This window comes from Aporhodopirellula rubra (assembly GCF_014192335.1).
GTDB lineage: Bacteria > Planctomycetota > Planctomycetia > Pirellulales > Pirellulaceae > Rhodopirellula > Rhodopirellula rubra.
In genome coordinates, this window is sequence record NZ_JACHXU010000029.1 from 57,672 (window position 1) to 99,719 (window position 42,048).

Consider the following 42,048-nt stretch of genomic DNA (forward strand, 5'->3'; position numbering starts at 1 on the left):
TTCGATGAATTTTAAGTGCCGCTCGGCAACCTGGTATTTGTCGTGTGCCGCTTGATCTGAAAACACGACATGCAGGGCCACGTCATAGTCCGCGTTGACGGGGCGGTCGTACCGCGGTTCGCGTTGGCCGACGGCGAAGTCCACAGTACCTTCGTGATTCGTCAAGTATTCTTCGCAGGCGTCGAGCAGTTTGGTGACCGACGCTTCATCGCGGTTTTTGAGTTTGAAGAAAACTTGATGGGCGAGTCGTGGCATGGTGTTGATTGGTTTAGGGGATTGGAGGTTGGGTGGTGAGGACGAATTCGGACACGTGAGGGACGCTAGTCAGCTCGGAAATGCCACTCGCAAACTTTAGCGATTCGGTCGCCCTGCCCCAACCGGGGACGGCGGTCGACGGGGTGTGTAAGTGCAGCAGTCCTGGGGGCAGACGTCGTGCCATGGGCCAAGATCGCCGATCGCAGGTTTTTCGTCTGTCAGCCCGAGACGTTCCGACACGAGGCCGCGGATCATGGACACAAACTCGGGGTGAGTTCCGGCGCTGGCCGCACGAGCCATCTTGATATTGCGTTCCTGGCATAAGGCGGCCGCTTCTTCGTCGAGGTCGAAGAGCACTTCCATGTGATCGCTGACGAAACCGATGGGGAGCACGATCAGTGACGACAGCTTTTGTTCGTCGTCGAGCCGAGCGATCGCGTCGAGGACGTCGGGTTCGAGCCATGGTTGGCTCGGCGGACCGCTGCGGCTTTGATAAACAAGATCCCAATCCGTCGCCCCGCAGGCTTCTGCGACGAGTCGGCTGGACTCGCGGAGTTGTTTCTCGTAATCGCAGTTGTCGGCCATGCCCATCGGGATGCTGTGCGCGGTGAACAGCACTTTCGTTTCACCCGGTGAAACGTCAATCGACTTGGCAGCGGTTTGAATGTTGTCCGCCATGGCCGCGACGAATCCGGGATGGTTGAAGCCCATGCGGACCTTCTCGACGATCGGCGCGCCGTCCCCGACTTCCTCGCGCGCGGCAATGATGTCTTCGCGATATTGCCGGCAACCGCTGTAGCAACTGAACATGCTGGTGAAGAACGCGAGCGTCCGTTTGCACCCGTCGGCTTTCATCTGACGCAGTGTCTCTGAAAAGTACGGTGTCCAATTCCGATTGCCCCAGTAAACGGGCAAGTCGATTCCGTTGGCTTCGAATTCGGATTTGATCGCGGCGAGCAGTTCGCGGTTGTGTTGGTTGATCGGGCTGATGCCGTCAAAGTGAGCGTAGTGCTCAGCGACTTCGAGCATTCGCTCGCGGGGAACGTTTTTGCCCCGCAGCACATTTTCGAGAAACGGCATGACGTCGTCCTGGCCTTCGGGGCCACCGAACGAGACCAGTAAAAAGGAGTCGTAGGGAGGAAGATCGGACATCTCAGACTCCGTCTCCCGTGGCGTCGTCGCCGTCGAGGTCCGCTTCCGTGATGATTCGGAAGCCCTTTTCGTGCAGCGTTTTCATCGCCATGTCGATACCTTCGACCATGATCGCGACGGCCGGTTTGCCATGTGGGCGAACGATCAGAGGGTAGGCCTGGATGATGTTCAGTTCCGCCTGAAGGAGCGCAGTGCAAACTCGCAAAAGTGGTTGCGGTCCTTCGGGAAGCTCGACGCCGATCAGGTCGGTTTCGATAATCGCCAAACCAGAGCGTTCGAGGATCTCGCGTCCGCGATCGGCATCACTGATCAAAAATCGCACGAACGCGCATTCAGCCGCATCGTTGATTGAAAGGGCAACAATGCGGATTCCTGTTCCCTCGAAACGGCGGACGACTTCCAAGAGTTGGCCGACACGGTTTTCGAGAAAAATAGTGAATTGACGGATCGCGGGAAATTCTCGGCCCCTCATCGTCTCGTAAGGGGTGTTCACTTCGGATCCAAAGCTCATGCGTCCGTTCTCGTTAGGTAGGCGGCGGGCGAAATCTGTACGGGAGTGTAGCGATAGGCGGTTTTCTCGGCAAACTGGCTAATCATGGAGGGGGATGCGCCGGCGAGGGGACCGGTTGTCGAGAGTGCCTCGGCCGGTCTACGCGTCGGTCTCGTAGCGTTTTCGGAACTCCTCCTCCGACAGGATCTCAACTCCCAGGCTTTCGGCTTTGTCTCGTTTGCTGCCCGCTTTGTCTCCTGCGATGACGAAATCGGTTTTCTTGCTGACGCTGCCGGCGGCCCTCCCGCCGAGGGCTTCGATTCGGGCTTTGATCTCATCGCGGGTGTAATGTTCAAGGGTTCCGGTGGCGACGACATTCTTGCCCGATAGCGGTAGCGAGCTTTCGTCGAGCTCGGACTCTTTGGGTTCGGGTTCGGCGAGCACAACGTCGACGGACGCGAGGTCGTCGAGCGTTTGGGAACCGACATCGCTTTGAATGAATCCCACAAGGCTTTCGGCGATGCGTTCTCCAATCTCGTGGATCGATGCGATCTCTTCGGCGGTCGCTTTCTTCAACAGTTCGACGTTCCAGAATTTAGCGGTGATCAATTTCGCAACGCGTGGACCGACGTGTCGAATGCTGATTGAAGACAACAGCCGAGCCAGTCCTCGCGAACGGCTGGCGTCGATTCCGGCGACCAAGTTTTCGGCGTTTTTGCGACCGAACTGAACGTCGATCATTTCGTCGCCCTTTCCTTTGCGTTGCCGCGGCCAAGTCAAGTCCGCGAGCGTGTCAACGTCGAGTCGGTAGAGATCGGCAAAGGAACTGACGAGTTGTTTTTGCAGCAGCAGGTCAACGACTTCTTCGCCGAGTCCATCGATGTCCATTCCCGCGCGGCTGCCGAAGTAGACGAGTCGTTGTCGCAATTGGGCGGGGCACTGCGGGTTGGTGCAGCGGATGTAAACGCCGCCCTCGTCGCGAGTCAGCGGCTCGCCACATTCGGGGCATTCGGTCGGGAATTGGTATTCGGGCAACGCTTTGGTTCTCGCGTGCTTCTCGACGCGGACGACCTTGGGGATGATCTTGCCCGCTTTCTCAACGACAACGAGGTCGCCGACTCGCACGTCGAGACGCTCAATCTCGTCCACGTTGTGCAGCGACGCACGTGACACCGTTGTGCCCGCGATTTCGACGGGCGTGAGATAGGCGACCGGCGTGATCGTTCCCGCTTTCCCGACTTGAACTTCGATCGCCTCGAGACGTGTGGTCGCTTCGTATCGTTCGAACTTGTATGCGATCACCCATCGTGGGCTCTTGCTGCGGATGCCGAGAGTTTCGCGTTGAGAGAAGGAGTCGACTTTGAAGACGATCCCATCGACTTCGAAGGGTAGGTCCGGCATTTCGACTTCGAGTTTGGCAACCGCTTCGAGTGCCGCGTCGATCGACTGAAGCGGTGTGGCGTCTGGTGTGCAAGGGACGCCGACGGATTTGACCCAGTTTAGAAAGGACATGTGGTCGGAGACGTCGAGACCTTCGATTTGGCCGTTGCCGTGGCAAAAGAAGCGAAGCTTTCGCTCGGCGGCAATCTTGGGATCGAGCAATCGAATGGTTCCCGCGGTCACGTTGCGGGTGTTCTTGTAAGGTTCGCCGCCGGCTTCGGTTTGGCGAACGTTGAGGTCAGCGAGGTCAGCTTCCGTCATGTAGATTTCGCCACGGAGTTCGGCGACGGCCGGTGGGTTCGGGCATCGCAGTGTCAGCGGCAGGTCTCGGATCGTTCGCACGTTGTGGGTGATGTCGTCACCAACGACACCGTTGCCGCGCGTGAGTGCGAGGGCGAGCCTGCCGTTTTCGTAGCGGATCGATCCGGCGACGCCGTCGATTTTGTATTCCATCACCCACGCCACGGATTCGCCGTCTTCGAGTGATCCTTCGAGCGATTTTTCGATTCGCTGCATCGCCGCTTTCAATTCTTCGCGGCTGTAGGTGTTGTCGATCGACAGCATCGGGACCTTGTGAGGCACCTGAACGAGGTGATCGACCGTGTCGCCACCGACGCGTTGGGTGGGAGAGTCGTCGGAGGCGAATTCGGGGTGTTTTTTCTCCAGGTTGATCAGTTCGGCCATTAACTGGTCGTACTGTAAATCCGAAATCTCAGGCGCCGCGGCTTGGTAGTAGAGATGATCGTGATGTCGAATCTGTTCGGCGAGTTCGTTGATTCGTTGTTGTGGGGTTGGGGACGCCATCGCCACTCCGGTGCGTGATTTGCGGGAGAGAAGTGCTGTTTGAGAAGAGATGCCCGGTCGGGGAGTCGTTCGACCAAGTCGGAGGATTCAACTCGGTACGAGCATTGGCCTGTTTTATGCGACCAATGCCAAATTCTATGCGACCAAGGCCCAATTCTATGCGACCAAGGGTCGGAGGACGCCCCCACAAGTGATCTGCTTAAGTGAACGAAATCCGCCGCTATGAATTGGTCGTTTATCGCCGCAATTGGGCACAGCGTGTTGCATTTTGCCGCATGGGCGGCGGAGGCAGCATTGCCTGAGTCCTCGATGACGCCGCTAATTGCGGCTTTAGGGGTCGTATGGCATTTCCAGGCTAGGGCATTTCTCTTCGCTGTCTGTCACGGCGGCTTGTGACGGTAGTATGATGCAGTTTACGACGTTTCACTTCCTTCAAAGGAGACCGTTTTTGAGTCCACTGAGGTGACTTCTGTCGCTTCAACGAGTTCCGAACCCATTAGTTTCGAACCCTTCACGTGAGTGTGATGGTCCAGATCACCCCGCAGTTTTGGCAGGAGTGATTTATTCGTAATCGCTCTCACGCCTTGCCTGGAACGAACCGATTGCCCCATTAGTACGCAGTTGCCTGCGGGGATGGGATTTCAATGCCCGGTTTTAAGATTTAGCAGCCTAGTGCAAGGCTTGGTGGTAGGGTTTGACTGACAACTGGAACCCGACAGGATTGCGGTGACAGAGCTGCAGTTGACGACATGTCACATGTCATCGAGCAGACAAGTGCCGTGGTCCTGAATGAATGACTCAAGGAGCGATCTTTCAATGCTGATGCGACAACCGTGCACCGACCTACAATTTGGATACGCATCTCCGTTTGGCGCCACGCCATCGGCAACCGGGACGCAGTTCTCGGTTTTCAGCCGTTCGGCAACGGAAATGCGACTGTTGCTGTACAACAAAGTGAACGACCGGGAGCCGGCTCAGGTCATCGACTTCGACCGTGATACAGATCGCTGGGGCGATGTATGGAGTCTCAACGTACCCGGACTCGAAGCGGGGCAGCTCTATCACTTTCAGGCGTCAGGTCCTTGGGAACCCGAAAACGGTCATCGGTTCGATTCCTCCGCACGCCTGATTGATCCTTACGCACAAGCTCTCGCGGGGACCTACCAAACCGGTAAAGACGGTCTCGTTCGTCCGCCTAAGTGTGTTGTGGTTGATCACTCGTTCGATTGGGAAGGCGATCGCCATCTGCGTCGCGACATGAGCGAGACGGTCATTTATGAAATGCACGTTCGTGGGTTCACCAAGAGTCGTACGGCGAAAGTGAAAGCCGGCGGCAGTTACCTCGGCGTGATCGAGAAGATCCCTTATCTGAAATCGCTCGGCATCACGGCCGTTGAACTGATGCCTGTTCACGAATTCCCGATTCGTGACCCGCACGGCAAGAAGCTCTCTCGGCCCAATTACTGGGGCTATGACCCGATGGCGTTCTTCGCGCCTCACCGTGGGTACGCTCACAGCAGTGCACCGGGTGCCCAAGTTGTTGAATTCAAACAAATGGTCAAGGCGCTTCACGAAGCGGGCATCGAAGTGATTCTCGATGTTGTCTTTAACCACACGTGTGAAGGCAATGAGAACGGTCCAACGTTGTCGTTTAAGGGACTCGAGAACCAAGTCTATTACATCCTCAGTGAAGGCCAGCACTACTGTAACTACAGCGGATGCGGCAACACGATCAATGGGAACCACCCTGTTGTTCGTGAGATGATTTTCCATTGTTTGCGTCACTGGGTTCACAACTATCACATCGACGGATTCCGCTTCGATTTGGCGAGTATTTTGAGTCGTGACCGGTCCGGCAATTTGGTGCCGAACCCGCCGATGGTCGAATTGATCGCTGAAGATCCGATGCTCGCCGATACGAAGATCATCGCCGAAGCATGGGACGCCGCAGGTGCCTATCAGGTCGGTAGTTTTGGTAACTATCGTTGGGCCGAATGGAACGGGCGATATCGTGACGATGCACGCGGTTTTTGGCGTGGTGACGGCGGAACGCTCGGACCTTTGGCCACGCGTTTGGCAGGCAGTAGTGACTTGTATGAGCATGCCGGACGGCCTCCGTTCTGCAGCATCAACTTCATTACAAGTCATGACGGATTCACGATGAGCGACCTCGTGTCGTACAAGGACAAGCACAACGACGCCAACGGCGAGAACAACAACGACGGTGACAACCACAACATTAGTGACAACTATGGTGTGGAAGGCCCGACGCGTAAGAAATGCATCGCGACGATTCGCAGCCAGCAAGTGCGAAACATGTTGACGACGTTGTTGGTCAGCCAAGGCGTGCCGATGATTGTCAGCGGTGACGAAGTTCGGCGGACCCAAAAAGGCAACAACAACGCCTATTGCCAAGACAACGATATTTCATGGTTTGATTGGCGATTGGTTGAGAAGAACGCGGACTTAACGCGTTTTGTGAGTGCCCTGATTCAGTTCCGTAAGAGCCAACCAACAATCCGTCGGAAAGAGTATCTGACCGGGCGACCGGTCGATGGCCGAAAGATTCCGGACGTGTCTTGGTACGGCGCCGACGGCAATCCGTTGCACTGGGATCAAGGGGCGCTTGCGATGACCGCGTACATCGCCGCACCGAGTCGTTTGGATGATCCCGAAGGTCTCGGTCGTGACTTAATCATGATGTTCAACAGCACCGGCGATAACCTGGAGTTTGAACTTCCGTCGATCGGGCGTGGCGCGGTTTGGAATCTGTTCGTTGACACATCGGCTCCTTCGCCGAAGGACATCTACCCGGATGTCGATGGCCCGGTTGCTCCGAGTAACCGCATCATTGAGATGGGGCGTCACTCGATGAAGATCTTCGTCTGCAACGCTGCGATGAGCTGAGTCATTCGTGTTCGTTTATGTCGGTGGGTCTATCGTGATCCACCGACACGCGGGTGATGTAAAGAATCGTTGAAGTCATAATAGGTCAGATTTTGTCTGGCCTATTGTCGTAGAATACCGCGATCCAAATCGTTGGTTCTTCGGTGTCTGTCCATTCCACGCGGTGTCGCCGGTGGGCTTCGATCGTCAGGTGATCGCCTGGTCTCAAGTGGATGATCGACTCGTCGCCGTGGTCATCAAATCGGATCTTGGCCTGTCCTGCGATCACCGTGACCCATTCGTGTTCGTCTTGGTCGTACCAGAATCCCGGTGGGCTGCACTGTCCGTTGGAAACGATCCGTTCGATTCGAGTGTGGGAGCTTTGGTCGATGGTCTGGACGACCTCTTCGGATCCGGTGGCTGCCGGCGGCGCAAGCAGGTTGCCGCGAAAAGGGGCGTCCATTGGCAAGGCTCTTTGGGGTTGGTGATGCGAAAATGCGAGAGGGGAGATTGGAGCGGATTGGTCTCGGTGGCTGGGTTGAAGATTACGGACGCAATTCGAGAAGACGCACGCCAACGAAAAAAGCCCGGACCACCGTAAGGCGATCAGGGCTTTGTTCTGTAATCACTGATGTCAGTGAGCTTTAGACAGTTGCAGGGATCTTGGCCGTGCGTACTGTTGCGATGATTGCGCTGGCAACCATGTAAGGGTCAGCGTTGGATGCTGGGCGACGATCTTCGAGCCATCCCTTCCAGCCGTGCTCGACGGTGAAGATTGGAATGCGGATCGAAGCACCGCGGTCCGAGATGCCGTAGCTGAACTTGTCGATCGACTGAGTTTCGTGCAAACCGGTCAGACGCTGATCGTTGTCTGCACCGTAAACGTCGATGTGCTCGCTGATGCGTGGCTCGAACGCTTGGCAAACTGCTTCGTAAACTTCTTTGCTGCCGCAGGTACGCAGGAGCGTGTTGGAGAAGTTGGCGTGCATGCCGCTGCCGTTCCAGTCGCCTTTGACTGGTTTGCAGTGGTAGTTGATGACCATGCCGTATTTCTCGGCGGTACGGTCGAGCAGGTAGCGGGCGACCCAGATTTCGTCACCAGCGCGGCAGGCGCCCTTGGCGAAGATTTGGAATTCCCACTGACCCATCATGACTTCGGCGTTGATGCCTTCGACATTCAGGCCAGCTTCCAAGCACAGTTCGAGGTGCTCTTCTACGATTTCACGTCCGACTGCTTTGCCGGCACCGACGCTGCAGTAGTACGGGCCTTGAGGGGCGGGGAAGCCTTCTGCTGGGAAACCGATCGGGCGATTGGTTTCAGGATCGAAGATTGTGTATTCCTGCTCGAAACCGAACCAGAAATCGTCGTCTTTGTCCTTGATCGTTGCGCGGCCGTTGCTGCGGTGTGGGCTGCCGTCTGCGTTGAGCACTTCGCACATGACGAGGAAGCCCGTGCCGAGGCGATCGGGATCGGGGCAGCAGAAAACGGGTTTCAGCAAACAATCGCTGGCGCCGCCTGGCGCTTGTTCGGTCGACGAACCGTCGAACGACCATTGGGGAGCGTCCTCAACATTACCGCTGAAATCATCAACGACTTTGGTCTTGCTACGCATGCTCTGTGTCGGCTGGTAGCCGTCGAGCCAGATGTACTCCAACTTGCACTTAGTCATCTACAGGAGTCTCCTCAGACTAGTTGGGCCAGCGAGTTCTATGAGTCGCAATGGCCTGAAAACGAATATTCGTGGACAAAAAACGGTCTACCCAACCGCACGCGTGTTTAAATGCCCTTGCGACGTAGCGAGGTTTCCCAACGTCGTTTGCTAACGCAGTATTAAAATAGCCGAAATCCTCGTGCGCTCTAGTGGTATAATCTATTTCTGCGGGTTCGTAATGCGTGTGTTGGAGGTGGTGTCGTTTGGAATGACGGAGGTTTTCCTGCCACTAAGCGGCCTCTCACGCTCTTAGGATGGTAACCCGATCTGCGTTTGTTGGTCCGGGTGGGGGTGATCTGCGTCTGTACGGGCTTGCAGGGTTTGATTCCACGTCATTCTGCCCACAGGGAGCCGCCCGTGTGAGGGCGAGTGTGTTTCTTTCTGGATCGGTGGACGCCGCGAGACAAAATGACGCATCCGAGTGGCTCGATCACTGTGCCGACTCGAATGTTTCGTCGTTCTCCGCTAAAATTCGTCCTCTGCTGGGACGTGATTTCGAACATCCCGCGACTCTAAACGATTCGGATGGCGGGCATTCCTGCTGTGCGTCCGACCCCCAATAACGGATTAAAGGGCGATATGTCCAACGACCCATTTCCTTCCGGGAATCCCACCGGCAATTCCGGCGTCGCGGGAGGCCAGCCCGGTGCTTCTGTCGCCCCCAAGAGTCGCCGCACGTGTCTGTGGATCGTCGCACTTTTGCTCGGTGGAGGACTCTTTTGTCTGATTATCTGTTGCGGTGTCGGCTTGTACGGGGTCCAGAATTACGGCTCGGCGATTTTTGAACCGATTCGTAGCCAACTGAACCAGATGGCGGAATTGCGAAGCGAAGTTGGCGAGATCGAGTCGCTGAGTATGAATGTCTTTGCGACCGTCGAGGAAGGAAAAGCCAATCCGGAATTCATGATCTTGGATGGCAAATCGGAGAAGGGAGATTTCCAGCTTTCGATCAAAATGACCAATGCTGGCGAGTTGCAGAAAGTCTTTTTGGTCATGCCCGATGGCAGTCGCAAGCCGATTGATATGGATAACCGAGTTAGTTCCACCACGGTTGTTCCGCCTCCAGGGACCGAAGGCGAGGAACCGTCGAGCGATGAGCAAGAGGGGAACGGTCCGCCATCGGGTGTATCGGACTCAGGCGACGGTGATGTTCTCGATCCGACTGAGCGGGAACTTCGCGAACTCGAATCTGAGCTCGACCTCAATTAGCTCGTTGGAGAAAGCCTCCGGCGCGGTAGCGACGTCATTCGGCTGACGGAGGAATTGGCCCGCTGTGAGGGCGGTTTCTGATGTTGTGGAGTCCGCCGGCATCATTGATCCGGTGCGATGCGTCCGGTATGGTCCCGACTGCAATATCGAGCCAATTTCCCCCAAACATTCTCTTTACGAAACACAACGATGAAAGTTGCAACCTTCGAAACCAATCGCGGTACGATCAAAGTCGAACTCTTCGAAGAAAAAACGCCGAAGACGGTCGGCAATTTCGAAAAACTTTGCGAGAAGAAGTACTACGACGGGCTCACGTTTCACCGCGTGATCGCTGACTTCATGATCCAAGGCGGATGCCCGCAAGGTACCGGAACCGGCGGTCCTGGGTACCAATTCGAAGACGAATTCGATCCTTCGCTGCGTCACGACGGACCCGGGGTCTTGTCGATGGCTAACGCGGGGCCGAACACCAACGGTTCCCAATTCTTCATCACTCACGTCGCCACGCCGCACCTCGACGATCGCCATACCGTGTTCGGAAAGGTGATCGAAGGACAAGACGTCGTCGATTCGATCAAGAAGGGCGATGAGATGACGACGGTGCGAGTCACCGAAGAGTAATCTTTTAGCGATCGCAACCTGAATCGCAGCTTTCGCCTGACTCACATGAGTTGCACGTGTTGCAGTCGGGTTCGAGCAATCCGCCGTGGTCACACGTACGCCAGGTGCCTAAGAGGTGAGGGCTGGTGTTCCGGCAACGTGCGCGAGTTTCTTCGGCGTAGCCCGCCCATACGGACGAGTATGAGTTCCGGCTGCGGAAAATCTGCAGCAGGCTGCTCGGTGGTGGCAAAACGGGGCGTTGGTGAGGCCGGCATTCGCTCAGGCCTTTGCAATAACAGCCTTGACCGCCGTCGATCAGTTCACCGCACCCGCCGCTGCATCCCCACGATGACGTTTTCTTGCATTCACCCGAGTCGCAACCGCAGTCGGACGACGCCGGAGTGTAGTACGGGTTAATGGTCGCGGTCGGTGCCGAGTAGCCTTCCATGACGGGCGATTCAACCACGCCTGGAATCGCACCCGCGTGGTCTTGGTAAATTCCGCTACCCGCATGTGATGTGAGGGTCTTGTCGGCGTCTTTGTTCTCCGAAGCGGTAGCTTGCACGCGAGCGGGCGTTTGAGGTTGGGCAGTGTCGGGTCCGCCAATGCCAGCACTTGCCGGCGCGAGCGTGAAGTCTTCCGCCGCGTAGGCGTCGGATTCATGCGATGCCGCTTCGGCCCAGTCTCCGAGTAATGAATCGAGATCAGCACGTGCAGCGGTTGCGCCGCATACGGTTGCGATGATGGCGAGAGCGGCGGAGAGCGAACGTTTCATGATTGATCCTTGGAGATGTCATCCCGATCTGTAGTCGGACTACCGTTGGTTGATATCGACGCGTCAGGCAACAGGGCAATGCAACAAATCCGATAGCAGTCACCCGTTCGCCAACCGATGCAATCCGCTAACCGGCGCAATCGTTGCGAACGTCATCTCTTCTCGTGCTCGTTCCAAGGGAGGGGGCGGCCCGCATGGCATTCACGGGCCGCATTCAAGGACTCAACGCAGATGTCGGGCGGACGTGAGAACACTCGTTCTTCGAGTCACTTGTTCTGCGTTCAGGTTCGTAGGCCGCTGTGTCGTGCGTCGCCATGCTGCTTGCATCGGCACAATGCTGATGTGTTCGGCGGTGACGCTGCTTTAACGCATTTCCGACGATGACGCATCTATACGCAGAGGCGGGGCGCGTGAGGGGTTGAGCCCCCCGAGAGAAGTCTGGCAACCTCTCTCTCTTTGAAGATGTTCTAGCGGCGAAATAGCCCGTACTTCGCGATGCAGAACAGGGCCGAGACGCCGTCTTTCCAAGTGATCTTCTTTCCTTCGTCGTACCAGCGGTGTTGATACCGAATGGGGCGTTCGGTGAAACGCAGTCCCAGTCGCGCCCAACGTGCGGTCAATTCGATCTCAATGCCGAATCGGTCTTCTTTGAGTTGCGGCAAGATACGTTGGAAGTTCTCGCGAGTGGACATCTTGTAGCATGTTTCCACGTCGCTCAACCGCGGGCCGATCGAGACGTTGGCGAGTGTGGTGATGAACCCATTGACGGCTTGGTGCCACCACGGCGAAACCTGACGATCGCAGTGGCCGTAGCGTGTACCGTAGACGACGTCAGCGGAGTTCTCGATGAGCGGTTGCAGCAATCCGCGAAGGTCATCGGGATCGTATTCACTGTCGGCATCTTGGATAACGATGACGTCGCCCGTTGCGGCCTCGATGCCGCTGCGAATCGCGGCGCCTTTGCCGCGATTTCGCTCGTGTCGAATCAGCGTTACATCATCGGCGATGCTGCATGTGTCGAGGACTTCGGATGATCCGTCATTGGATCCGTCGTCGACCAAAATGATTTCTACCGGGAGGCCAGTTTGACGCAGTCGTTCGAGTACGTCCGCAACGGTATCGCATTCGTTGTAGACTGGTACGATCACGCTGAGAGTGAACGCCCGAGGCAATGGAAAGATCGCGAGCCGTCGGCACGCGTTTGGTCCGAGGAATCGCACCATTTCGGCAACGTAGTCATCGTCAAACCAGCGTATCCGTTTGGTTGCGATGGCGTCGTCGATTGGCGGAAGTTTTGGGGCCAGATCCGAGGGTTCATTCATGTTGATCCTGTCTCGCAGGCAAGCCGATGGCATTCGGTTTCGGACGAGTTTTGCACAAAAAAAATCTTCACGCTAAGATACCGTTTTTTTCAAGCTCAAACGCATTGAAAAAACTTTTCCGTGGTGCAAAGGTCCAGTTTGTTGTTGACATTCGAGACCGCTGAAGACAAATTCTTCGTGGCTTCAACAACACGGGCGTCGACGCGACCCAACGCGATAGTTGCTCGCAATGATCAAGTTTTCTTGGTCTCACTTTTCTTGACGCCCTGCTTTTCCATACGGAGTGTAAACGATGCATTTTGATAGAGTAACGAACACAATGTGCATAGTTAACTCACATCGAAAAGCACCGCTTCAACACACCTTCGGAGTTGCTCCGAGTTCCTTCCAGCGACAGTGCCTCTGGGCTTCAACTCGCTAGGTTCTGAATCATCGGTTGACGCAGGAACGCGTCACCTATTGGTACGTCACAATGATTGTGAACGGGTCATCGGGAGATGGTATCAGACGGACGCCACCAACGAGACTTAGATCTCGGGACACGGATCGTCACTCCCTAATTTTTGTTGTTGATAACCTGATGAGTTTTACCGCAGAACTCAATTCGGCAAATTCATTTGCCGGCAGGCTTCAGGCCTGACGCGTTTCAAGGATGACGTGCGTCGGATCAAGGCTGAAGGATCAACAAAGCGAACTCAGTGAAGCAGGATGTGGAGCTGGTTCGCTTTTTTTATCTCAGTGACGACTTCGCGAATCAACGCGACGTCGGATGAGCGGGTTGGTCAACTGGCCGATCACTTCTTGTGTGTTCGAATGGCTTGTGTGTTCGAATGGAGCGTGTGCTACCGAGCGTCGCGGCGATAACGTGGCTTCTTTGCCTTCGGTAAATCGATCTGGTGTTCTTCTTGAAAACGGCGTCGTTCAACGGCATCGGCGTAATAGGTCAACCACGTCTCGCTGTCGTCAACGCAGCGCCACTCGAGTTCATTGCCTTCAACGGCAACCTTCTTTTCGCAACATGGAAGAATGTCGCGATAGATAACCCGGTACAGTTCCCGGTCGCTCAAGTGATCAGTGCATGAAAGCACGATCCGTTGTGACTTCAGTTTGGCGATCGTCCGCTGCAGTGTGCTCGACAGCGTTTCGTCGTCGAGCGCGTCGGGAGCAGGGATTTGCAGTGGTGGGTTGAACCAATCGCGAATCGGAAGAGCGGGCGCACGTTCCCAAGCAAGGATGGATGCGAGGTATTCGTTCTCCACCGGTAACGGCATGTACCGCATCGTTGGGTCGTCGATTGAATCGTCACGATACGGTTCTAACTCATCTCGGAGTCGAGCGTTATCGATCATCAGATCCACTTCATCGATCATAGGTCGACTCGTTTCACTCATATCCATTGTTTCCTTCACCTTCCCAATTGAAACAGGCCACATGCGGTGCGATGTGATTCGGGGAACGTTCCCCACACTCCATTTTGAATTCTCGATCGCGGGAAGTTGCGGTTGCAAATCTGGTCTTCCTGCGACCCACCTAGGCTATCCAATGGCCTTCGCTGATCAAACGAGAATTGAGTAAAAACAACCCAATCTTGAAGAATTGAGGCGGCGAATATCCGCCTGACCGTTACGAGCGTTAGCGTTTGACAAAGGCGGGCAACGCTACGTTTTGCTTAAGCCTGATTTTCCACCCATTCCCGCCAATCCTCCCACTGATCGGGGCTCATTCCCAGTTCCGGGAGTGAGGGCATTCGCACGGTTCGTCCGAGGTCGGGCCGTTCTAAATGCACCGACAACAGGCCGTTGATGTCGATCTCAAATCCGATCTTGCGGGTGGGGGCTCGCTCGGATGCGTCGACGGCAATGCGGTGTCGACCGAGGGTCTGCCAGGCTTCGTCTTCGACCCCTGACGATTCCACTAAGGCGAGCGTCAACGCTTCGTCTTTGGCTGTGCCGCCGAGTTGGCGATTGGTTCGTGCCGGGGTGGGTGTCCCGCGGGTGATGATCGGCAGGATCTTTCGTTTGCCGGTGGCTTCGGAGATGACAAAGCCGACCGAGTGGGACACTGAGGTTTGCGTCGGCAAGATCCCGTCGCGGTGTCCGGGGAGTTCCGATGCCAGGCAGGCAGCGGCCCCCGTTGCGGCGTCGGTGTAATCAAAGAATTCAATGGACGCGTTCTTGTTGAGAGCCGCGAACACACGCTTTCGAATCGGCGGCAGTCGCAGGATCGGACTGAGCACGAAGCAGCGCTCGATCTTGTTCGCGTCGATTTCCGCACGTGAGCACGCCAACGCGATGCCACGCTCGATCGATGTCATCAGGTCGTTGCAGGCTTGCAGCCATTCGGTGCGAGTGATCTTGACGGTTTCTGTTTTGCCTTCGTGGCGGATTTCGACCGTAGTTTCGGGGAGCAACAGCAACGAGTTCATCGCCCGTTCTCCCGCAATCTGAACCTTCGCCGCGTGGAGCAGCCAACTCCGGTTTGACGTCCTCTTTGAACCTCGCTTGGGGCGATTAACGAGTCGGGATTGAATGATTTCGACCAGGCGACTCGACCACGCGATCGCGCTGAGTTGCCAGTGCCCCGCTGAGGAGATCTGTTCGATCTTCTTGCCCCGGCGACGTATCATCGCAACGTCAAACGCTTGACCGGTCAAGCCAACGTAGAGGATCGACTCGGATTCATCGCCATCGAGTGAGCGAGTTTGTTCGGTGTATTTCGTATCCGGGTCGCCGTAGGACTGATCACTTCTCAACGCGAACCTCGCGATCGCGACACCCCGGTCGATCAGACGCACCGAAGGGAGTCCGGCGATCCGTGCGGCCGTGTAAACGGCGCGGCGGTGCAGTTGGTCGTAGCATCCAGGTACCGTGATCGCGACCGCATCAGGCCAGCTTTCATGTCGATGCCATGTGGCGCCGAGAACGCTGTCGATAGAACCAGTCGTTGCGCCGGAGGAGGGTTGGCCTGGAACGGCCGGTGGTGTCTCTTTTTTCGCGGAGCTGTGATTCATCAAAGTCGTGCCGACGAGTCGTCGCAGGCAGAGCGATGTGGCGACAATCGGTGGGCACATGCGGCCGTCGATTCTTCGCAGCATTTCGTTGCGGCCGAAGTACATCATTTGGCAATGCGAGACACGGTGCGGATGATTCTTCCGTAGTTCGTAGGCTGCTTGACCGAAGAGGACTTTGTCCGTTTGTGAGTTAGAGGAACTCGGCCGTTCGGCAACAGCCATCCGGAACAATGGTTGTGGCCCTCCCGCGGTTAATGCGGGCCATCCGGGATGGATATTGCCGTCAGGCAGGCCGACCGCGGTGGCGGCGTGGGTGAGGCCCATGTCGATGCCCAGAACACTGAGTGTTTTATTTCGAGTCGCTCGCGTGCTGCGGCTGACTTCGTTGGCGGTCGATCCCTCTTCATCGAGTTTTCGTTCTGCAAAATCCAAAACCCAGGCGGGTGTCGAACGGTCGTTATCGTAAGGCGACATTGCGCGGGCGACTTCGTCCATCGAACCGTATCGCTGCGCCGGCGACTTTGCGAGCATCCGGCTGACGATGTTTGCGAGTGTCAGGTCAACGTCTTGGCGATAAGACATCAGGTCGGGAATCTCGCCATGACGGTGCCCGTAGATTTGGTCAATCATCTCGCCGGGGAACGGTGGGTGTCCCACGAGCAGATAGAACAGCGTTGCGCCGAGCGAGTATTGGTCGCTGCGGGCGTCGGCCGACTCAGGGTCTTCGAGTTGTTCGGGTGAGATGAACGCAAGCGTTCCCAAGAGCGATCGTTTGGGGGACGTGAGTGGTTTTAGCGAGTCCGATTTTGGGGAATCGGGGGCTTTGGGTTCGTCGCGCGATGTGGGACGCACGACTTGGTTGGGATCAATGACGCCGATCTTGCTGTTGCTGAGTTTGCTTTCGTTGGCGTTATGCCAGTGACGCGAGAAGCGTGCTAATCCGAGGTCGAGTAGTTTGATCGTGCCCTCATGAGAACGCATCAGGTTGCCGGGCTTCACGTCTCGATGAATGATTCCCGCCGTATGAGCGTGGTGCAGCGCGAAGGCGGCTTGGCGGATCGCGGACGTGGCGTCGCCGATAGAGAACGGTCCTTCGTCTGCGACGATTTGTGAAAGCGTTTTTCCGTTGACGTACTCCATCGCGAGGAAATGGATGCCTTCGGATTGGCCGGCGTCGAAGGCGGTCACAATGTTCGGGTGCATCAAACGCGAGGCGGCGCGGATTTCCTCGTGAAAACGGTCGACCGATCCGCTGCGTCCCAGCCACTTTGCCGGCAGAATTTTCAGTGCCACGGTGCGACCCATCGACCGGTGTTCGGCGAGGAACACTTCCCCCATTCCTCCGCGTCCCAGTCGTGTGCCGACGCGGTACCCGCCGATCACTTCCGGCAGCGGGCCGTAATCTTCCGGCTCATCGTCGAGTTCGATGGAGATGGAGTTGTCGTCGGACTGCCATTCTTGGGTGTGTCCGAGCGAGTGATTGGCGTCGCGGAAGTGCGTGGCGTCGGAACCCGGTTTGGCTGATCCGCTCGATGAGGAATGGTGGCTAATCGGTGGCGCCCAGTCGCTCGAGTTGAAACCTTCGGAATCCTGCTCGGGTGGCGATGAATCAGCGTTGCTGGCGTGGGAAGACACGTTGAGGTCAATCCGAAAAAGAGTGTTCAGTGGTGTCAGGTTTCAGCAGCGTCATTGTCCCCCTAAACTGCCGGAGGAACTGGGCTCTAGGATAGACTAGTAGAGCTTTTGAGAAACGCACATTTCGATCAATCGTCCAGGTCGACCGCGGCGCAAGGCCATGTTTTGCGTTCTTTTGCATCGTCCGGATTGTTCGGATTAGGTGCTTTCTCGTGATTATATCTGGCGTTCGTCCTCCTAATATTCTGACTGAATCCCCTTGAACGAAAAATCGTCCCCATCCCCCAAACGCACCAACGATTCCCAGGTACCCGGCGATTCATCGCGAATGCTCCGAATCGCCACCCGTGAAAGCCCCCTGGCGATGTGGCAGGCACGCCACGTGGCCGCGCGTTTGGCCGAATACGGGTTCGAAACCGAACTCGTGCCCTTGGTCAGCAAAGGAGACACGGATCTCCGCCCGATCGACGGGACGCGTCAGGTCGGATTGTTCACCAAACGGATTCAACAGGCGCTCCTCGATGACGAGGCCGACGTGGCGGTCCATTCGCTCAAGGACTTGCCGACGCAGGTGGACGAGCGGTTCGCACTCGCCGCGGTGCCGCCGCGAGAGACCGTCCGCGATAGTCTGGTTTCAGAGAAAGGGATCGATCTCGGCAGTTTGCTCCCGGGGGCCAAGGTAGGCACGGGGAGCACACGCCGGATGGCCCAATTGAAATCGATGCGTAGCGATTTGGAGATCTTGCCGATTCGCGGCAACGTGCAGACCCGTTTGTCGAAACTTCACGACGGTGAGTTCGATGCGATTGTATTAGCAGAGGCGGGCGTGGTGCGATTGGAGATGCATGACCTGCCACGCGTGCAGTTCTCGCTCGATGAGATGCTGCCCGCTCCCGGCCAAGGTGCACTCGGGATCGAGGTCCGCAGTGACGACGCCTTTGCGCGTGACGCGCTCGCCAATCTCGATGATCTGGAAACCCGATTGGCGGTAGTTGCTGAACGCACCGTGCTCGCGGAATTGCATGGCGGGTGCCTTGCCCCGATCGCAGCGTATGGCACCGTCGAGAAAGAGAGTGACGATCAACCCGGCGAACTTTGTTTGAGTGTGGTCGTCATGTCGCCCGACGGAACGCAGCGTCTTGAAGAGCATGCTCGCTGCACTCTCGATCACGCTGCAGCGACAACGGATGTCGCCGCCGCAGTCATGCTCGGAAAAGAAGTTGCCGACAAGTTGCGTGACGCCGGAGCGAGTGAACTCATCGCGTCGGTTCGTTAACCGTTGTCGGCGGAGCGAAGGCTCTAGCTCTTGCTCGACAATTGAGCTTCGATAGCCGAAACGAGTTCTTCATCGAAAGGTTTGGTTTTCGAACCGAACCGGTTGATAACTTGCCCGTCGCGGCCGATCAGGAATTTTTCAAAGTTCCAGGCGACGGGACCCTTGCCCAATGGTTTCGCGTCTTGCTGGGTCAGGTGTTTGTAGAGGGCACAGGCCTGCGGCGTGTTGACTTCGACCTTGCTCATCATTGGGAACGTGACTCCGAATTTGCTGGTGCAAAATTCTTTGATTTCGGCGTCTGTTCCGGGTTCCTGGCCGCGGAACTCGTTGCTCGGAAAACCGACAATGACGAGGCCTTTGTCTTTGTACTTCTCATATAAATCTTGAAGGCCGGCATATTGTTTCGTGTAGCCGCATTTGCTGGCTACGTTGACGATCAACACGACTTTGCCTTCGTAGTCGTGAAGGTCGACCGTGTCGCCGTCAATGGTTTTGGCGGTGAAGTCGAGTGAGCAGGAGTGTTCGGCTGCCGCGCCGTCATCTGCGGAAACGGGAGCGGTCATCAAACATCCGAGTGCGAGGGTGAGCAAAAAGAGTCGAGTCATCAGGTGGTTTCCAGGTGGGAAGGAACTGGGGCAAAGTGGGAACTCGCGGTATGATAGTGGGTCAGCCAGTGCCCTGCCGCATGGCACGGATGTCGCCACCGTTTTTGCTGCGAACATGTAGAGGTTAATCGAGATGAATTTGGACGGAAAAGTCGTTGCGATCACTGGTGGAGGCACAGGAATCGGCGCCGGAATCGCTCGGGCACTCGCCGAATCCGGGGCGAAAGTGGCCATTGGCGGCAGGCGAAGTGAGCCTCTCGAGCAACTCGCCGCATTGGTGGAGTCACCTCATCCGATCCGGACGCATACCATCGACGTGGCTGAAAATGCCAGCATCGAGGCGTTCTTTCAAGATGTTCGGGACAACGTCGGACCGGTGGACATCCTCGTGAATAGCGCGGGAATCAATATCGCAAAACGAACGATGGCCGAGATGGATCCCGATGAGTGGGACCGGGTGTTGCGGATTAATGCCACCGGCGCGTACCGGTGCATGTGCGAAGTGTTGCCCGCGATGCGAGACCGACGTGACGGACTGGTGATCAACATTTCATCGGTCGCCGGCAAGCGAGCGATCAGTTTGGGAGGCGTCGTTTACTGTGCCAGCAAATTTGCGATGACCGCGTTAGGGACGGCGGTGGCGAACGAGGTGAGGCACGAAGGTGTACGGATCACCAACGTTTATCCAGGTGAAGTCAACACACCGATTCTCGATCGCCGACCCGTGCCGGTTTCTGATGAGCATCGCGAATCAATTTTGCAGCCTGAAGATATCGCGGGCGTCGTGCTGTCGATCTGCCAATTGCCGCCTCGTGCCTGTGTGCCTGAGATTGTGATCAAGCCGACGACTCAGGAGTGGGTGTAAGTCGGCAATAGGTGTGTGTTTGTCTACTTCGGAGGCGGTGGTTTTCCCTGTGTTCCGAAGTTGCCCAAGTTCTCTTGCCTCGCGGCGTTGTGAAACGCTACCACTCACAGGATGGAAGAGGTCTCGCTCCAACCGAAACACTATCTCACCTGCCTTTGGCCGGGGATGGCTGAATTATGGTGGCGAGGTCGTTTCTCGGCGCTTCCGGCTGCGATCGCATTTGCGGCGGTCGTGAACGCTCTCTTAATCGCGAAATTCATCTATTCGGACTGGCTTTCGGGAGGATTGGTGCTGTTGGCGTGCTGGGTCGTCGCGGCCGCTTGGGGCGTGCTCACGATCCGTGCGATCCGAGAATTGCCCCTGTTGCTGACGCCGCTGCAAGCGAGCGAAGAGCCCGATCGGTTTCCCGAAGCCCAAATTGCGTTTTTGCGTGGCGACTATCCGGAAGCGGAAAAACTGCTTGGCGAGAACCTAGCGATCGAACCACGAGATCCGCCCGCTCTCTTGCTACTATCGGCGATTTATCGACATACCGGCCGATTGCATGCGTCCAAATTGTTGTTGACCGAGATCCGTAAATTGGAGGTCGCCGACAGTTGGGGGCTGGAATTTGCCGCCGAGCAGGCTCGTTTAGAAAGAGATATTGAGGCGAGAGAAGAGTCCGAGCCGGAGGGCGATGCCGACGACGACGAAGCTGCCTCCGCCGAACCGGACGAGTCGGCCGAGCAGGACGAAGGCGAAAACGAGAACGAACCTAGCAATGACGACGTCGATCAGGAAGTCGTTGCGAGCCGCTCGCGTGGCACGAACGACGACATCATTGATAATTCGCCCGCCGATGATTTGGCGGAGGACTTGGTCGACGGCTTGGCGGCGGATCAGTGCCAGGAGCACGATCTGGCTGATGATGATGGCACTTCCTATGAAGATGACTCGCTCGGGAGCCGCGCAGCCTGACCGGTGGCTTGAAAACTGCGACAAATTGAGTTCCGAGAGGCACCCTTGTGCAGGTGTTCGGGAAGATGAGCCGCGCTTATACTCTGCGGCGTGTTCGGGCCCGATGGGTTCGAGTGGTCACGTCTACAACCTGAGTGAAGTGAGCAGAGAATTATGTCGAGTCGACCCCTCAACGTTGGTTTGATTGGTGGCGGGGGCGGTGCATTTATCGTGCAACCGCATCAACGAGCGATTCATTTCGATGGAACACGCCGAGTGACCGTCGCGGCGCTACACCCCGATCCCCTAGTCGCTCAATCGGAAGCTGAAAACTGGGACTACCCAATCAAGGGATACGACAGCTACGACGAACTGATCAAGCAGGAGGCCGCCAAGCCTCTAGGCGAGCGAATTGATTACGCACTGATCGTGACCCCCAATCACGTCCACTTCGATCCCGCGATCAAGTGTGTGCAGGCTGGGATTCCCGTCTTCTGCGAAAAGCCGCTGACGTTGAACATCGATGAGGCCAAGCAATTGGTCGACGCGGTGAAAGAGAAAAATGTGCCGTTCGCCGTTTCGCACACTTACCTCGGTCACTGGACGAGTCGGTTTGCGAGATTCATTGTCACGAGCGGACTGTTGGGCGACGTTCGTTGGGTCGATTCGTACTACCTGCAAGGTTGGCTGGCCGCGCGAACGGAAGATTCGGGCAACGCCCAAGCGGAATGGCGCGTCGATCCTAAGAAGTCAGGCGCGAGTTTGTGTGGCGGCGACATCGGTACGCACGCGCTGATGCAATTGCGATACGTCACCGGATTAGACGTCAAACGAGTGCAGGCCCACTTGGAAACCTTCGTTGGTGGTCGCAGCCTCGACGATCACTTCACCACCTACGTCGAATTGTCCAATGGTGGTCGTGGGTTGGTTCGTGCATCGCAAATCGCGATCGGTCACAAGAACGACCTCGGCATTGAAGTGAACGGAACGAAGGGTTCTTTGGTCTGGCGTCAGGAGTTCCCTGAAGAGTTAACGATCCGATTGCCCGACCAACCGGACCGGACTTATTTCCGCGGCGCGGTTTCGGCTAACGATGGTTTTCTTAAGGATCTGCCTGAGGACTTGATGGCGGAACCAAATGTTCCTCCGGGGCACCCCGAAGCGTTCCATGACGCGTTCGCAAGACTGCACCGTTGTTTCGAACAAGATGTGAGAGCCTACAACGATGGCAAACCGTTCGATTGCGACGGCAGTAAGTACGCGAACATCGACGACGGCTACACCGGCATGGCCTTCATTCAAGCGGCCGTGAAGAGCTCGCACGAGGACAACGTTTGGGTCGAGATGGAGCGCTGAGAAGCACGTCGTTCTCACGCTCCCAAAGCACTGTTTTTCATTCCGGCAAGGAAACCCTGTCGAGGCCAACCTGCGGGCTTGCTCGGTGTCCTTGCCGATTTTTTATGGATGCTTTGGTCGCCACCCGACTCAGCGTTTTCGCGGAAGCTGTTTTTTGTTGAATCATACGATTGAAACCCGCAATTGATTCACGAGCTGTTGGGGGCCAATGTTAATGGGTTCATGCAATGGGGGCACGACGCGACGGAATCGTTGCGACCGGCGCGATCGCTATGATCGTGAGCCAACCCTGCGGCGGGTTTGCCGCGAGCGGTATTCTTATCCGGTGTGTACGTCGCTGCGTCCTAGTGTTCTGCAGACGTACCGAACCGCGGGTTCACTGAGCGTGCTGCTCGAATGTGAGTTTGTGTTGTTTCGGCGATTCGTCTTCCTGTGTGACGAAACGACTCTATCCCATTGCCGACTCTGCCATGTCTTCCGCACCGATACCTTGGAAATACCTTCGTAACATTCTCGTTCTCTTCGCACCGTTGTGGGTGGGATCGGCGTTGTTGTTTGGGATCGGTGGTCTCGGTATCGCGGTCTTGTCGAAAGATCGATGGTCGGCACGGCAACCGCTCGTTCTTCGTGACGAGGCTAACGGTGCTGTCGATCGGCTGGGGAGATTTTCTAGCCAAACGGAACTGAAAGCGGCTCAGGAAACGATTCTCGAGTTGGCTCAGAATCCAGAGGTTGTCGCCGCTGCTCTGCGTCAGTTAGGACCTGTCGGTGGCGGTAATGATCCTTCGTATCCGAGCGCTCGAGAAGTTGACGAGATCGCCAAAGAGTCAGTCAACGTGGTCGCGCCACAAGGTCGCGAGTTCGGAAACACCGAAGTCGTTTATCTCACCGTTGAGGCGGAGACTCAGGAACGGGCCGGCGAGTTTTGCCGCGTCTTGTTAGACAGTCTGACCTCGCACTTGCGTGAGGTTCGCCGCATTCGCGCCGATAGCGTGATTGTGGAGCTCACCCACGCCCGTGACCTCGCACGTCAAAAATTGGATTCGGCGTTAGGCCGCATGCGAGAGATCGAATTGCAGGTCGGATCCGATCTCGGCGAACTCCGTAATCTTAATGACACGATTTCCGGCGATGGTGCAAACCGTCGTTCGATGCAAGAAATCGAACGTGAACTGCAAACCGCCGAACTCGAAATGCGTCGGCTCGACTCACTGTATCAATTGCTCTTGGCCGGTTCGCAAAACGCACGAACGCTTTTGATCAGCGGAGATGAGTTGTTGTCGAGTCAGCCATCGTTACAACGTCTCAAAGACGGTTTGATCGATGCTCAAATCGAAGCCAGTCGTTTGGCGAGCGTTTACACCACAGAACATCCGCGGCGCCGCGCCGCCATCACCACCGAACGCGAAATCGAACAACGCATGCTCGAGGAAGCACGGGGTGCGTTGCGGGCAATGGAGCCGACGTTGAGACTGAGTACCGAACGCGTTCGTCGTTTGCGTGAGCAGCATTCTGACTTGGGCGAAAAGTTGACGCGGCTGGCGGGAGTCCGAACGGGATACTCTAAACTCGATTCGGAAATCCGTGCTTTGACCGATCATCTTGCCGGAGCCGAAGAGGCGCTCAGCAAGGCACAAGCGAGTCGATCTGCCGCGTTGTCAACTAACCTGCTTTCGGAACTCGGGCCGCCTCAGGTCGGTGACACACCTGAAGGCATGTCTGGATCAATGACGACGTTCGGTTCGATGGTCGCTGGACTCGTCTTCGGGTTGGGGACGGTCTTCTTAGTGGCACCGGGACCGACGGGACCCACGTTCGGTCGTCGTCTGGGAGATTACCTCACCGGACGACGCAGCACCGATCCTGGCAACCATCCACCGGGGCAACGCCCCGTCGAGGGAGCACCTCCCAGTGGTGTTGAACGCCGGCGTCGTTAGTCGTTGTCCGACGCTACCAAATCTTCAATTCGATCACGCCGTCCTGTACCGGAGCTTCGATAACGGCACTCTCAAAGGATGGCGGGCCGACCGTACCGCGAGCGGCGTTGCTGAATCCGTAACGTTCCGTGGGAATACCCAGGGCGTTGCGATCGAGGCTGCCGTTTGAGTTGTTGTCGTGGTAAGCCGCGATTGCAAAGGATTCGGGCAACTCATCCCGGGGAATGCGGACTTTTGCCAATCCGTCGGCATCGATCGGGATCGATTGTCGCCAAATTGCGTTCTCGGGAATGTTGAAACTCTCTTCGGTCGCGTAGACCGCGAAGCGAATTTCACCCGTGTTGTCGGCAGCGCCCGCGATTTCGAGTTGGATTCCGGTGTTTGATTCAGGAACATCGCTGGCGGCAACTTGATTGAGTGCGTTGGCTTGATCGATCGAGCCTGCATCCGGGAACGCGGGAGCTTGGAAGCGGTTCTGCTGAAACGCCAGCACCGCAACGCCGACCAAAAAGACTCCTGCAGCGAAACACATCAGGAGTGTTCCGTGGTTCGCTTTCCACTGATCGGAGTAAGATTTCCAGGAAACGTCGCCTCGTTGGTTCTGCGGGATCCTTCCTTTCGCCGTCTCGGACGGTCTGGTGACCGGCTGATGTTCCTCGTCCACAAAGAGTTCTCCAGAGTATCGCTGACTAAAATCAAAGAATGGATGCTATTTGTGCCCTATCCTAGCAGTCCCGGCTAATCTCAAGTTAGCCGATTGCCGTGTCTTCCGCGAACAGGGATGTTGTTCTAAACTACGGATCGATCGGAAAAATTTCCCGTGTGATGGTGGCGGCCCTTGCGACTGCAAGCTGTGAACCTGGTCAGGCCTTAACTGGAGCAGCCATAAGCGGTGTCGCTTTGTGTGAGGGTCGCCTCCACCACGCGGGTTATTTTTTCTCTTCTTCCTATCGACGGGCCACTCTCGCCAGCATCAGGTTAAATAATCGCCATAAAAATGGGCAATTCAGCTAGAGAGCAGGACTCCGAAAATGGTTCCTACGTCGTGGTGGCGCGTCGCTATCGCCCTCGCGATTTCGACCAACTGGTCGGGCAGGACCACGTCGCCAAAGCCCTGCAAGGGGCGATCGAAACGTCGCGTGTCGGGCACGCGTACCTCTTTACCGGTGCTCGCGGAGTCGGAAAAACCAGTACCGCGCGGATCTTCGCCAAGGCGCTGAACCACCCAGGCGGTCCCACGGCGAACCCCGACAGCGAGAGTGATATCGCTCAAGCGATCGATTCTGGTGAAGACGTCGACGTGATCGAAATCGACGGTGCGAGTAATCGCGGGATCGATGAAATTCGCTCGTTGCGTGCCAACGTTGGCGTGCGTCCGAGCCGATCGCGATACAAGATCTACATCATCGACGAAGTTCACATGTTGACCGGCGCCGCGTTCAACGCGTTGCTGAAAACGCTCGAGGAACCGCCCGAGCATGTGAAGTTCATCTTTTGCACGACCGATCCGGAGAAAATTCCGATCACGGTCTTGAGCCGTTGCCAGCGTTTCGATTTCGCGCCTGTCGAGAGCAGCAAAATTGTCGGACGCCTTCGTGAAATTGTCGAAGCGGAAGACAATACCGCCGAAGATGAGGCGCTCGAACTGCTCGCTCGTCGGGCTGCCGGTTCGATGCGAGATAGTCAGTCGTTACTCGAGCAAGTGCTCAGTTTCAGTGACGGGCATCTGACCGCGGACCAGGTTCACGCCATGCTCGGCACGGCGGACGATCAGCGATTGCATAAACTCGCCCAAGCGATGCAGGCCCGTGATGCCGCCGCAGCGATCGGGCAGGTCGATGAGGCCGTCGCCGCCGGAGTGGACGCGGGCCGATTGACCGAACAAATGCTCGGCTACTTCCGTGACTTGATGACCGTCAGTGTTGGTTGCGACGCGTCGATGATGCGTTATGCCGCCGGTTCCATGCACGGATCGCTCGTCGAACTCGGCCAGAAATGGGGCCTGCAAACTGTTCTCGCCATTGTCGGGCTCGTTGACGAAACACTCGTCCGGATTCGGCACAGTGTTCATGCGCGGGTGTTGCTCGAATCTACACTGATTCAAATTTGCCACCTTCCTGACCTCCAAGCGATCGTGGATTTGACCGCCGCCGCGAAAGATGCCGGGGCAGGCAGTGGCGAAAAAAAAAACATCGTAGCGCGAACTCTGGCTCGCCCACATAGCGATCATGCCGCCGGGACGAGTTCCGCGGCCGGTTCTTCCGCAGCCACGTCACCTTCTGCGTCTTCACCGGCGCAGTCTGCCCCGCAATCGCCTGCTGTCAACGCGGCGGCCAATGGGGGACAGACATCCGTTGCCAGTCCCGGCAACGCAAACGCATCTGGCTCGGCAGCATCGCCGTCTGTCGCGGGTTCGTCGCCCACGGTTGCTCCGGCGTCTGCGTCCACGGATTCGCAATCTGTTGGGGCCCAAGTCGCGGTTGCCCAGACTGCTGTTTCTCAGGCTGACGCGTCTCCAGCCGCGGGAACGCAACCTGCGGCCGGCGGAGGCACGGCACAAGCGGTTATGCCGGAATCGGAGGTCGCCGCTTCGGCGTCTGCCGGCACGGAATCGAAGCCGTCCAGTGCGATCGTATCCGGTACGAACGCGCCGCTCACCGATGCAGAGCTTCAGCCCAAGTGGCCACAAGTTCTCGACGAGATGGACCCGATCACGGCTACGTTGGTTAAGGCGGCTGAGCGTATTGCTGTGTCGCAGCCGGGAGTGCTCGAGTTGACGTTTCCCGAAACTTCGGGACTGGCGATGAGCCGGTGTGGCTCGCCAACAAACAAAGATGAGATTGTCCGAACGGTCAGTCGCGTCACCGGGCGTCAGCTCACCGTTGCCTTTGCCACCGGAACCAGAGCACCGGTTGTGGCCAATGCGGTCGCGAAACCGAAAACAAAAAATCGAATGCAGCGGATGCGAGAGATCGAGTCAAATCCGATGGTGCGTGCGTGCATCGACTTGCTCGGCGCTGAAATCGTTCGTATCGACACGCCACGAAACTGATCATTTTTTTCATCTCCTCAATAGGACGACCCCATGTTCAAAGGACTCGGTAACCTCGGCAACATCGCATCGATGATTGGTAAGTTGCAGGATCTGCCTCAGCAAATGCAGGCTCTCAACGATCGCATGAAATCAGAACGTGTCACCGCCAGTTCGAATTGCGGGCATGTCTCGGTGACGATGAACGGTGTCGGCGAAGTGCAATCCGTTGATGTGAGTCCCGAGGTCTTCGGCGGGGAAGGTTCCACCGCCGTGGCACCGGAAACCTTGGCCCAGGCGATTCAAGATGCGACCAATTCGGCAGGCGCCGGGGCGAAGCAACTCTATGCGGGAGCGGTCGGACAACTCGCCAACGATCTCGATCTCAACATTCCAGGCATGGACGGATTGTTGTCGAGTTTGACCGGCGGCAACGGATGAGCAGTCATGCCGGTGCGGTCTCGCAGCTCGTAGATCGTTTGAGCCAATTGCCTGGCATTGGTCGAAAGAGTGCCGAGCGTTTGGCGTTCCATCTGTTGCGGGTTCGCGAGGACGAAGCGTTGGCGTTGGCCGACGCGATTCGCCGTGTCCGAACCGATGTTCGGTACTGCGCCGACTGTTACAATCTGTCCGAAAAAGAACTTTGTCAAATCTGTGCTGATCCGAAACGGGATCAGTCTCGGCTGTGTGTGGTCGAACAGCCCCGCGATCTTCTCAGCCTCGAAGCGTCCGGTGCCTACAAGGGGCTCTACCACGTTTTGCTCGGCAGGATCGCTCCGCTCGATGGCGTCACGCCCGACCAATTGACCATCGACGCGTTGGTGGATCGTGTCCGGACCGGGAATTTCTCCGAAATCATCATGGCGACCAATCCGACGGTCGAAGGCGATGGCACGTCGCTGTATCTTTCCAATCAGTTGGCTGAGTTCCCAGTCGAGATCACTCGGTTGGCCAGAGGCATTACGGCTGGAAGTGTCCTCGAATATGCCAACCGCGAGATCATCGCTGACGCCCTCACGGGACGTCAAAAACTATAGGAAAATACCGGCCGAAACGTGATTTAGCGGTCGTCTTTCGAAAAAAAACGCGAATCATTCTTTTAATTGGCACTGAATTCGCTGTAGAATGTGCGGGACACTCATTTCCCCAACTTTTCTTCAGAAGAATTGAACTCTCATGCGGATGTCAGTGGGGCTCCATGCCCGACAAAGCCAGGTGCAAAAGCTGGCGCCTCGGATGATCCAGTCGATGGAGATCCTGCAGATGCCGACGCTGGCGCTGCAGGAGCGGATCGAGCAGGAGATGAACGAAAACCCGTTGCTCGAGCAGGTTGTGGGTGATCCCCTTTCGCCAGAAGAATCCGACGATGACGGGCCCGGCAAGGACACGCGCAGCGAGAACGAGAAAGAGTTGGTTGTCGACAACGACCATGACAACAAGGACGATTTCGAGCGTCTGTTGAATATGGATGCTGATTCGTCGAGCACCTTTGACGATTCGTTCCGTCGCAGCGCCAACCGAATGTCGGAAGAGGCTGATCGACGACACGACATGATGGCCAATGCGCAGTCACGTCCGGAGTCACTGAACGATTTTCTGCTGCACCAACTCGCTGAAATGGATATCGACGATAACGTCGAACAAATCGCCGAGCGAATCATCAGCACTCTCAACGCGTCCGATGGCGGATACCTTCGCACCCCGATCGCGGACATGTTGGCTCCGGGACACAGCAAAGAAGATCTCGCGCAGGCGGAAGAGGCGTTGCGGATCGTCCAGTCGCTCGAGCCCACCGGTATCGCGGCACGAGATTTGGCCGAATGCCTGATCTTGCAACTTGATCCTGACCATCCGCACAACGAAGAATTGCAAACGCTCATCCGATTTCATCTCAACGATCTCGCAGAGAACCGGTTGCCACAAATTTCGAAGAAGACCGGCTTTTCGATCGAGCAAATTCAAGAGTTGCGGGAAGACCTGCATCTACTCAACCCGAAGCCGGGCGCCGCGTTCCTGGAAACATACGTTCCAAACGTCACTCCGGACATTATCCTCGAACAGGATGAATCGGGTGAGTATCGCGTGCGGTTGGATGACGACCGGGTTCCGAATTTATTCATCAGTGAGTACTACCGGCGACGTTTGCAAGCGTCGGATTGCACGTCCGAAGAACGCGAATTTATCAAGCAAAAAATTAACGGGGCCCAGTGGCTGATCGATTCGATCGAACAGCGACGTTCCACGCTAACGAAGGTCGCCGAAGCAATCGTCGAACATCAAAAACGTTTCCTCGACGAAGGTCCCGAGGCGATCGAGCCGCTCAAGATGCAACAGATCGCGGACAAGGTCGGGGTTCACGTGACCACGGTCAGTCGTGCGGTTGACGATAAGTGGATCCAAACCCCTCGAGGTATCTTGCCGCTACGGCGTTTCTTCGTCGGCGGTACGCAAACGGAAGATGGTGACGATGTCGCGTGGGACACGATTCGTTTGAAGTTGCAGGAACTGATCGACAAGGAAGACAAGAGCAAACCGTTCAGCGACGAGGCACTGGTGGACGAACTGCGTGGCGCCGGCATGAATGTCGCCCGTCGTACCGTTACCAAGTACCGCAAGAAAATGGGCATCCCCAGCAGCCGCCAGCGTCGCGATTGGACGCTGTCGTCCTAAGGAACGATTGCCAAATCGAACCTGCGTTTTCGAAACGATCGCGGGATCGACATTGCAAGTCTGCGTCGCGTTATCGACGCGTTGCTCTCGCGTGAGTGTCTCACGCGAGTGGCTGGCATGGTCTGCGCCGGAATGATTAAAGGTTTGGCGCGATGTAGGTCCCGCGTTCGAAAATGACGTCGTCGCTGACACGTGGATCGCCCGTTGACTTCAGAGTGCTCATCAATCGGTGATGCAACCGCTGACGCTCGCCGTCCCAGTCGGGGTTTTCGGCGAGGTTGGTGCGGCAGTCAGGATCGTTCGCCAGATAGTAGAGCTCGATCCGCGGGCGTCGTCCTACGGCTGCGTCGAACGCCTCGGGATACTCTTCACGGTTCAGTACGATAAACGCTTTGGTCGGACTCGCGTCCAAATCGGCATACGCGGCGAAGGTGTTGTTCGTCAGCGCATCTTTGTTTGGAATCGTGCGATCGGCTTGCAATACAGGACCATCGCCCATCGGAGTTCGCTCCGGTTCAAAGTTGATGACGTACAGCCAGTCCTTGGTTTGAATGGCGCGTTGGGGATAAGGCAGATTGTCCTCACGAGCGGCCGCAACGTGTCGTTCGCGGCCGGTAATTGCCGCATCGCGCGACGGATCAATCTGTCCGCTGCGGGAATCGACCAAGATATCCACAATAGGTTTTGAGATCATCTTTTCAGGAATGGCAACGTCGGCGACGGAGAGGAAGGTCGTTGCTAGACTCGGCAGGCTGACGAAGTCTTCGACGAGCCGACCGGGATGAGGGACTCCGTTGGGCCAACGGATCGCCATTGGCACGTGAGTCCCAAAGTCGTACAGGTTGCATTTGCCACGACTCACGCCGGGGACCCCATGATCGCCACTGACGACCAAAAGTGTGTCGTCCGCGATTCCCACTCGGCGCAGTTCTTCATCGAGAACGCCGAGCGCCGCATCGAAGGCCATCGCTTCGCCGAGGTAGTCAGCGAAGTCTTCTCGGACAACGGGCACGTCGGGCAGGTACGAAGGCAGCTTTCCTTTCAGGTCGTCAGGATCGATTCCCCACAACGTTTTGCCACTTCCGGCGACCCATTTGCGATGTGTGTTGGTGGGGCCGAACCAATAACAGATCGGGCCATCTCCATCGAGTGTCCCGTCGTCATCGGCATCGAGGAAAGATCGAATGTTTGCGCGCACCTCGGCAAGCAAATTCTGCTTGCCCACTTCATGGTCTTTCACTTTCATCGCGTTCTGTGAGAACCCGTTGAATCGCCGACCTGCGGATTCGAATTCGGCTCGCTTGCCACCATGAGGGGCATCGGCGGGAGAGCCGGGGCTCCAGACTTTATAGGTTTGTCCGATGCGATATCCAGACTCTTCGAGTAGCAATGGATAGGCGGGCTGACTGAAATCCCAAATCGCACCTTGTAAGATCGAGGCACGCTCGCATCGCCAAAACGGTTGTCCCGACAAGAGTGAACTGCGACAGGGGGTGCATGAAGGTGCACTCACAAATGCGTTGGCAAACAAAACACCCTCACCGGCAATCCGGTCGAAGTTGGGTGTGCGAACGACTTCCGACGGACTGTTGGGAAAACGTGTGGCATACGCACTGGCGTAACATCCCCAGTCATCGGCAAACGCCATCACAATATGAGGGCGTTTTGCCGCGGTTTCTGGAACGCGTTCGTCGGCGACGGCCGGTGCCCAATGCAGGCTTGCCAGCAACGCGAGCCCTGCCAATACCGTTTGGCAACTAAGAGAACGACGGAGAGACTGCGGGTTCATCAAGACGCCTGTCAATTCAGAGGTGGGGATGGTGGGGAGGGACGCACGGCAATGTGCGCAGTCCCTATCCTAGCACAAGCTCCATCGCGTTACGTATTTGGACATCGCGATTCGGCGGCGGTTTCCTAGCGAACTGCGGTGTTGGTGATGGAAAAACGCGAGTTGAACCTCAAACAGGCTGGTCGGTGTGGGACAAAGGTAGTGCGGGTTTTGAGAGAGTGGGACGCGTCTTCTATTACTCCAACGTTTTCTTGTCTTTGTTATTGAGCTGACTTCATGGAATATCTTCCTCTTATTATCCAACTCGTCACCGGTGCAGGCGGTGGTAACGCGGCCGCGAAACTGCTTAAGAAATTGGACCTCGGCATTGTGGGGAACTCAATTGCCGGCATCATCGGTGGCGGACTCGGTGGGCAACTGCTCGCGATGCTAGGCATGTCCGCTGGCCCGAGTGGAGCGATGGATCTGTCTGCTATTCTCGGCAGCGTTGCGTCCGGAGGTGTCGGAGGTGGCGTTTTATTAGCAGTCGTCGGAATGGTTAAAAACGCGTTGTCGGCTGGTCAGGCTCGCCAAGCCGAATCTTGATGCTCGCGTCCTTAGCGTGTCAAACATCACGCAAGTGATATGCGTTCGATTGCTTCGGGAAGCGATCGATCTTACCGACCGTCAGTGAACTTGTGACGCTTTTGGTTAGGGCCGCATACTGCCAGCACCCATGGGGGCATTGGGTGTTGGCAGTGTGCGGCCTTTTCCACGACTCACGTCACTGAGTGATTCAGAGAGGTAAGCTCTTGCCGCTTTGTCTTATCGGTAACATCTTTTCTCTCTCGGTCGATGTGAAATTGCCGCTGTGGTAGAAACGCCTTTGGTGGATTGGCGATCACGCCGCTGTAGAAGCTTTTGCGGGACGCTTGATCCCGATGTTTTTGCTCACACCGACCCTGCGTGTTACTGCAAGTGGTTTGCGTAAACACGGGCGACGTCGGCCATGTAATGTGTGAAATCCGTCGCGGCAGCTTTCTCGAGGTGCGTCTTAGCGATTTCGCGATTACCTTCTGCGTCAGCAATGAGCCCGATGTAGAAGTCTCCGTAGAAGGCTGCCGAGGCGTGGTCTCTGGTATCTTCGGTCTTGGCAACCGCAGAACGGATCTCGTCAAAGCCGCCACCGGGAAGACGTTTAAGGACCTCTTCCATCGGGATTCTCGCGTCACCCGGGGCCGGCAGAAGGATTTTTCGAGCCCGATCGACGTCCTGGGCTTTGGCCACACAAAGGAAATGCCAGGCCGCGTTCTCGACATCATGTGGGTTGACCAGTCGGTGCTTCTCAAACAACTCTCGCGCGTCGTCGTATCTGCCGGCGAAAAACAACGCGATGCCGTGCTGCCACAGATAAGGTTCGGATTGCGGGCTCAGTTGAATGGCGGTTTCGAAATTTTCCACCGCTTCTTGGCATCGTCCCGATCGCAGCAAAGCATCGCCGAGTCTGGTCAGGGCTGATGCCGTTGGCGAGTCCTGTTGAGATTCAAGTAACTCGGTGGCAATGGTGATGGCCCGATCATGGCGGGCTGTATGAGTGGTGTCGTCCGACCATGCGCGAGGTCCAAACATGGTTTGTCCAAGCAAAATCTGCCCCACCAGTAAAGCGAGAACCGCAATGCCGAAACGTGTCACTGCGAACATGAGGAAGACCTGGGATGTGAGTGAACCGAGAAGGATAACGATGCCGAAGGAATCATAGACGATTGCATGAGCATGTTCAGTATCGAGCGTTTACCCCATCACGCGGTGATGCTTTAGAATCATGTTCCTGCCATACATTTCCCAGTTGCCATCGAGTCGACGATGAGTGAACCTTCAGACGACGTGACGAATGAAATCCGCGATTTACTTGCTCGCGGACAGAAACTGCAGGCGGTCAAGTTTTACAAAGCCTCGCAAGAGACCTCTTTGTTAGAAGCGAAAAACGCCGTTGAAGCGATTGAAGCCGAACTAAAAGCGAGCACGCCCGATAGTCCATTGGTCAGTTCCAAGACCGGATGTGCCGGTGCGATCGTGCTGTTGATCCTGCCGGTAACGCTCGCGGCCGCGTATCTGGTTAGTTGACGGCAGAGTGAAAGAGCCGCTATTAGTGCCTGAATTACGGCCCCTGCGAGTAAACAATATCGAACACAGTCGTTGCCAGTCGTGAAATCCTGTCGGGGGGATGGTATATGCCTAGCCAGAAATTGGGTGAGTGACTAGTATGGGGGTTTACGTACCCCGAGCAGGTCCGGCATATGAATCGAAGCAAAGCTGTCACGCTGCTAGTAGAGAACTCTAATTCGTACACCCGTTCACTGCTGCAGGGCATCGCCTCGTACATGAACGAGAACGAGTCATGGTCGATATACTTTTCCGAGAACGATTCTGCAACGAGTTCACTCAATCGGCTGTCTGATTGGAAGGGTGACGGGATCATTGCCCGGCTGGACAACAAGACCGTTGTCGATACGGTGCAGAACCTCAATATCCCTGCGGTGGCAGTGAGTGCAGCGGACCATTTGCCTCGTGTTTCTTACGTGGAAATCAACGAGGCCGGCGTCGCCAAAATGGCATTCGAGCATTTGCGTCAGTGTGGATTTGAATCGTTTGCGTTTTGTGGCGAACCTCATCATCATTGTTCGGAAATGAGGGCGTCGGCGTTCGCGCAGTGTGTCGAGGCGGCAGGGTTTGTCTGCTACCGCTTCGATCATGAGGAGTCGCCCAACGGAGATTCATCAGCGGAACAGCAACGCATCAGTCTCGCTGCGTGGCTCAGTTCGCTGCCCAAGCCGATCGGATTGTTTGCCGTTAACGACATCAAGGCGCAAGAGGTTCTCGCCGTTTGTCGCGAGAACCGAATCCGCGTGCCCGAAGAGGTTGCGGTACTCGGCGTCGATAATGACGAAGTGTTGTGCGATCTCTGCACGCCTTCGCTGTCGAGTGTGATTTTGCCGGGGAAGCGGGTCGGGTATGAAGCGGCTCGGAATCTCGATCGTTTGATGCGCGGCGAAACGCCGGACCGGGAATGCATGTTGGTTGATCCTCTCGGGATCGCGTCGCGACAATCGACGGACGTGTTGGCGATTGAGGATAACGAAATCGCTGTGGCGGTTCGCTTCATTCGCGACCATCACTGCGACGGAATCAACGTGCAGGATGTGGTGGACGCGGTATCGCTGTCGCGTCGTTCGCTTGAGTCCCGCTTTCAATCTCGGGTTGGCCGAACCCTGCATCAGGAAATCACGCGTCGTCGTATCAGTCGAGTTTGTCAGTTGCTCAACGAGACGGGACTGACGCTCGCGGAGATCGCTCAACGCACCGGTTATCAAAACGAAGAGTACATGAGCGTCGCGTTTCGCCGCGCCATGAATGTGCCACCGGGACGCTATCGCCGCGGCCGCTGAGAACCGCCGCTGAGAACCGCTTCTGGGAACGGTTGTTGAGACGGGCCGTGGAGATTCTCTGCACGTGGCGACGCCGGTGCAGGGATCGGTTTGGGGACCGAGGGGACTACGTGCGGCGTCTTTGGAAACGACACCGGACGATGCACTGGTGTCCGAGTCGGCCGGCGTGACCACATGGATACATCGCGGCGCCCACTTTCTTTCTCGTGAGTTACTGGCAGAATGTCCGGAAGCCACAACGTGCCTGCCCACGGATCCGCCTCGGTTTCGAGGATTCTGTTGGTCGGCCGGTCCAATCTCTCGGCATCGCCTCCGCTTTCCCCCAAGCCGTCCGTTATCTCATGATTCGCACCCGTTTTGCACCCAGCCCGACCGGATACCTCCATATCGGCGGGGTTCGTACCGCGTTGTTCAATTGGATTCTTGCCCGACAAAGTGGCGGACAATTCATTTTGCGTATCGACGACACCGACGCCGGACGCAACGTTGAGGCCGCTCTCCAACCGATCTTGGATGGCTTTCGTTGGTTGGGGATGGATTGGGATGAAGGTCCTGAGGTCGGTGGGGCACACGGTCCTTATTTTCAATCACAGCGTGGCGAATTGTACGCGGACGCGATCGCCAAATTGCTCGCGTCAGGACACGCCTATCGCGACTTTGCAAAACCGGAGGAACTGCAAGCTCTCCGTGAAGCAGCCCGAGAAAGTGGTCAGGCTTTTGTTTACGACCGCCAGTGGATGGCGGAAGACGACGCGACCATTGAAAAGTATGAAGCCGAAGGGCGTGAAGGAGTCGTCCGGCTGAAGATGCCACGTGAGGGGCAATGTGTCATCAATGATTTGATTCGTGGCGAGGTCGTTGTCGAATGGGCGTCGGAGCAAGATCACGTGATCGCGCGAGCCGACGGTAGTCCGCTGTATCACCTCGCCAGCGTTGTCGACGACCACGCGTTTGGAATCACACATGTCGTTCGTGCGGCCGAGCATCTTCCTAATACGCCACGTCAGGTCTTCATCGCGCAATCACTCGGATATCCGTTGCCGACTTATGCTCACCTGCCGTACGTGGCGGAACCAGGTGGGACGGCCAAGTTGAGCAAGCGTAAACTCGACAAGTATCTCAAGAATCGTGACTTCGCAAACCTGATGGCTCGCGGCAAGGCGATCGCCGAGCGTTGTTCGTTGACAACGGAAGACGACACGTTCAATCCGGTTCTGGTCGACTTCTATCGCGAGATTGGATTCCTACCGGACGCGTTGTTGAATTATCTGATGTTGTTGGGATGGTCGCTCGATGGTGAACACGAAAAGTTCACCCGCGAAGAGATGATCAAACTGTTCACGCTTGACCGGGTCAATAAAGCCCCCGCGTCTTTCGATCCGGCGAAGTTGACATCATTTCAGGCTGACGCGTTTGCCGGTCTACCGGACGATCAGCGGACCGAACTGGTTAAACCATTCGCGATTGCGGCGGGATGGGTGGAATCCGGTGATGCCGCGTCGGAACAACGTTTGGCGGACGTGGTCGCCGCCGCGGGGGATCGATTGAAAATGGCGGGAGACATTATCGACTTTGATTACTGCTTCGTTGATGACTATCAGATCAACGACAAGGCGTATCAGAAACGGATCGTTAAGCCGGCCAAAGCGGTCGAGTTGCTTGCCAAGTTGCGTGATCATCTTTCCGCGTGCGATGATTTTTCAGCCGCCGCGGTAGAGAAGTTCGTGAACGACTTTTGTGAACAAGAGTCGATCGGTCTCGGTGAAATCATTCACGCCCTACGGGTCGCGACGACCGGTGCGGCAGGCGGTTTTGGCATGTTTGACACGCTCGCGGTCGTGGGGAAAGAGCGAACGCTCAGTCGCATCGACCAAACGTTGGCGAAGGTCTCCTAACACGCTTCATTCTAAGGCTGCGTGTAGCCTAAGCCGTTGCCGTCAAGGATTGCCGTCGGAACTTGTCCGCCGCGGATTTCAAACATCGGTTCGTATCGGCTCATCCATGCCCGGTTTCCTTCCGGGCAGTATTGCCGTCCGTTACTTTCAACGGCGGCAACACCCAGGATATGGGCCGACAGTGAAGCGGAATGTAGCAGCGACGCGCCCACGCAGGTGAGGTCCTGAACGCATAAGAATCGCCCTTCGTGCCTAGCAACGGCTCCGAGTAGCAATGCCTCGGAATGCCCCTTGCATGCCTTCAACGCGATCCCCGAATAACCCTGCGAGACCGCCCGTTTCAGGCTTGTGAGGTCCGTCAATGATTCGTCAATCACGACCGGTTTCAACTTCGCGACACGGTGCATCGTGACGGCGTTCGGACGGTTGAGATCGCGTGCGGTGGGTTGTTCGATGTACTCGATTCGGTCGTAGCCTTCCGGGCATTGTGTTCGCAGATCCGCGAGCAGTTGCAGAACATACTCTTCGTCTGGGCATCGTTCGTTGAAGTCGAGCGAATACCAATAGGGTTTGCCCGTGGAACTTCCCCGGTTCACTGTTTGGTTAGCGACCTCGTCAATGTGAATGATCCGCTGTAAATCCCATTGAGGATCGTCACCGTTGAGTTTGATCTTGAGGTGCGTCAGTTCGTTACGTTCAATCCATTGGCCCAGTGTTTCGGGAAGTCCGTCGTCGACGGGGCTCGTAACGTCGTCCGCAGTGAGTGGATCGAGGGCTCCGACCAAGTGATAGAGTGGCAGAGAGGCCGTCGGCGTTGGTGAGATGAAGCGGTCGAGTGTGAGTCCCCGGTACGCGTCGTCGTGCAAGAGTTCTCCGAGATCGGATGGCAGATGTTCGGGCGTTAACAAAGCGTAACTACTCGCCTGGGCAGCTTTGCCATGGGCGTCGAACAGGGCGGCCTCGATCGCGGAGCCCGCCAGGAGAACGGCGAGTTCGGGAATCGATTGTTGGAGGCCACGTTCTTCTGCGATTTCGTTGACGATTTGGTGCCGTTGGTCAGCCAAACGGACACAAATTTCGATCGGATGTCCCGGCGACATGGAGGACTCAAACGCAGCAGCTGTGCGGCGTGCGATCTCGAGCACCATCTCCAATTTGGTCGTGTCGGAAATCTCCGGATCCGGCCAGGCCCAGGCGACGCCCATCGTCATGCTGCCAAGGCCTCGAGCACTTCGCCCGTCAGCGAGAGAGGCATCGCAGTACACGTTTAAAACCGTCACATCGGTAACCACCCTGCCTCCAAATTTCATTGGCGTGCGATATCGGTAGGACTCCTCCTCGAGTTGCAGCGTGAAATTGGTAAGGGAGGTTGGAGGGAGGGTATTCATGCTTATCGGGGAACGCTCGAACGCGGGTTGGACAGATGCCGCTGGGCTACGAAAAAACCTCTCGGTCGGACATGGAAGATGCCGGGCGAGAGGTATTCGAAATTGTCGAAGTGGTTTGTTTTGTGGGGGCGGCGAGAGTCGTCGTTTGTTTTCAAAAAAACAGCGGTGGGGCGCCCGCTTGAGTTTTTTTGAATCATCAAATGGACACGCCGTATCGGGTTGCCACGACAGCCATCAGGGCAACCAAAATGGGTGTGTCAGTTATTAGACGAGGTTTTTGCGAACGGCCCAGACAGCGGCTTGTGTACGATCGGAAACGCCGAGCTTACGCAAGATGTGTTGAACGTGTTCTTTCACCGTTTCGTAACTGATGCCGAGCATCTTGGCGATTTCTTTGTTCGTCAGACCAAGAGCCATTTGACGAAGGACTTCGCTTTCACGCTGAGTCAACGGAACGTCGATGTCTTGGTTCATCCGTGGAGTCGCCAATGCACCGGTCACGCGACGGAGTTCTTCCCGTGTCCAGGATTGCTCGCCTGCGAAACAAAGGTTCAGTGCTTCGATCAATCGCTCGACAGGAGCGGTCTTGAGAACGTATCCCGATGCACCCAGAGCAACGGCTCGAGCGACGTAGGTCGGGTTGTCGTATCCCGAGAACAGCAACACGGGTAGATCGGGGTGATCGAGTTTGACGCGGCCGAGGGTATTGAGTCCGTCGCCGCCATCCATACGGATGTCGAGGAGGATCGCATCGGGAGCGTCATTGTTTACGAATTCGAGAGCTTCAGCGGCCTTGGTCGCTTCGCCAACGATTTCGATGTCGGTGTCGGCGAGGGCAGCCCGTGTGCCCAACCGCGAGACGGCGTGGTCATCGACGATGAGGAGTCGTTTTGACATTGGAATTTCCGGAGGAATAGGGGGTGAGACGTTACGAGAAAGAGGTATTTGGCAAGTAGACGGCGACACGACTCGCTCGGTTCCACCGAAAATTCGGATAGAACTGGAAATCGGGGGGGCACGAAAATCTACCTCTGTAAGGTAGGAAAGCGGCAACCAGTAGCGGCAGCCGTAATGAATTATTACGGAATTCCCGGTTGGATGTTACCAGTGGTGCTTTTTTTCTACCAAATACCCCCTGTTTGGAAAACTCTTGTCAAGCAGGTGGGGCGATCCACGGGTGGCCCTGTCTCACGCAAGAGGAACTCCTTAACTGTAATTAATACAGTTGAACTGTTAATTTGTTCGGTCCTCCGCAGTGGAATCATTTCAGGTTTTTTCTCTCTCGCAGTCGCTATTTTTGGTGCAACCGTCGCAAAAAGACCCTCAAACGGTCGCTTTAATACGGTCACTGCCTTAGATTGAGTGTTGCAAGAGCGAGAGAAACGGCGTGACAGAAAACCGATCGGTTCGGCGCCCCCGGCTACGGAAAAAAAATCGCCGGCAAACCAACCGGATAGGAGTGACTTGATGGCAAAGGGATTGTTCACCCAAGGGATGTGCGTGCTTTTGAAGCAGCCGCTACCGTTGGAGGAAATCCAAGAACGTTTGAAATCGTTTGAGTTGGTCGCGCGCCAAGAATCCGACGACGATGACGCTCCCGAGACCCTGGTCTACGAGTTTCGCCCTGATGTGGGTGGCCATCTGCTCGTCACACCGACTTCGTCACCCTGGCCGGACGACATGGGCGATCCCGATGAGTCCCCTGAGCGTTTCGTCGCGTGGTCGTTAGGACAGTTCGGACCGCTCGCGTTTCCCGGGGGATTGGACCGTGCGACGTCCCAGTCCTGGGGCTGGGAAGGTGCTCCTGATGTCGTGTCACAGCACACGGCGCACGTTAGGCTCCTGATCAGTTACGTGCTGGGATCGGACGAGGACGACGACGAGGATCTGCCAATGGTTCCCGAGGACTATGACGCGATCGCGGAGCTGCAGACCCTCACGCGGGCGGTGACCGCTTTACTGGAATCCCCTCAATCTCTGTGCTACTTCAACCCTGGCGGCGAAATCTTGCGAGACGCCACTTTGCTGCGTCAGGGGCTCAATCACGCTTGGTGCCACGAACTGCCACCGCTGGATATGTGGACAAACGTTCGGATTTTTTCCGAGGAAGACGGCTGGGTCGTGATGGATACCGTCGGAAACGGTCAATTTGACCTGCCCGATATGGAGGCCGTCTGTCGGCGAGACGTCTACCAGCCTGGTGACATTGAAAATTTCCTTCGCCACGCGACTCTCTATTTGCTCGCCGGCGACGAAGACGTGTGCACGGGAGACACCGCTGACGGCCCGGGAGACATCAGTTGGTCGGCGATTGAGTGCGGCACGTCGCTTTCCGATCCTCCCCGGCCCACGATTCGATGGATCCCCGAAGATCCGCACGAACCGCCAGAGCACCTGCTCGATCCGGGCGATGAGGAGATGGACGAGGAACTCGACGAGCTTCTCGACGGAGACGACGAAGAGAGCTTTCTCGACGATCACGAAATGCGAGGCAGCTCGTACGAGGACCATCTCGAGGATCTCGACGACGGCGATGAGCCTCCCGGTTCGGTCCCGTTCTAACTCGGTCGTCGTCTCAATATCGAGTACGCAGCCGTTGCTCAGTCGAGGTCTTGTTCCAGACGCCGTCCTTGCCAAGTCATTGTGGAATCCGCTCGGTAGGGCTCACTGCGGTGGGGGGTGAAGCGATCATTGCCGAGGAGCTTATTGCCGCGTGGGCAATTCATCTCCGAACAGAAATTGCTCGACGGTTGAAATCACGTTCGGTTGCATCACAACAGACATGTGCGTTGCCGGGACGCACCGGACATCGATGTCTGGCAGATGAGACAAATCCACTTGGCGGACGCCTAAGTCGATCTGCGCCCAAATGACCATCCGCTTTAGTTTGGGATCGCATTGGAGCGATGCCATTGCTTTCTCTGCGTTCGCAATGATGGCGATCTCGGGGATCAAATCACCACCGAGACAATGCATGATTTTGGGGATGAATCCGCAACCGATCACTGGAGCGATTGATACCAGTCCACCGACGTTGTGATTTTGCGTCTTCGCAATGGCTTGTCTCGCGATCCAATCGCCGAAACTATGCGTGACGATTCCGATTCGTTCGCCATCCGATTTGTCGGAAATTAGTTCGGCGAGACGCGAGATACTGGATTCCGTGTTTCGAAACACGTAGTGATCCTGCCAAATACTGACATGTTTTCGGAAACGGCGCAGACGAAACCACATTGGGAGCATCAACGTTCGCGGTTCCATCAAACCCGGAATGAGCACGATGCGATCAATGCGTGAGCGTACGTCGCCGTCATCGTGACTCGGCAATGACCCGTCGGTTCGACCGTGTGCGAGCGGAATCGAGTGCATTGCGAGAAGGTGTTACGTAGGAGTGTTACGAGAGACGCGCCAGTCCTGGACGACGCGACGACATGATGTAGATCGCGTGCAGCACTCCAGGGATGAGCCCCTCTTTATAGCCCACATCTTTTAGAGTACATCAATGGTCTTGTAAAAGCCTAAGTTCGCTCATGGAGGGTGTTGGCCGTGCAATGGATCGAATCGGAGTTTGCGACGCTTAAATTG

The 42,048-nt window shown here is 56.5% G+C and carries 34 protein-coding genes and 1 other RNA gene (1 of these 35 cut by a window edge); 18 read left to right on the plus strand and 17 right to left on the minus strand.

The features are described 5' to 3' along the window. The 4 genes from FHS27_RS27040 to ligA all read right to left on the minus strand — a co-directional run. Positions 1-255 carry the 5' portion of a Dabb family protein gene (locus tag FHS27_RS27040; RefSeq protein WP_044256764.1) on the minus strand. The gene continues 57 nt to the left of window position 1, outside the view, so 255 of the gene's 312 nt are visible here — the first part of the coding sequence; it begins with the start codon at positions 253-255; its stop codon lies beyond the left edge, outside the window. A 96-nt stretch (positions 256-351) separates the two neighbouring features. After that, complete coding sequence (locus FHS27_RS27045; protein WP_184308935.1) at positions 352-1,407, minus strand: ferrochelatase; 1,056 nt, start codon at positions 1,405-1,407, stop codon at positions 352-354. A gap of 1 nt (position 1,408) precedes the next feature. Next, the gene (locus tag FHS27_RS27050; protein WP_044256763.1) at positions 1,409-1,918 is read right to left on the minus strand and encodes an acetolactate synthase; all 510 of its coding nucleotides are present in this window, start codon (positions 1,916-1,918) and stop codon (positions 1,409-1,411) included. Between the two features lie 138 nt (positions 1,919-2,056). Further along, complete coding sequence (gene ligA, locus FHS27_RS27055) at positions 2,057-4,141, minus strand: NAD-dependent DNA ligase LigA (protein ID WP_184308937.1); 2,085 nt, start codon at positions 4,139-4,141, stop codon at positions 2,057-2,059. An 816-nt stretch (positions 4,142-4,957) separates the two neighbouring features. On the opposite strand from ligA, the gene glgX reads away from it, so the two are divergent. Beyond that, on the plus strand, positions 4,958-7,048 hold the full coding sequence (glgX, locus tag FHS27_RS27060) for a glycogen debranching protein GlgX (RefSeq protein WP_184308939.1): 2,091 nt from the start codon (positions 4,958-4,960) through the stop codon (positions 7,046-7,048). A gap of 85 nt (positions 7,049-7,133) precedes the next feature. On the opposite strand, the gene FHS27_RS27065 is transcribed toward glgX, so the two are convergent. Both FHS27_RS27065 and FHS27_RS27070 read right to left on the minus strand, forming a co-directional pair. Beyond that, positions 7,134-7,490 (minus strand): cupin domain-containing protein, encoded by a 357-nt coding sequence (locus tag FHS27_RS27065; protein WP_184308940.1) that lies wholly within the window; start codon positions 7,488-7,490, stop codon positions 7,134-7,136. Between the two features lie 181 nt (positions 7,491-7,671). Continuing rightward, on the minus strand, positions 7,672-8,697 hold the full coding sequence (locus tag FHS27_RS27070; protein WP_044256761.1) for a glutamine synthetase beta-grasp domain-containing protein: 1,026 nt from the start codon (positions 8,695-8,697) through the stop codon (positions 7,672-7,674). A gap of 621 nt (positions 8,698-9,318) precedes the next feature. Between FHS27_RS27070 and FHS27_RS27075 the strand changes: the two genes are divergently transcribed. Together FHS27_RS27075 and FHS27_RS27080 are read left to right on the plus strand one after the other, a co-directional pair. Beyond that, complete coding sequence (locus FHS27_RS27075) at positions 9,319-9,948, plus strand: hypothetical protein (RefSeq protein WP_184308942.1); 630 nt, start codon at positions 9,319-9,321, stop codon at positions 9,946-9,948. A gap of 189 nt (positions 9,949-10,137) precedes the next feature. Beyond that, complete coding sequence (locus FHS27_RS27080; protein WP_009103214.1) at positions 10,138-10,569, plus strand: peptidylprolyl isomerase; 432 nt, start codon at positions 10,138-10,140, stop codon at positions 10,567-10,569. Between the two features lie 4 nt (positions 10,570-10,573). Here FHS27_RS27080 and FHS27_RS27085 read toward each other — a convergent pair whose 3' ends face one another. The 4 genes from FHS27_RS27085 to FHS27_RS27100 all read right to left on the minus strand — a co-directional run bounded on the left by FHS27_RS27085 (position 10,574) and on the right by FHS27_RS27100 (position 17,290). Continuing rightward, complete coding sequence (locus tag FHS27_RS27085) at positions 10,574-11,323, minus strand: hypothetical protein (RefSeq protein WP_184308944.1); 750 nt, start codon at positions 11,321-11,323, stop codon at positions 10,574-10,576. A gap of 467 nt (positions 11,324-11,790) precedes the next feature. Then, positions 11,791-12,645 carry a glycosyltransferase family 2 protein gene (locus FHS27_RS27090; RefSeq protein WP_246421035.1) on the minus strand — a complete coding sequence of 285 codons (855 nt, stop codon included), beginning with the start codon at positions 12,643-12,645 and terminating at the stop codon, positions 11,791-11,793. 842 nt (positions 12,646-13,487) lie between these two features. Next, the gene (locus tag FHS27_RS27095) at positions 13,488-14,036 is read right to left on the minus strand and encodes a hypothetical protein (RefSeq protein WP_184308948.1); all 549 of its coding nucleotides are present in this window, start codon (positions 14,034-14,036) and stop codon (positions 13,488-13,490) included. A 278-nt stretch (positions 14,037-14,314) separates the two neighbouring features. Continuing rightward, positions 14,315-17,290: a protein kinase domain-containing protein gene (locus FHS27_RS27100; RefSeq protein ID WP_184308950.1), complete on the minus strand. Its 2,976-nt coding sequence runs from the start codon at positions 17,288-17,290 to the stop codon at positions 14,315-14,317. 328 nt (positions 17,291-17,618) lie between these two features. Between FHS27_RS27100 and hemC the strand changes: the two genes are divergently transcribed. Then, positions 17,619-18,566, plus strand: a complete 948-nt coding sequence (gene hemC / locus FHS27_RS27105) for a hydroxymethylbilane synthase (RefSeq protein ID WP_184308994.1) — start codon at positions 17,619-17,621, stop codon at positions 18,564-18,566. Positions 18,567-18,589: 23 nt separating this feature from the next. Here the strand turns inward: hemC and FHS27_RS27110 are convergent, their stop codons facing one another. Next, positions 18,590-19,171: a glutathione peroxidase gene (locus FHS27_RS27110; protein ID WP_009103201.1), complete on the minus strand. Its 582-nt coding sequence runs from the start codon at positions 19,169-19,171 to the stop codon at positions 18,590-18,592. A 133-nt stretch (positions 19,172-19,304) separates the two neighbouring features. On the opposite strand from FHS27_RS27110, the gene FHS27_RS27115 reads away from it, so the two are divergent. The 4 genes from FHS27_RS27115 (at position 19,305) to FHS27_RS27130 (ending at position 24,265) form a co-directional block, all read left to right on the plus strand. Further along, positions 19,305-20,036 (plus strand): SDR family oxidoreductase, encoded by a 732-nt coding sequence (locus FHS27_RS27115; protein ID WP_184308952.1) that lies wholly within the window; start codon positions 19,305-19,307, stop codon positions 20,034-20,036. 111 nt (positions 20,037-20,147) lie between these two features. Continuing rightward, entirely contained in the window at positions 20,148-20,993 is an 846-nt protein-coding gene (locus FHS27_RS27120) for a hypothetical protein (protein ID WP_184308954.1), read from the plus strand. 153 nt (positions 20,994-21,146) lie between these two features. After that, the gene (locus FHS27_RS27125) at positions 21,147-22,328 is read left to right on the plus strand and encodes a Gfo/Idh/MocA family protein (RefSeq protein ID WP_184308956.1); all 1,182 of its coding nucleotides are present in this window, start codon (positions 21,147-21,149) and stop codon (positions 22,326-22,328) included. A 470-nt stretch (positions 22,329-22,798) separates the two neighbouring features. Continuing rightward, positions 22,799-24,265 (plus strand): hypothetical protein, encoded by a 1,467-nt coding sequence (locus FHS27_RS27130; protein ID WP_184308958.1) that lies wholly within the window; start codon positions 22,799-22,801, stop codon positions 24,263-24,265. 13 nt (positions 24,266-24,278) lie between these two features. On the opposite strand, the gene FHS27_RS27135 is transcribed toward FHS27_RS27130, so the two are convergent. After that, positions 24,279-24,797, minus strand: coding sequence for a DUF2141 domain-containing protein (locus FHS27_RS27135; RefSeq protein ID WP_246421037.1), 519 nt, complete (start codon positions 24,795-24,797; stop codon positions 24,279-24,281). Positions 24,798-25,092: 295 nt separating this feature from the next. Here FHS27_RS27135 and ffs point away from each other — a divergent pair. The 5 genes from ffs (at position 25,093) to rpoN (ending at position 29,966) form a co-directional block, all read left to right on the plus strand. Beyond that, positions 25,093-25,187: signal recognition particle sRNA small type (gene ffs / locus FHS27_RS27140), an RNA gene on the plus strand. A 75-nt stretch (positions 25,188-25,262) separates the two neighbouring features. After that, on the plus strand, positions 25,263-27,317 hold the full coding sequence (gene dnaX, locus FHS27_RS27145; RefSeq protein ID WP_184308962.1) for a DNA polymerase III subunit gamma/tau: 2,055 nt from the start codon (positions 25,263-25,265) through the stop codon (positions 27,315-27,317). A gap of 33 nt (positions 27,318-27,350) precedes the next feature. Continuing rightward, positions 27,351-27,737, plus strand: coding sequence for a YbaB/EbfC family nucleoid-associated protein (locus FHS27_RS27150; RefSeq protein ID WP_184308964.1), 387 nt, complete (start codon positions 27,351-27,353; stop codon positions 27,735-27,737). Beyond that, a complete protein-coding gene (gene recR / locus FHS27_RS27155; protein WP_009100692.1) occupies positions 27,734-28,333 on the plus strand; it encodes a recombination mediator RecR in 600 nt (199 codons plus the stop codon). Before FHS27_RS27150 ends, recR begins: the two co-directional genes overlap by 4 nt. A gap of 145 nt (positions 28,334-28,478) precedes the next feature. After that, positions 28,479-29,966, plus strand: coding sequence for an RNA polymerase factor sigma-54 (gene rpoN / locus FHS27_RS27160; protein ID WP_449224083.1), 1,488 nt, complete (start codon positions 28,479-28,481; stop codon positions 29,964-29,966). A gap of 136 nt (positions 29,967-30,102) precedes the next feature. Here rpoN and FHS27_RS27165 read toward each other — a convergent pair whose 3' ends face one another. Continuing rightward, complete coding sequence (locus FHS27_RS27165; protein ID WP_246421041.1) at positions 30,103-31,755, minus strand: sulfatase family protein; 1,653 nt, start codon at positions 31,753-31,755, stop codon at positions 30,103-30,105. A 276-nt stretch (positions 31,756-32,031) separates the two neighbouring features. On the opposite strand from FHS27_RS27165, the gene FHS27_RS27170 reads away from it, so the two are divergent. Further along, positions 32,032-32,340 (plus strand): hypothetical protein, encoded by a 309-nt coding sequence (locus FHS27_RS27170; RefSeq protein WP_184308968.1) that lies wholly within the window; start codon positions 32,032-32,034, stop codon positions 32,338-32,340. A 363-nt stretch (positions 32,341-32,703) separates the two neighbouring features. On the opposite strand, the gene FHS27_RS27175 is transcribed toward FHS27_RS27170, so the two are convergent. Next, the gene (locus tag FHS27_RS27175; protein WP_246421043.1) at positions 32,704-33,363 is read right to left on the minus strand and encodes a tetratricopeptide repeat protein; all 660 of its coding nucleotides are present in this window, start codon (positions 33,361-33,363) and stop codon (positions 32,704-32,706) included. 234 nt (positions 33,364-33,597) lie between these two features. Here FHS27_RS27175 and FHS27_RS27180 point away from each other — a divergent pair, with 234 nt between their 5' ends. The 3 genes from FHS27_RS27180 (at position 33,598) to gltX (ending at position 37,075) form a co-directional block, all read left to right on the plus strand. Next, positions 33,598-33,858: a hypothetical protein gene (locus FHS27_RS27180; protein WP_184308970.1), complete on the plus strand. Its 261-nt coding sequence runs from the start codon at positions 33,598-33,600 to the stop codon at positions 33,856-33,858. A gap of 173 nt (positions 33,859-34,031) precedes the next feature. Next, positions 34,032-35,180, plus strand: a complete 1,149-nt coding sequence (locus FHS27_RS27185; protein WP_184308972.1) for a DNA-binding transcriptional regulator — start codon at positions 34,032-34,034, stop codon at positions 35,178-35,180. 341 nt (positions 35,181-35,521) lie between these two features. Further along, on the plus strand, positions 35,522-37,075 hold the full coding sequence (gene gltX, locus FHS27_RS27190) for a glutamate--tRNA ligase (RefSeq protein ID WP_184308974.1): 1,554 nt from the start codon (positions 35,522-35,524) through the stop codon (positions 37,073-37,075). Between the two features lie 11 nt (positions 37,076-37,086). Here gltX and FHS27_RS27195 read toward each other — a convergent pair whose 3' ends face one another. Then, on the minus strand, positions 37,087-38,463 hold the full coding sequence (locus FHS27_RS27195) for a mandelate racemase/muconate lactonizing enzyme family protein (protein ID WP_184308976.1): 1,377 nt from the start codon (positions 38,461-38,463) through the stop codon (positions 37,087-37,089). Positions 38,464-38,727: 264 nt separating this feature from the next. Further along, positions 38,728-39,360 (minus strand): response regulator, encoded by a 633-nt coding sequence (locus FHS27_RS27200; RefSeq protein ID WP_009100677.1) that lies wholly within the window; start codon positions 39,358-39,360, stop codon positions 38,728-38,730. 570 nt (positions 39,361-39,930) lie between these two features. On the opposite strand from FHS27_RS27200, the gene FHS27_RS27205 reads away from it, so the two are divergent. Beyond that, complete coding sequence (locus tag FHS27_RS27205) at positions 39,931-41,025, plus strand: DUF4261 domain-containing protein (protein WP_246421045.1); 1,095 nt, start codon at positions 39,931-39,933, stop codon at positions 41,023-41,025. Between the two features lie 141 nt (positions 41,026-41,166). Here the strand turns inward: FHS27_RS27205 and FHS27_RS27210 are convergent, their stop codons facing one another. Then, a complete protein-coding gene (locus FHS27_RS27210) occupies positions 41,167-41,832 on the minus strand; it encodes a hypothetical protein (RefSeq protein ID WP_184308980.1) in 666 nt (221 codons plus the stop codon). Positions 41,833-42,048: the final 216 nt, after the last annotated feature.

Excerpts from the sequence above, each read along its gene's own strand:
- FHS27_RS27120 (WP_184308954.1), top strand. The coding sequence starts at position 20,148 with ATGGAAGAGGTCTCGCTCCAACCGAAACACTATCTCACCTGCCTTTGG.
- FHS27_RS27165 (WP_246421041.1), bottom strand. The coding sequence starts at position 31,755 with ATGAACCCGCAGTCTCTCCGTCGTTCTCTTAGTTGCCAAACGGTATTG.
- recR (WP_009100692.1), top strand. The coding sequence starts at position 27,734 with ATGAGCAGTCATGCCGGTGCGGTCTCGCAGCTCGTAGATCGTTTGAGC.
- FHS27_RS27130 (WP_184308958.1), top strand. The coding sequence starts at position 22,799 with ATGTCTTCCGCACCGATACCTTGGAAATACCTTCGTAACATTCTCGTT.
- FHS27_RS27150 (WP_184308964.1), top strand. The coding sequence starts at position 27,351 with ATGTTCAAAGGACTCGGTAACCTCGGCAACATCGCATCGATGATTGGT.
- gltX (WP_184308974.1), top strand. The coding sequence starts at position 35,522 with ATGATTCGCACCCGTTTTGCACCCAGCCCGACCGGATACCTCCATATC.
- FHS27_RS27185 (WP_184308972.1), top strand. The coding sequence starts at position 34,032 with ATGAATCGAAGCAAAGCTGTCACGCTGCTAGTAGAGAACTCTAATTCG.
- FHS27_RS27045 (WP_184308935.1), bottom strand. The coding sequence starts at position 1,407 with ATGTCCGATCTTCCTCCCTACGACTCCTTTTTACTGGTCTCGTTCGGT.
- rpoN (WP_449224083.1), top strand. The coding sequence starts at position 28,479 with ATGTCAGTGGGGCTCCATGCCCGACAAAGCCAGGTGCAAAAGCTGGCG.
- FHS27_RS27075 (WP_184308942.1), top strand. The coding sequence starts at position 9,319 with ATGTCCAACGACCCATTTCCTTCCGGGAATCCCACCGGCAATTCCGGC.
- FHS27_RS27090 (WP_246421035.1), bottom strand. The coding sequence starts at position 12,645 with ATGAATGAACCCTCGGATCTGGCCCCAAAACTTCCGCCAATCGACGAC.
- glgX (WP_184308939.1), top strand. The coding sequence starts at position 4,958 with ATGCTGATGCGACAACCGTGCACCGACCTACAATTTGGATACGCATCT.
- FHS27_RS27095 (WP_184308948.1), bottom strand. The coding sequence starts at position 14,036 with ATGAGTGAAACGAGTCGACCTATGATCGATGAAGTGGATCTGATGATC.
- FHS27_RS27070 (WP_044256761.1), bottom strand. The coding sequence starts at position 8,697 with ATGACTAAGTGCAAGTTGGAGTACATCTGGCTCGACGGCTACCAGCCG.
- FHS27_RS27180 (WP_184308970.1), top strand. The coding sequence starts at position 33,598 with ATGAGTGAACCTTCAGACGACGTGACGAATGAAATCCGCGATTTACTT.
- FHS27_RS27085 (WP_184308944.1), bottom strand. The coding sequence starts at position 11,323 with ATGAAACGTTCGCTCTCCGCCGCTCTCGCCATCATCGCAACCGTATGC.
- FHS27_RS27080 (WP_009103214.1), top strand. The coding sequence starts at position 10,138 with ATGAAAGTTGCAACCTTCGAAACCAATCGCGGTACGATCAAAGTCGAA.
- FHS27_RS27050 (WP_044256763.1), bottom strand. The coding sequence starts at position 1,918 with ATGAGCTTTGGATCCGAAGTGAACACCCCTTACGAGACGATGAGGGGC.
- FHS27_RS27205 (WP_246421045.1), top strand. The coding sequence starts at position 39,931 with ATGGCAAAGGGATTGTTCACCCAAGGGATGTGCGTGCTTTTGAAGCAG.
- FHS27_RS27200 (WP_009100677.1), bottom strand. The coding sequence starts at position 39,360 with ATGTCAAAACGACTCCTCATCGTCGATGACCACGCCGTCTCGCGGTTG.
- FHS27_RS27135 (WP_246421037.1), bottom strand. The coding sequence starts at position 24,797 with ATGTGTTTCGCTGCAGGAGTCTTTTTGGTCGGCGTTGCGGTGCTGGCG.
- hemC (WP_184308994.1), top strand. The coding sequence starts at position 17,619 with ATGCTCCGAATCGCCACCCGTGAAAGCCCCCTGGCGATGTGGCAGGCA.
- FHS27_RS27125 (WP_184308956.1), top strand. The coding sequence starts at position 21,147 with ATGTCGAGTCGACCCCTCAACGTTGGTTTGATTGGTGGCGGGGGCGGT.
- FHS27_RS27110 (WP_009103201.1), bottom strand. The coding sequence starts at position 19,171 with ATGACTCGACTCTTTTTGCTCACCCTCGCACTCGGATGTTTGATGACC.
- ligA (WP_184308937.1), bottom strand. The coding sequence starts at position 4,141 with ATGGCGTCCCCAACCCCACAACAACGAATCAACGAACTCGCCGAACAG.
- FHS27_RS27115 (WP_184308952.1), top strand. The coding sequence starts at position 19,305 with ATGAATTTGGACGGAAAAGTCGTTGCGATCACTGGTGGAGGCACAGGA.
- FHS27_RS27065 (WP_184308940.1), bottom strand. The coding sequence starts at position 7,490 with ATGGACGCCCCTTTTCGCGGCAACCTGCTTGCGCCGCCGGCAGCCACC.
- FHS27_RS27210 (WP_184308980.1), bottom strand. The coding sequence starts at position 41,832 with ATGCACTCGATTCCGCTCGCACACGGTCGAACCGACGGGTCATTGCCG.
- FHS27_RS27170 (WP_184308968.1), top strand. The coding sequence starts at position 32,032 with ATGGAATATCTTCCTCTTATTATCCAACTCGTCACCGGTGCAGGCGGT.
- FHS27_RS27195 (WP_184308976.1), bottom strand. The coding sequence starts at position 38,463 with ATGAATACCCTCCCTCCAACCTCCCTTACCAATTTCACGCTGCAACTC.
- dnaX (WP_184308962.1), top strand. The coding sequence starts at position 25,263 with ATGGGCAATTCAGCTAGAGAGCAGGACTCCGAAAATGGTTCCTACGTC.
- FHS27_RS27175 (WP_246421043.1), bottom strand. The coding sequence starts at position 33,363 with ATGTTTGGACCTCGCGCATGGTCGGACGACACCACTCATACAGCCCGC.